This window comes from Nocardia sp. CC201C, assembly GCF_030010695.1.
GTDB lineage: Bacteria > Actinomycetota > Actinomycetes > Mycobacteriales > Mycobacteriaceae > Nocardia > Nocardia otitidiscaviarum.
Genome location: NZ_JASCXP010000011.1, coordinates 1 through 41,661, shown reverse-complemented (window position 1 = coordinate 41,661; position 41,661 = coordinate 1). Strand labels below are relative to the sequence as shown.

At 69.6% G+C, this 41,661-nt stretch carries 43 protein-coding genes; 20 read left to right on the top strand and 23 right to left on the bottom strand.

Annotated elements, in window-relative coordinates; genetic code table 11:
• From QK444_RS02635 to QK444_RS02625, 3 genes are all read right to left on the bottom strand, one after another.
• Positions 1-385, bottom strand: a 385-nt coding sequence (locus tag QK444_RS02635; protein ID WP_282776670.1) for an RNHCP domain-containing protein, incomplete at its 3' end; no start/stop codon positions are given.
• Positions 385-765 (bottom strand): RNHCP domain-containing protein, encoded by a 381-nt coding sequence (locus QK444_RS02630; protein ID WP_282776669.1) that lies wholly within the window; start codon positions 763-765, stop codon positions 385-387. The genes QK444_RS02630 and QK444_RS02635, both read right to left, overlap by 1 nt.
• A gap of 254 nt (positions 766-1,019) precedes the next feature.
• On the bottom strand, positions 1,020-2,585 hold the full coding sequence (locus QK444_RS02625; protein WP_282776667.1) for an adenylate/guanylate cyclase domain-containing protein: 1,566 nt from the start codon (positions 2,583-2,585) through the stop codon (positions 1,020-1,022).
• Positions 2,586-2,689: 104 nt separating this feature from the next.
• Between QK444_RS02625 and QK444_RS02620 the strand changes: the two genes are divergently transcribed.
• Positions 2,690-3,709: an MsnO8 family LLM class oxidoreductase gene (locus QK444_RS02620; RefSeq protein ID WP_282776666.1), complete on the top strand. Its 1,020-nt coding sequence runs from the start codon at positions 2,690-2,692 to the stop codon at positions 3,707-3,709.
• A gap of 79 nt (positions 3,710-3,788) precedes the next feature.
• A complete protein-coding gene (locus QK444_RS02615) occupies positions 3,789-4,370 on the top strand; it encodes a TerD family protein (protein ID WP_282776664.1) in 582 nt (193 codons plus the stop codon).
• A 9-nt stretch (positions 4,371-4,379) separates the two neighbouring features.
• On the opposite strand, the gene QK444_RS02610 is transcribed toward QK444_RS02615, so the two are convergent.
• Both QK444_RS02610 and QK444_RS02605 read right to left on the bottom strand, forming a co-directional pair.
• The gene (locus tag QK444_RS02610; RefSeq protein WP_282776663.1) at positions 4,380-6,857 is read right to left on the bottom strand and encodes a phosphoketolase family protein; all 2,478 of its coding nucleotides are present in this window, start codon (positions 6,855-6,857) and stop codon (positions 4,380-4,382) included.
• A 547-nt stretch (positions 6,858-7,404) separates the two neighbouring features.
• Positions 7,405-8,007, bottom strand: coding sequence for a TetR/AcrR family transcriptional regulator (locus QK444_RS02605; RefSeq protein WP_282776661.1), 603 nt, complete (start codon positions 8,005-8,007; stop codon positions 7,405-7,407).
• A 70-nt stretch (positions 8,008-8,077) separates the two neighbouring features.
• On the opposite strand from QK444_RS02605, the gene QK444_RS02600 reads away from it, so the two are divergent.
• Positions 8,078-9,220 (top strand): acyl-CoA dehydrogenase family protein, encoded by a 1,143-nt coding sequence (locus QK444_RS02600; RefSeq protein WP_282776659.1) that lies wholly within the window; start codon positions 8,078-8,080, stop codon positions 9,218-9,220.
• A 13-nt stretch (positions 9,221-9,233) separates the two neighbouring features.
• Here QK444_RS02600 and QK444_RS02595 read toward each other — a convergent pair whose 3' ends face one another.
• The gene (locus QK444_RS02595; protein ID WP_029926649.1) at positions 9,234-9,425 is read right to left on the bottom strand and encodes a hypothetical protein; all 192 of its coding nucleotides are present in this window, start codon (positions 9,423-9,425) and stop codon (positions 9,234-9,236) included.
• Between the two features lie 161 nt (positions 9,426-9,586).
• Complete coding sequence (locus tag QK444_RS02590; RefSeq protein WP_282776657.1) at positions 9,587-10,153, bottom strand: hypothetical protein; 567 nt, start codon at positions 10,151-10,153, stop codon at positions 9,587-9,589.
• Positions 10,154-10,577: 424 nt separating this feature from the next.
• Here QK444_RS02590 and QK444_RS02585 point away from each other — a divergent pair, with 424 nt between their 5' ends.
• Positions 10,578-11,729, top strand: coding sequence for a serine hydrolase domain-containing protein (locus QK444_RS02585; protein ID WP_282776656.1), 1,152 nt, complete (start codon positions 10,578-10,580; stop codon positions 11,727-11,729).
• Between the two features lie 135 nt (positions 11,730-11,864).
• Here QK444_RS02585 and QK444_RS02580 read toward each other — a convergent pair whose 3' ends face one another.
• Entirely contained in the window at positions 11,865-12,734 is an 870-nt protein-coding gene (locus QK444_RS02580) for a LysR family transcriptional regulator (protein ID WP_282776654.1), read from the bottom strand.
• Positions 12,735-12,753: 19 nt separating this feature from the next.
• On the opposite strand from QK444_RS02580, the gene dapA reads away from it, so the two are divergent.
• Positions 12,754-13,692: a 4-hydroxy-tetrahydrodipicolinate synthase gene (gene dapA, locus QK444_RS02575; protein ID WP_282776653.1), complete on the top strand. Its 939-nt coding sequence runs from the start codon at positions 12,754-12,756 to the stop codon at positions 13,690-13,692.
• Between the two features lie 18 nt (positions 13,693-13,710).
• Here dapA and QK444_RS02570 read toward each other — a convergent pair whose 3' ends face one another.
• The 3 genes from QK444_RS02570 to QK444_RS02560 all read right to left on the bottom strand — a co-directional run bounded on the left by QK444_RS02570 (position 13,711) and on the right by QK444_RS02560 (position 14,636).
• On the bottom strand, positions 13,711-13,938 hold the full coding sequence (locus QK444_RS02570) for a hypothetical protein (RefSeq protein ID WP_282776651.1): 228 nt from the start codon (positions 13,936-13,938) through the stop codon (positions 13,711-13,713).
• 102 nt (positions 13,939-14,040) lie between these two features.
• Complete coding sequence (gene rplL / locus QK444_RS02565; protein ID WP_282776649.1) at positions 14,041-14,427, bottom strand: 50S ribosomal protein L7/L12; 387 nt, start codon at positions 14,425-14,427, stop codon at positions 14,041-14,043.
• A 41-nt stretch (positions 14,428-14,468) separates the two neighbouring features.
• The gene (locus QK444_RS02560) at positions 14,469-14,636 is read right to left on the bottom strand and encodes a hypothetical protein (RefSeq protein ID WP_186000576.1); all 168 of its coding nucleotides are present in this window, start codon (positions 14,634-14,636) and stop codon (positions 14,469-14,471) included.
• A 188-nt stretch (positions 14,637-14,824) separates the two neighbouring features.
• On the opposite strand from QK444_RS02560, the gene QK444_RS02555 reads away from it, so the two are divergent.
• The 9 genes from QK444_RS02555 to QK444_RS02515 all read left to right on the top strand — a co-directional run bounded on the left by QK444_RS02555 (position 14,825) and on the right by QK444_RS02515 (position 24,656).
• The gene (locus QK444_RS02555) at positions 14,825-15,823 is read left to right on the top strand and encodes an alpha/beta hydrolase (RefSeq protein ID WP_282776647.1); all 999 of its coding nucleotides are present in this window, start codon (positions 14,825-14,827) and stop codon (positions 15,821-15,823) included.
• 1 nt (position 15,824) lies between these two features.
• Complete coding sequence (locus tag QK444_RS02550) at positions 15,825-16,718, top strand: SDR family NAD(P)-dependent oxidoreductase (protein WP_282776645.1); 894 nt, start codon at positions 15,825-15,827, stop codon at positions 16,716-16,718.
• A 1-nt stretch (position 16,719) separates the two neighbouring features.
• Positions 16,720-17,640 carry a ferritin-like domain-containing protein gene (locus QK444_RS02545; protein ID WP_282776644.1) on the top strand — a complete coding sequence of 307 codons (921 nt, stop codon included), beginning with the start codon at positions 16,720-16,722 and terminating at the stop codon, positions 17,638-17,640.
• Positions 17,637-19,154: an NAD(P)/FAD-dependent oxidoreductase gene (locus QK444_RS02540; protein ID WP_282776642.1), complete on the top strand. Its 1,518-nt coding sequence runs from the start codon at positions 17,637-17,639 to the stop codon at positions 19,152-19,154. Before QK444_RS02545 ends, QK444_RS02540 begins: the two co-directional genes overlap by 4 nt.
• Before the next feature lie 89 nt (positions 19,155-19,243).
• A complete protein-coding gene (locus QK444_RS02535; RefSeq protein ID WP_282776641.1) occupies positions 19,244-20,023 on the top strand; it encodes a MerR family transcriptional regulator in 780 nt (259 codons plus the stop codon).
• Between the two features lie 101 nt (positions 20,024-20,124).
• Positions 20,125-21,159 (top strand): Gfo/Idh/MocA family oxidoreductase, encoded by a 1,035-nt coding sequence (locus tag QK444_RS02530; protein WP_282776640.1) that lies wholly within the window; start codon positions 20,125-20,127, stop codon positions 21,157-21,159.
• Positions 21,160-21,246: 87 nt separating this feature from the next.
• Positions 21,247-22,869, top strand: coding sequence for an FAD-binding oxidoreductase (locus tag QK444_RS02525; RefSeq protein WP_282776639.1), 1,623 nt, complete (start codon positions 21,247-21,249; stop codon positions 22,867-22,869).
• Between the two features lie 78 nt (positions 22,870-22,947).
• A complete protein-coding gene (locus QK444_RS02520) occupies positions 22,948-23,904 on the top strand; it encodes a GlxA family transcriptional regulator (protein ID WP_282776637.1) in 957 nt (318 codons plus the stop codon).
• Between the two features lie 14 nt (positions 23,905-23,918).
• The gene (locus QK444_RS02515) at positions 23,919-24,656 is read left to right on the top strand and encodes a DJ-1/PfpI family protein (RefSeq protein ID WP_282776635.1); all 738 of its coding nucleotides are present in this window, start codon (positions 23,919-23,921) and stop codon (positions 24,654-24,656) included.
• Positions 24,657-24,663: 7 nt separating this feature from the next.
• Here QK444_RS02515 and QK444_RS02510 read toward each other — a convergent pair whose 3' ends face one another.
• The 5 genes from QK444_RS02510 to QK444_RS02490 form a co-directional block, all read right to left on the bottom strand.
• Entirely contained in the window at positions 24,664-25,173 is a 510-nt protein-coding gene (locus QK444_RS02510) for a nitroreductase family protein (protein WP_282776633.1), read from the bottom strand.
• Positions 25,174-25,218: 45 nt separating this feature from the next.
• Complete coding sequence (locus tag QK444_RS02505) at positions 25,219-26,103, bottom strand: metal ABC transporter permease (RefSeq protein ID WP_282776631.1); 885 nt, start codon at positions 26,101-26,103, stop codon at positions 25,219-25,221.
• Positions 26,104-26,105: 2 nt separating this feature from the next.
• Positions 26,106-26,870 carry a metal ABC transporter ATP-binding protein gene (locus tag QK444_RS02500; protein WP_282776629.1) on the bottom strand — a complete coding sequence of 255 codons (765 nt, stop codon included), beginning with the start codon at positions 26,868-26,870 and terminating at the stop codon, positions 26,106-26,108.
• Positions 26,867-27,733 (bottom strand): metal ABC transporter substrate-binding protein, encoded by an 867-nt coding sequence (locus QK444_RS02495; protein WP_143984292.1) that lies wholly within the window; start codon positions 27,731-27,733, stop codon positions 26,867-26,869. The genes QK444_RS02500 and QK444_RS02495 overlap by 4 nt, the downstream gene beginning before the upstream one ends.
• A gap of 145 nt (positions 27,734-27,878) precedes the next feature.
• Positions 27,879-29,255, bottom strand: coding sequence for a hypothetical protein (locus QK444_RS02490; protein ID WP_282776627.1), 1,377 nt, complete (start codon positions 29,253-29,255; stop codon positions 27,879-27,881).
• A gap of 10 nt (positions 29,256-29,265) precedes the next feature.
• Here QK444_RS02490 and QK444_RS02485 point away from each other — a divergent pair, with 10 nt between their 5' ends.
• The gene (locus QK444_RS02485; protein ID WP_282776625.1) at positions 29,266-29,829 is read left to right on the top strand and encodes a type 1 glutamine amidotransferase domain-containing protein; all 564 of its coding nucleotides are present in this window, start codon (positions 29,266-29,268) and stop codon (positions 29,827-29,829) included.
• On the opposite strand, the gene QK444_RS02480 is transcribed toward QK444_RS02485, so the two are convergent.
• Entirely contained in the window at positions 29,810-30,529 is a 720-nt protein-coding gene (locus QK444_RS02480; protein WP_282776673.1) for a TIGR02206 family membrane protein, read from the bottom strand. The genes QK444_RS02485 and QK444_RS02480 overlap by 20 nt on opposite strands.
• A 69-nt stretch (positions 30,530-30,598) precedes the next feature.
• Here QK444_RS02480 and QK444_RS02475 point away from each other — a divergent pair, with 69 nt between their 5' ends.
• From QK444_RS02475 to QK444_RS02465, 3 genes are all read left to right on the top strand, one after another.
• The gene (locus QK444_RS02475) at positions 30,599-31,189 is read left to right on the top strand and encodes a phosphoribosylanthranilate isomerase (RefSeq protein ID WP_282776623.1); all 591 of its coding nucleotides are present in this window, start codon (positions 30,599-30,601) and stop codon (positions 31,187-31,189) included.
• Between the two features lie 115 nt (positions 31,190-31,304).
• Positions 31,305-32,210 carry an RNA polymerase sigma-70 factor gene (locus QK444_RS02470; protein WP_282776621.1) on the top strand — a complete coding sequence of 302 codons (906 nt, stop codon included), beginning with the start codon at positions 31,305-31,307 and terminating at the stop codon, positions 32,208-32,210.
• Positions 32,191-32,652, top strand: coding sequence for an SRPBCC family protein (locus QK444_RS02465; protein ID WP_282776619.1), 462 nt, complete (start codon positions 32,191-32,193; stop codon positions 32,650-32,652). The genes QK444_RS02470 and QK444_RS02465 overlap by 20 nt, the downstream gene beginning before the upstream one ends.
• A gap of 7 nt (positions 32,653-32,659) precedes the next feature.
• On the opposite strand, the gene QK444_RS02460 is transcribed toward QK444_RS02465, so the two are convergent.
• The 5 genes from QK444_RS02460 to QK444_RS02440 form a co-directional block, all read right to left on the bottom strand.
• Positions 32,660-33,184, bottom strand: coding sequence for a DUF5753 domain-containing protein (locus QK444_RS02460; RefSeq protein WP_282776617.1), 525 nt, complete (start codon positions 33,182-33,184; stop codon positions 32,660-32,662).
• Positions 33,185-33,329: 145 nt separating this feature from the next.
• Positions 33,330-33,848: a TrmH family RNA methyltransferase gene (locus QK444_RS02455; protein ID WP_282776615.1), complete on the bottom strand. Its 519-nt coding sequence runs from the start codon at positions 33,846-33,848 to the stop codon at positions 33,330-33,332.
• A 96-nt stretch (positions 33,849-33,944) separates the two neighbouring features.
• Positions 33,945-35,450: a tripartite tricarboxylate transporter permease gene (locus QK444_RS02450; protein WP_282776613.1), complete on the bottom strand. Its 1,506-nt coding sequence runs from the start codon at positions 35,448-35,450 to the stop codon at positions 33,945-33,947.
• Position 35,451: 1 nt separating this feature from the next.
• The gene (locus QK444_RS02445) at positions 35,452-35,973 is read right to left on the bottom strand and encodes a tripartite tricarboxylate transporter TctB family protein (protein ID WP_029926703.1); all 522 of its coding nucleotides are present in this window, start codon (positions 35,971-35,973) and stop codon (positions 35,452-35,454) included.
• On the bottom strand, positions 35,970-36,950 hold the full coding sequence (locus tag QK444_RS02440; RefSeq protein ID WP_282776610.1) for a tripartite tricarboxylate transporter substrate-binding protein: 981 nt from the start codon (positions 36,948-36,950) through the stop codon (positions 35,970-35,972). The genes QK444_RS02445 and QK444_RS02440 overlap by 4 nt, the downstream gene beginning before the upstream one ends.
• A gap of 182 nt (positions 36,951-37,132) precedes the next feature.
• Between QK444_RS02440 and QK444_RS02435 the strand changes: the two genes are divergently transcribed.
• Positions 37,133-38,701 carry an ATP-binding protein gene (locus tag QK444_RS02435; protein WP_282776608.1) on the top strand — a complete coding sequence of 523 codons (1,569 nt, stop codon included), beginning with the start codon at positions 37,133-37,135 and terminating at the stop codon, positions 38,699-38,701.
• Complete coding sequence (locus QK444_RS02430) at positions 38,698-39,366, top strand: response regulator (protein WP_282776606.1); 669 nt, start codon at positions 38,698-38,700, stop codon at positions 39,364-39,366. The genes QK444_RS02435 and QK444_RS02430 overlap by 4 nt, the downstream gene beginning before the upstream one ends.
• A 32-nt stretch (positions 39,367-39,398) precedes the next feature.
• On the opposite strand, the gene QK444_RS02425 is transcribed toward QK444_RS02430, so the two are convergent.
• Positions 39,399-41,657, bottom strand: a complete 2,259-nt coding sequence (locus QK444_RS02425; protein WP_282776672.1) for an esterase-like activity of phytase family protein — start codon at positions 41,655-41,657, stop codon at positions 39,399-39,401.
• Positions 41,658-41,661: the final 4 nt, after the last annotated feature.

Here is a 41,661-nt window from a genome sequence, read left to right as displayed (position 1 = left end):
CGATGAGCGGATCGGCCAGCGGGCGCAGGGCGATCCGCATGAGCGCGAGGGCGTTGTCGTCCCCGGCTACCCGGTTCACCTTCAGCACTCCGCAGGCCAGACACTGGTGTACCAGCGACCATTCGCCGTCATCGCGCACCCACATGCTCACTGCCCGCATTCGCCCGCGGCAGGTCGCGGACCGGTCACCCGGAACTCGATCCACGTGGCGACTGGCCAGGCAGTGCGGGCAATGGTTGCGATGCGCGGTGCCCGGCGCGGCGACCGGCACGTCGAGCCGGCAGCCCACACACCGGAAGGCGTCGCCGGATGTGCTCGCGCGGCCGTGCGGGACGGTTTTCCCACGCTGTTCGCGCCGCGATGCCGCCTTGTTCCGGCGCGGCATCACAGATCGCCGAACACTTCGAGCGGGAACGGCGGTTCGGCGAGCGGACGCACGGCCAATCGCATGAGGATCAGCTGATTGTCGTCGCCGCACACCGCATGCAGCGCCAACTCGTGGCACCGCGTGCAGCGGTGCACGATGCCCCACTCACCGGTGCGCGACACCGCGATCGACAGCGGAGCCATGCGCGCCCGGCAGTCCGAGACACCGCCGTCGACGTGGTCGACGGTGTGCAGGGAGTGCAGGCAGCTGGGACAGTGATTGCGCCGACTGCCGTCGGGCGCGAGGACGGCCACGGTCAGACCGCAGCGCAGGCAGGGAAAGGTTCCGGTCCGCAGGGTCGGACCGGGATCGTGCTGGGTGGAGAAAGTGTCGGACAACCCGGATCACTCCTAAGCCGAGAGCTGATGTGCAGACAGCAGGAGTAGGCCGAGTGCGCCTCGGTGACGCAGGTCGTTACGGACGTATCCGGTTGTGGGCGGCCATATCTCGGGCCGAGGCCACACCATGAGGCGCTCTCGGCGCGGGCTGGCTCATAAATCATCCCCTCCGGCGGGTGAGTTCGGTGTGCGCGAACAGCGCGGCGGCAACCGTAGCAGCGGCCGCGCTCCGGCCGCCACCAATTTTCCGGGCGTCAGGTGCGAGGTCGGGCCAGGCGGGTTTCGCGGACGCGGCCGCGCAGCGTCACCGATTCGCCCGGGTCCCAATGCTTGCGCTCGGAGGGTTCGGCGCTGTCCACGGCGGTGGCGGAGGCCAGGACGCGGCCGTCGTCCTGTTTGGCAAGCTCGCACAGGCGGGCCGCCTCGTTCACCGGATCTCCGATGACGGTGAACTCGTAGCGGCGATGCGCGCCGACATTGCCCGCCACCACCCGTCCGGCCGCGACACCGATGGCGGCGTCGAATTCGATGGCGGCGCCGGACAATCGCCGCCGGATGGCGCGGGCGCTCGCGAGCGCGGCGCCCGCGGCGTCGGTCAGCGGCGCGGGGGTGCCGAAGATGGCCAGCGCGGCATCGCCCTCGAACTTGTTGACCAGGCCGCCGTGCCGCTCCACCTCGTCCACCACGATGCCGAAGAACTCGTTGAGAATGGTGACGATCTCGTGCGGGGGCCGGGTCGCGGTCATGGCGGTGGAGCCGATGACGTCGACGAACAGCGCGGCCGCCTCGCATCCCTCCCCGCCCAGCTCCGGCTGCCCGGCCAGCGCCGCCGCCGCCACATCGCGGCCGACGTGGCGGCCGAACAGATCCCGGATCTGTTCGCGTTCGCGCAGTCCCGCCACCATGTGGTTGAAACCGCTCTGCAACTCACCGAGTTCGGTGCCGTCGTAGACGGTGACCGCCACCTGCAGGTCACCGTCCTCCACCCGGCGCATCGCGGTGCGCACATTGCGGATGGGCGCGACCGTGGCGGCGAGCGTCTGCGTCATGAGCAGCAGGCCGAAGACCAGCGTCGCCCCGCCGAGCGAGAGCACGCAGACCGCCAGCCGCTCGGTGCTGACGTTCACTCCGGACAGCGCCAGCACCGCCACGATCATGAGCAGCGCCACCGGCGTGCCCGAACCCAGCACCCACACCAGCAGCGATCGGCCGAAGACGCCGAGGCCGCGCTGCCGTCGGCGCGGTTCGGCCTCGAGCACCCGCGCGGTCACCAGCCGCAGGGCGAATTCGGTGATCAGGTAGCTGTTGGCGCAGACCACGACGGCGCTGAACCCGACCCCCAGAATGATCTTGGGCACGAAGGCCGGATCGACCAGGCCGTACAGCGGCGTCAGCACCGCCATCCCGCCGAACCACAGCAGCGCCTGCTGATGCACCAGCCGTCGCGGTACCTTCGACGACGCGATGCGCTCCGCCTCGTTCGGAATCCGCTCCGGATCGGTGGCCCAGCGCAGCGTCCGCAGTCCAGACAGCGTGCCGCACACGAAACCCACCGCCAGGGCGAAGGTCACGTACACCGGGACGGCCACGAAGTTCAGGAGCACCAGGTCCTGCGTGAACACCGACGGACCCGGCAGCACCAAGCCGATGAGCAGGGCCGCCACCACCACACCGGTGAGATTCGCGAACAGCACCGGCACGGTCAGCAGCAGCTGCACGCGCACCCGCCGCGACGTCGCTCCCTGATCGGCGGGCCCCAGCAGGCGCGACCCGAACGGGGCCGCGCCCAGCGCCCTGGGCGTCACATCGCTGTCGACCATGGATGCAGCCTAGGCGTGATCACGAACCGCCTGCTGGGAGGCGTCCGGGCGCGCCTGCTCGCGCGCGCCGGAATCACCGGGATCGCCAGGCGTTGGGATGGGATATGAGTACTCCACTGGCCGCCGTCCGCTTCTCCATCCTGGACCGCTCGCGGGTGCGACAGGGGCAGAATCATCCGGAGGCGCTGCGGGAGACCGTGGAATTCGCCCGACTCGCCGAACGGTGGGGCTACCACCGCTTCTGGGTCTCGGAGCATCACAGCGTGCCCGGGGTGGCCGGGTCCGCGCCGACCGTCCTGGCCGCCGGGGTCGCCGCCGCCACCGCGCACATTCGGGTGGGCACCGGCGGGGTCATGCTGCCCAATCACCAGCCGCTGGTGGTGGCCGAACAGTTCGGCGTGCTCGAGTCGCTGTATCCGGGTCGCATCGATATGGGTCTGGGTCGCTCCGTGGGCTTCACCGGGGGCGTGCGGCGCGCCCTCGGCCACGGCAGGGATGATGCCGATGATGTCGACGCCCAGCTGACCGAACTGCTGGACTATCTGGCCACCGGTCGCGCGGGCGTGCACGCCTGGCCCACCGAGGGCCTGCGCATACCGGCCTTCCTGCTGGCCGTCGGTTCGGGTGCGGAGCGGGCGGCCCGATTCGGGTTGCCGCTGGTGATCGCTCCCGCCGCCGGGACATCCGCCATGGTGCGGTCCATCGAGCGCTACCGCGACGACTTCCGGCCCGGATACGACGCCACGCCCTACGTCGTGGTGTCCACCTCCGCCGTCGTCGCCGATTCCCCGGAGCAGGCCCATCGCCTGCTGCTGCCCGAGGCGTGGTCGGCCGCCTGGTCGCGCACCCGCGGCGAGTTCCCGCCCCTGATCGCGCCCGAGGAGATCGACCGCATCGCCATGACCGACAAGCAGCGCGGTATCTTCACCGACTCGCTGCGCGGCCACATCCACGGCACCGAGGAGATGGTCGTGGCCGAGCTGGAGGAGCTGGTCGCGCGCACGGGGGCCGACGAAATCCTGGTCCACACCAGCACTTACGATCGCACGGCTCGGCTGGAATCACATCGCCGCCTGGCCGCCGCCGTCGGCCTCACCGCGCGCTCACCTGCTGTTTTCGCCTAGTGCATCGGCTGTTTGGCTGTTGGTTGCCCGGAAAAGGCTGCACTGCACCGGGTTACGAATCGTCGGTAGGCTGTGAGCTGTGATTACGCTCAAGAAAGAAGACGGGGCCGCGGATCTCGCGGGCATCACCAAGATGAGTGTCGGAGTGAGCTGGGATCCGTCCGCCGGTGCCAGCGGGGGCCTGCTGGGTATGGCGCGCCGCAAGAAGGGGGTTGACCTGGATCTGGTGGCCATTCTCATGCAGGGCGGCGATCCGGTGCGCTTCGCCGGACTGGACTCCCTCGACCCGCTCGGCAACGGCGCGGTGGTGCACACCGGCGACGAGCAGACCGGCGCCGCCTCCGGAGACGACGAGACCGTGCACGTCACCTTCGCCAATGTGCCGACCGCCATCGACTCCATCGTGTTCGTGGCCGCGGCGTTCAAGAAGGGCAGCTCCTTCGAGAAGGCGAACAACATCTCGTTCAAGATCTACGACGCCACCGGCGGCACCTCCCAGCAGGTGGCCGACATCTGGCCGTCGCTGCTGGGCAGTGACAACGCCAATGCCATCGCCCGCGCCTTCCGCAACGGCCCGAACTGGCAGCTGGAAGTGCTGGACCGCAAGGGCAAGATCAAGCAGGGCGATATGCAGGCGCTGCTGCATTTCGCTCTGGCCTGATCCCGGCCCTCAGCGGCTGGGGTCCGGCCAGGTCCACTCGGCGACCACCGGGATGTCCGCACCGTGTTCGCGCGTCCACTGGCGCGCGTTCCAGCGGGCATCCACCATCTCCTGGCGTAGCCCAGCGGCCGTCTCGCGCAGGGACGGGACGCGGTCGATGACGTCGGTGACCAGGTGGTAGCGGTCCAGGTCGTTGAGCATCACCATGTCGAAAGGCGTTGTGGTGGTGCCCTTCTCCTTGTAGCCGCGGACGTGCAGCTCATCGTGGTTGGTGCGGCGGTAGGTGAGCCGGTGGATCAGCCAGGGGTAGCCGTGGAAGGCGAAGATGACCGGGCGGTCCCGAGTGAACAGCGTGTCGAATTCGTTGTCCGGCAGTCCGTGCGGATGCTCGTTCTCGGGTAGCAGCCGCATCAGGTCCACCACGTTCACCACGCGAACCCGCAGCTCCGGCAGGCGATCTCGCAGAATGGCGGCGGCGGCCAGGGTCTCCAGCGTGGGCACGTCGCCGGCGCAGGCCAGCACCACGTCCGGGGTGCCGCCCACGGTGTCGTTGTGGCCCGCCCACTCCCAGATGCCGACCCCGCGCGCGCAGTGCCGCGCCGCCTCGGGCACCGACAGCCACGACTCCTGCGGCTGCTTGCCCGCCACGACGACATTCACGTAGTGCCGCGAGCGCAGGCAGTGGTCGTAGGTGGACAGCAGCGTATTGGCGTCCGGCGGCAGATACACCCGGACGATCTCGGGGCTCTTGTTCAGCACCACGTCCAGGAATCCGGGATCCTGATGGGTGAAGCCATTGTGGTCCTGCCGCCAGACATGGGACGACAGCAGGTAGTTCAGGCTCGGAATGGGCCGCCGCCACGGTACCTGCGCGCTGGCGTCCAACCATTTGGCGTGCTGGTTGAACATGGCGTCGACAATGTGGATGAACGCCTCGTAGCAGGTGAACACCCCGTGCCTGCCGGTGAGCAGATAGCCCTCCAACAGGCCCTGGCACATGTGCTCGGACAGCACCTCGATCACCCGGCCGGTGCGATCCAGCTTGACGTCGAATTCGCCGATCTCGGCCTGCCAGTCGCGCCCGGTGACCTCCAGAATGTCCTGCAGCCGATTGCTGGCCAGCTCATCGGGCGCGAAGGTGAGGAAGTTGTCCGGATTGCGCCGGGTGACCTCGCGCAGCCAGCCGCCCAGCACCCGCGTCGCCTCATGCTTGACCGCGCCGGGCCGGGCCACCTCGACCCCGAAGTCGCGCCAGTCCGGCAGCGCCAGATCGCGGATCAGCATGCCGCCGTTGGCGACCGGATTGGCGCTCATGCGGCGGTCGCCGACGGGGGACTGCTCGATCAGCTCGGGCACCGGGCCGCCGTTGGAGTCGAACAGTTCCTCGGGCCGGTAGGACTTCAGCCAGTCGTCGAGCACCGCGCGGTGGGCGTCATTGTCGCGGGCCGCCGCCAGCGGCACCTGATGCGCCCGGAAGGTGCCCTCCACCGGATCGCCGTCCACGATCGGCGGGCAGGTCCAGCCCTTCGGGGTGCGCAGCACGATCATGGGCCAGCTCGGCCGGCCGCCGTCGGAACCGCCCCGGGCCGCGCGTTGCATCCGCTCGATGCGATCCAGGCAGGAGTCGGTGGCCGCCGCCATGGCCTGGTGCACGGCCGCCGGATCGCTGCCCGCCACCACGACCGGGTCGTACCCGTATCCCCGCAGCAGTGACAGCAGTTCCGATTCCGGAATCCGGGCGAGAATGGTGGGGTTGGCGATCTTGTACTCGTTGAGCGCCAGAATCGGGATCACGGCCCCGTCCCGGGCCGGATTGAGGAATTTGTTGGCGTGCCAGCTGCCCGCCAACGGCCCGGTCTCCGCCTCGCCGTCGCCGATGACACAGAACACCGTGAGCCTCGGATTGTCCAGTGCCGCACCGTAAGCGTGCAGCAGGGAATAGCCGAGCTCGCCGCCCTCGTGGAAGGAACCCGGCGTCTCGGGTGCGCAGTGGCTCGGCACTCCGCCCGGGAAGGAGAACTGGGCGAACAGCGCGCGCATACCCTCGGCATCGCGCGGAATATCGCTGTAGAGCTCGGAATACGTGCCCTCGAGCCAGCCACACGCGTTCGGCCCCGGCCCGCCGTGGCCCGGTCCGGCTACGAAGACCGCGTCGAGATCGCGCTGGCGAATGGCCCGATTGGCGTGCGCCCATACGAGATTCAGTCCGGGCACGGTGCCGAAGTGCCCGAGCAGGCGCGGTTTGATGTGCTCGGGGCGCAGCGGTTCGCGCAGCAGCGGATTGTCCATCAGATAGATCTGGCCGACGGACAGGTAGTTCGCCGCCCGCCACCACGCGTCGATGGCGGTGAGTTCCGCGCGGGACAGCGGGCCGGACGCCTCGCCGAGCCGATACGGTCGCGGTGCGACGGTACGCCCGCCGCTGCTGTCCACATTGTCGGCCGCGGTGTCGCCGGTAGCGCCCTCGGCCTGGGCCTGCTGAGCCATGCGCCGACTCTCCTCACGTTCGTTTCGGACCACGTCGGATGGAGAATTCGACAACCACTCTACTGGCCGGTCGTGACTTCTCCCGATCATGACCGTCGCCGGGGCGCTCCGGCGCGAACATCCCCTACCGTTCGCCGGGTGCGGCGTCGGGAAGCGCGGCCGACGCCGCACACCCCATCGCCCCGGTGCCGACTCTGGAGGATTCACTGTCCCGGTCGGCGGCGATCGTGAACTATGCCAGAGTCGAGCCGGATCACTGTGCGGCCCTTCGTCTTCGGAATAGCGTGAGCGCGACACCGGATCGTGCGCCCGCCCCGCGGTGTAACCCTGCGAAACCCCCGCCGCCGGGCCCGGCGCACCTATCCGCCGCCACCCTCGTGCCGGGAGCCCATGGGGCCGAGCATCCCATCCGGCACGAGGAGCTCTCCAGTCGCGGCGGAGGCGGCCGACCGGGCCGGGTCGAGGCACTCGCCCGACTCGGTCGGCTTTCGCTCGTCAGCCGGGAACTGCTGTGACCCAGGGGTTCTCGATCATATGTACTTCTCGATCACCTGCGCAGTGCGGTGTCGGCGAGTTCGGTCCAGTCGGCGAGTACCTGCTTGCGCCGGGTGCGATCGCGGCCGACCATCTCGTCGAGGGTGGTGCCGCGTACCAGGTTGATGGTGAGCCAGAAGGCCGACTCCAGGCGATCGGTGGTGATGCCGGAATCGATGCGGGCGGCGCAGGCGTCCAGCAGTTCGGTGGTGAGCTCGTGCTGCACCCGCAGCATTTCGCGACGCAGCTCGCGGTCGTTGGCGATGCCGACATACAGCTCCACCGCCGCGCGGCCCAGTTTGCCCGCGAAGGTGGCGGTCACCAGCTCCACCAGCACCGCACCGGCGCCGGTGGCCGACAGCGACCGCAGGCGGCGCCGCATGGCCTCGCGCTGCCGCTGGGTGAGGTGGCCGATGGCCTGTGCGAACAGTTCCTGGCGGGTGTGGAAGTGATGCAGCTGCGCACCGCGGGTCACCCCGGCGCGAGCGGTGATGTCGGCGATGGAGGCGCTGCCGTAGCCCACCTCGGCCAGACTGTCGATCGCGGCGTCCAACAACAGCGCGCGGGTGCGCAGACTCTTCTCCTGATGCTTGTTCGGAGGCGGCGATGAAACCATTCGCCCAGTCTAGACGCTTAAATTACGTGCTGTCTTGCACGCAATCAGGTGCTGGACGTAATGTGTCGACATGGCCGTGGACCGTATGCTGCCCACCCCGGAGGCCCGGGATCTGCTCGAGTTGACCCGCGATATCGCCGACAAGGTGCTCGAACCGCACGTCGTCGAGTTCGAGCGGGAACAGCGCTACCCCGAGGAGGCGTTCCGCGCGCTCGGCGCGGCCGGGCTGCTCAGCCTGCCGTACCCGGAGGAGTTCGGCGGCGGCGCGCAGCCGTACGAGGTGTACCTCCAGGTGCTCGAGGAGTTGGCCGCGCGCTGGGCGGCGGTGGCGGTCGCGGTGAGCGTGCACAGCCTGTCCTGCCATCCCCTGTTCGCCTACGGCACCGCCGAACAGCGGCAGCGATGGCTGCCGGAGATGTTGTCCGGCAACCTGATCGGCGCGTACAGCCTGTCCGAGGCGCATGCCGGATCCGATGCGGCGGCGCTGCGCTGCCGGGCGGTGGAGGTCGACGGCGGCTACCGGATCACCGGCACCAAGGCGTGGATCACCAACGGCGGCCGGGCCGACTACTACACCCTGTTCGCCCGCACGGGCGAAGGGTCCCGCGGTGTGTCCTGCTTCCTGGTGCCCGCCGACACCGCGGGCCTGACCTTCGGCAAGCCCGAGGAGAAGATGGGCCTGCGCGCGGTCCCCACCACCTCCGCCGCCTACGACGACGCCTTCCTGCCCGCCGAGCGCCGCATCGGAGACCCCGGCCAGGGCCTGTCCATCGCCTTCAGCGCCCTCGATTCCGGCCGCCTCGGCATCGCGGCCGTGGCCACCGGCATCGCGCAGCGCGCCCTGGACGACGCCGTCGCCTACGCTCGGGACCGCGAAGCGTTCGGCCGCCGCATCATCGACCACCAGGGGCTCGGCTTCCTACTCGCCGATATGGCCGCCGCCGTGGACTCCGCCCGCGCCACCTACCTCGACGCCGCCCGCCGCCGCGACGCCGGACTGCCGTACTCGCGTCAGGCCAGCGTCGCCAAATTGGTGGCCACCGACGCCGCCATGAAGGTGACCACCGACGCCGTTCAGGTCTTCGGCGGCTACGGCTACACCCAGGACTTCCCAGTGGAGCGCTATATGCGCGAAGCCAAGATCACGCAGATCTTCGAGGGCACCAACCAGATCCAGCGCCTGGTCATCGCCCGCGATCTGGCGGGGAAGTAGCGGCTGCGCGCGCCTATTTCAGATCGGCCAGATCGAGGCCGAGCATGGCCAGCAGTTCCGTGCACTCGGCGGCGCTGCGCGCGTGGACGGCGACCGTTTTCGCGGCCAGGGCGTTGCGCTCGAGCAGGGCCGCCTTCTCTGCGGCGCGGGCATCGGCGAAACCGATCACCGGATCCGGGTAGGAATTGCTGCGGGCCGTGGTCATGAAGGCTCCTTGCGGGTAGCCCCGACCGAAAACCTTGTGCCTGCGATCGAGGGCCGATACGCGATCACGATCCGCCGCGTGACGGCCGACGATCGGGTTCGACTGCCGCCGACGTTACCCGCTCGGCCGGTGCGGTACTCCATTACCCGATTACCGGCGCGTCAGCGCTGCGGGCCGGGGCCGTTCGGTTCCCGGGGATCGGTGTCGTCGGGGCGGCCTTCGCCCTGGTCACCGTCGGTGCTGGAGCCCGCGTCGGAGCCGATTCTGCGCGGTTTGGCCATGCGTCGGCCGCCCCGGGCTCGGCCCTCGGCCCCATCCCGCTTCCGTCGCGCCGCGCCGAAGTCGATCACGCTCGCGTCCTGCTCGGCGTCCGCCGCATCCGGTCGCACGGTCGGCAGCCAGGCCGAGCCGGGTCCGGCCTGCCACCAACCCGTCTCCCGCTGCAATTCCGAGCGCAGCACGGGCCTGGTGGGTGCGGGATCGTAGACCGATCCGCCGCCTTCCGACCGCCATGTCTTGCGGGGTTGCTCGCCGGGTTCCTCGGACATCCGCCGCGGTCGCCGCGGCAGCCGGACCGGCTTGCCAGCCTCGGACGCCCCTGCACCGGACGCCCCGCTCTCGGCGGCCTTCATCCCCTCCAGTTTCCTGCGCAAATGCTCCACCGCGTCGAACCCCGGCTCCCCGGGCTCCGACGGGCCACCCCGCCCCGGCACGTCCCGATCCGACATCGAACTAGCCACCGACAGGCGCTATGGCGCCCACCCGCGCCCCGACCGCCGCCGACCCGAACCGACCTCGGACCTTCTTCCTGATCGCATTCCGCACGTCCGTATCCTCCCTCGGCACCACCGCGCCCGTTTACCGCTCCGACCACCGCATACCGGAGCCAACCCCGCACGCCGTCGCCACGTGACGAATCAACGATAACCCGCCCCGGCGCACGGGCTCGTCAGGGCGGTTGTCAGCGTCGGCGGCCCGCACGCCCACGTGCCGTCGCGAAGTCCCATGCGGGCGCGGGCGTCGGCGCCGGGGTTCCCCCGGATCTCGACTACATCCGGCGTATGACCGGGTGTGCACCCCGTGGGCGACGCCCGACGGGTCATCGTGCGGCTAGCGTCGGAGCATGCCTTCACACTGGTGGGAGAACAACTCATGGCGATGACCGTGCTTCGTCGCATCATGGCGGTGGCCGCTGTCGTCGGGGTGGTCGGTGCGGCGGGCTGCGCCGACGATCCGGCGGAATCTCCCGGACCGTTGTCGGCCGAGGCCCGCGAGGCGGTGCGGCGGGCGTTGGGTGCCGCGGTGGCGGCGGGGATACCCGGAGTCCAGGTCGTCGTCACCGAGCGGGGCCGGGAGTGGAGTGCCAGCGCCGGTGTCGGCGATATCGCCACCGGAGCGCCCTTTCCCCCGGACGCACATGTGCGGATCGGCAGCAATACCAAGGCATTCGTCGCCACCGTCGTGATGCAGCTCGTGGCGGAGAGCTCGGTGGAGCTCGACAGCCCCGTCGAACGCTATCTGCCCGGTGTGGTGCGTGGCGACGGCATCGACGGCGACCGCATCACCGTGCGCGACCTCCTGCAGCACACCAGCGGTCTGCCCGAGTACCTCGGATTGCCGGAACTGCAAGATGATTCGGACAGTCTGCTGACCCGTCGGTTCGACACCGCGGACCTGGTCCGCCGCGCCATGACCATGCCCGCGCGCTTCGCCCCGGGTGCTCGGGCCGAATACAGCAATACCAACTACCTCGTGCTCGGCATGCTCGTCGAACGGCTGACCGGGCACGCCATCGCCGACGAAATCACCCGCCGGATCGCCGGCCCGCTGGCCCTGCACGACACGTATTTCCCCACCCCTGGTGATACCGACATCCGCATTCCCCACCCGCACGGCTACGAACAGCTCGACGGCGAACCCCTGGACCTGACCCGCTTCGATCCCTCCTGGGCGGGCAGCGCCGGCGCCATGATCTCCACCGGCTCGGACACGAACCGCTTCTTCACCGCACTTCTCACCGAAAACCTGCTCCCCCCAACTCAACTCGACGCCATGCGCACCAACCCCCGCCCCCTGACCAACCGCCCCGGTCTCTCCTACGGCCTCGGCCTCACCCAGCAGCCCGTCCCGTGCGACACCGACGTCTGGGGCCACGGCGGCTCCATTCCCGGCTTCCGCACGTTCAACGGCGTCACCCCCACCGGCCGCGCCGTCACCGTGATCTCCAACCTCCGCGCCGAAGACCCCGAGGTCACCGCCACCGCCCAAACCGTCTTCGACACCGCCATCTGCGCGGTCGCCTGAACCACAGTCGGCCGTAGTCGTGCGCCCGGTCCGGATATCGAGCGCGGCGTACGAACTCTCGTGGTGTCAGCGGTGGCGTTGATGGCCGGGCGATGCTCGCGGTGCCGGTTCGTATCCGGCCCGGGCGGACGGGTATCAGCTCACGTCGTCGCCCTGCGTCAACGCGAGGCGGGCCGCGTGGATGGTGGGGTGGTGGGCGGTTCCGCGCCGGTAGGCGATGTGGGTGCGGCGGCGGGTGGCGAGGGGGGTGAGGTGGATGGCGGCGGGTGGGGTGTGGAGGGCGAGTTGGGGGATGAGCGCCACGCCCTGGCCCGCCGCCACCAGGGCGAGGACGGCGTCGAAATCGTCGGCGTGGTGGCGGATGTGGGGGGTGAATCCGGCGGCCTGGCAGGTGCGGATGGTCATGGTGTGGCAGAGGGTGCCCGGGGTGCCCGCGATCCAGGGGGTGTCGCGGTGGGTGGGCAGCGGGGCGGGGGAGAGGGCGGCGAGGTAGACGGTCTCCTCGAGCAGCGGCTCGGTGTCGAGGGCCGGGTCGGGGGCGACGGGCACGTAGTCGTATTCCTGGACCAGGGCGATGTCGAGGGTGTCGGTGCGCAGCGCCCCGGGGGCCAGCGCCGGGTCCAGCTCGGTGACCGACAGTTCCAATTCGGGGTGTGCGGTGCTCAGGGTGACCAGGGCGGGTGCGAGGATGGTGCGAATCGCGGTGGGGAAGACGCCGATTCGCAGTCGGCCGGTCAATGCCGCACGGCCCGCGGCCAATTCGGCGGTGGCCTGCTCCAGTACCGCCAGAATCGTCTCGGTGTGCTCGACCAGGCCGTGCGCGGCGGCGGTGAGGGTGACGCGGCGGCCGGTGCGCTCCAGCAGCGGCACTCCGGCTTCCCGCTCCAGCGCGGTCAGCTGCTGGGAGACGGCGGACGGAGTGAAGTTCAACGCCTCCGCGACCGCCGCGATGGTCTCCCGGCGCGCCAGTTCGCGCAGCAGGCGCAGTTTGCGCACATCGAGCATCAGTTCAGCTTACGCTCCCATGAAGAAACGTGAACTGGACCTAATGAGCCTCGCGCGGGAGGCTCATGCCATGACGCTCTCCGGACTCTTCGTGCCCCTGGTCACGCCGTTCACCGCCGACGACACCATTGCCGCCGACGCCCTGGCCGGGCTGGCGCATTCCGCCCTCGAGCAGGGCGCGACCGGTCTCGTCGCACTCGGCACCACGGCGGAGGCCGCGACCCTCACGGAGCCCGAACGCGCGCTCGTCGTCGATATCTGCACGCGGGTGTGCCGGGAGCACGACGCTCCGCTGATCGTCGGCGCGGGCACCAACTCCACCGCCGCCTCACTGGCCGCGCTGGCGGGTCTCGACTCGGCGGTCGCCGCCGCGCTGACCGTCGTTCCCTATTACATCCGCCCCACCGAGGCGGGTGTGCTGGCGCATTTCCGGCGTCTCGCCGCGACCAGCCCGGTGCCGCTGGTGGTCTACAACATTCCGTATCGCACCGGCCGCACCCTCGGCCCGGAAACGCTGCGGGCACTCGCCGCCATCCCGAACATCGTCGGCGTCAAACATGCCGTCGGCGCGGTCGACGAGACCACTGTCGACCTGATGCGCACCTGCCCAGCCGATTTCGCGGTGCTGGCGGGCGACGACCTCTTCGCCGCACCCCTGCTCGCCCTGGGTGCGTCGGGTGCGATTCTGGCCTCGGCCACCGTGGCCACCGACGCCTTCGCCGCGCTGGTCTCCACCTGGCGGCACGGCCCCATCGACAAGGCCCGACATCTGAGCAACGCCCTGGCCGGTGTGTCAGCGGCCCTGTTCGCCGAACCCAACCCCACCGTCGTCAAGGCGGTACTGGCCGACCGAGGCCGCATCCCCACGGCCTCGGTCCGGCTTCCGTTGCTACCCGCCGCCGAGGAGAGCGCGCGCGCGGCCGTGGCCGCCCTCGATCTCCTTGCCGCCGAGCTCTAATCGGTACAACTCGACGAATCAGCCCCGCTTGCGCCGACGCGTCAGTACTCCCGCCACCCAGCCGAGCGCGAACATGGCCAGTAGAACCAGCCACATGGGCGAACGAATGGTGATGAACAGCAGCTCGATCGACACCTTGGTGCGATTCTGCACGACGAACAGAACCGCCAAGGCGGTCACGCCGAGTGCCACCCACTGCGTGGGCGAGACGCGCCCGAGAACACTGGGTTTACCGTTGTCGCTCATGCCGTTGCTCCCGTTGTGGTCGTCCGGCCTGGAGGAGTACGGCTCCGACTTTGACACATGGACGGCGTTCCCGGCCGCAGCCGGGCTTCCGGGTGTGTCGAATTACTTCAGGGCGACACGAGCTCCGGCGGCTTCGAGTTTGAGTTTGGCGGTCTCGGCGGCGGTTTGGTCCACCTGTTCCAGGATTCGCGCCGGGGCGGACTCGACCAGATCCTTGGCCTCCTTGAGGCCGAGGCCCGGGATGACCTCCCGCATCGCCTTGATGACTTGAATCTTCTTGTCGCCGAAGGATTCCAGGACCAGATCGAATTCGGTCCGCTCATCGGCCGCCTCGGCGGTCGGGGCAGCCTCGGCGGTGACGGCGGCGGCCGTGGGCACGGCGGCGGTCACCCCGAATTCGTCCTCGAACGCCTTGAGGAAGGCCGAAAGCTCCAGCAGCGTCATACCTTTGAAAACATCGAGCAGTTCGTCGATGGTCATTTTGGCCATGATCATTCCCCTATGCGGCCCGACCTGGAGATATCTCCAGGCTACGCGGCGCGCGGGGTGTGCTCGGGGCCCTTGTGCAGATCCTCGAGGAACGCCCGGTGCGTGGCGCAGCGGTGCGCCGGGCCGGGGGTGACGAAGGCGGGGTCCAGCCGCTGCGCGAAGGTCAGGTTGTCCCGGCGCCAGCAATCGACGCATACCGGCTCGCCCATGTCGTCCTCCTCGGGCCGTTCGCGGAAATCCTGTGCGTCTCTTGATTCCCCGTTCCGTATCCGATCAGTCCGCCGTACCCATTTGTTCCTCGGATCGTTACGCGGCCGCGCCGGTCGGAGCCCCTTTTCTGTCCTCAGTACAAAATGTGCCATTGACAAATGGCACATTCAGGGATGATTCTCTTGCTATGACGAGAGCAAGGTCAACGGCGACCTGCGCATCGGCGGCGATACCCGCCTCGGCCTCGCGACAAGCGCGGCTCGCGGCGACGGCGTCGGTGGTCGGATTACGCCGGGTCAATGGACTGCTGCCGCGCAATCGCGTGGGCATCGAACTGGGCCGCGGGCTGATCGCCGGCGTGATGGCCGCCTTCGGCCCGCCCCTACCGGGGACGCGGGTCACCCCGGTCCGCTCCGGCGCGCTGCGCGGCGAGTGGGTGCGCGCGGCCGGAGTCGCGCACGGGCCGCGGGCGATCTACTACATCCACGGCAGCGGCTACGTGGTGTGCTCGGCGCGCACCCATCGCGGACTGGCGTCGCGGCTGTCGAAACTCACTGGACTGCCGGTCTTCCTGATCGACTACCGGCTCGCCCCCGAACACCGCTTCCCGGCGGCGGCCGACGATGTGGCGGCCGGATACCGCTGGCTGCTCGACCAGGGGCACCGTCCCGAGGACCTGGTGATCGGCGGCGATTCCGCGGGCGGACATCTGACCCTGGACCTGCTGTTGCAGAACGCGGCGGGGGATCGGCCGCAACCGGCGGGCGCGTTCATGTACTCGCCGCTCATGGACCTCACCCTGACCATGGCCGAGCGGCGCGACCGCGAAGTTCCCGACCCGATGGCCCCGGCGCGCACCGGTCGCCGGCTCATCGAGCTCTACACCGAAGGGCAGCATCCGGATTCGCCGCGGCTGCGCCTCACCGTGCCGCGCGGTGCGGCACTTCCGCCGCTGCTGGTGCAGGCCAGTGCGGGGGAGATGCTCGCCGACGACGCCCGGCACCTGCGCGATATGGCCGTCGCGGCCGGGGTGCGCTGCGATCTGGAACTCTGGCCCGGTCGCATCCATGTATTCCAGGCTCTGCCGCTGCTGGTTCCCGAAGCGGCGCAGGCGCTTCGGCGCACGCGGGGCTTCGTCGCGGACGCACTCGCCGCGGCGGCCGCCGACCGGACGAAAGTGGGCTGACATGTCGATTCTCGACGCGGTGCTGCCGGTACTCGGCAGTCGACGATCACACGGTGCGCGTGCCGTGGTCACCGGCGCGGGCAGCGGCATCGGCCGGGCCTTCGCCCTCGAGGTCGCCGCGCGCGGCGGCGACGTGGTGTGCGCGGACATCGACAAAGATCGCGCCGACGACACGGTGCGGTTGATCGAGCGCACGCACGGCCGACCCGCCCACGCGATCTTCTGCGATGTCTCCCGCCGCGAGGACGTGGAGAGCCTGGCATTGCACAGCGAGCTCATCTTCGGTGGCGCACCGACCCTGGTGATCAACAACGCCGGGGTCGGCATCGGCGGAAAGCCGGTGGGCGATATCGGTTTCGCCGACTGGGAGTGGGCGCTCGGCATCAATCTGTGGGGTGTCGTGCACGGCTGTGAGATCTTCGCGCCGCGGCTGCGTGCGGCCGGTCGCGGTGGCATCGTCAATGTCGCCTCCGCCGCCGGATTCGCGGCGGCCCCGGGGATGGCCGCCTACAACGTCTCCAAGGCCGGGGTGATGTCGCTGTCGGAGACCCTCGCCGCGGAACTGTCCGGCACCGGTGTGGCGGTGACGGTGCTGTGCCCCACCTTCGTCAAGACGAATGTGGTGCGCGACGGCCGCATCGGCGCACCCTCGGCCCGGCTGGCCGACGAACTCATGCGCCGAACCGGCTTCGCTCCCGAACGGGTCGCCCGCACCGCCCTCGACGCCAACGACCGCGGCCGCCTCTATGTGCTGCCGCAGCTGGACGCCCACGCCGTCTGGCTGCTCAAGCGGTCCTTCCCCGCCCTCTACACCCATGCCCTCGGTGTGCTGAATCGAATTCTCCCGCAGGACGATTCGACCCAGGCCGCACCGCTGGAACAGACAGGAGTCTGATATGTCCTTCGACTTCGAGGCCATGTTGGCCAAGATCAAGTCCCGGCAGTGGGCGCTCGCCGACATCGACTGGGACGCACCGGGAGCCGAGCTCATCGAGCCCGAACTGCACGCCAAGCTGAAACCCTTCATGGCCGATCTCATGTGGATCGAGAACGTCGGGGCGCGCGGTTTCGCGGCCATGGCCAAGAAGGCCCCGACCGAGACGCTGAAGCAGATCTACCAGTACTTCCATGCCGAGGAGCAGCGGCACGCCAATGCCGAACTCGCGCTCATGCGCCGCTGGGGCATGCTCGACGGCGACGAGATCCCCGAGCCGAACATCAATGTCAAGCTGGTGATCGAGTTCCTGGACTCGCACGCCGACGATATGTCGCTGTCGTTCCTGGGCACCGTCATCCCCATGCTCGAGGTGGCGCTGGACGGCGCGCTGATCAAGTTCGTCACCGACGAGATCACCGACCCGGTCGCGCAGGAGGTCTTCAAGAAGATCAACGCCGACGAATCACGGCATCTGGCCACCGATTACGCGGTGATGGAGCTGCTCGGTCACGCCACCGCCCGCAAACTCGCCATCGATCTGGTCGGCGGCTGGGCGAAACCCTCGTTCCTCGTCGGCGTGCTCAGCTATGTGCCGCTGCTGAACAAGATGCGCGACAATATCGTCGCCATGGGGGTGGACGAGGAGAAGCTGTACGCGGCCATGCGGCGATTCAAGGCCGTCGGCGAGCGCACCCCGATCGCCAATCGCGTGCCCATGTACCGCATCGTCAAGATGCACAGCGGCTGGGTGATCAACCGCGATCACCCGTATCACCTGTTCGCCGACGCCATGGTCAAGCTGACCGCGCGCATCCCGGACCGCTTCCTCGGGCCGCGGCCGACCTGGTCCTCCGAACTCACCTACGAGCCGGTCGCATGAGCACGGGCCAGCCACTGGACGTGGCGATCATCGGCGCGGGCTTCGCGGGCATCGGCACCGCGATCCGCCTGCGGCAGAAGGGGATCACCGACTTCGAACTGTTCGAGCGGGACACCCGGGTGGGCGGCACCTGGCGGGACAACACCTATCCCGGCGCGGCCTGCGACATCCCGTCGCGGCTGTACTCGTACGCCTTCGCACCCAATCCGGACTGGTCGCACACCTACTCCGGCAGTGCGGAGATCCTCGCCTACATCGAATCCATGGTGGACGAGTTCGGCATCCACCCCCATATTCGCTTCGACCACACCGTGAGCGGTCTGGTGTTCGACGAGGTGAGCGGGCTCTGGGACATCGCCTTCGCGGGCGGCCGCCGACAGGTGAAGGCGCGCAGCGTGGTCATCGCCTCCGGACCGCTGTCCAATGCCAGCTTCCCGAACATCCCCGGCATCGAGGACTACGCGGGCCACAAGATCCACAGTGCCCGCTGGGATCACGACTACGACTTCACCGGTAAGAAGGTCGGCGTGGTCGGCACCGGTGCCAGCGCCGTGCAGATCATTCCCGAACTCGTGGACCGGGCGGCGGCGGTGAAGGTCTTCCAGCGCACGCCGGGCTGGGTGCTGCCCCGGGCCAACCGGCGCACCAGCGGTGCCACCCGAGCGCTGTACCGGCAGGCGCCCATCACCCAGAAGCTCGCGCGCGACGCCTGGTTCTGGGGCCACGAGTCGGTGGCGCTGGGGGTGGTGTGGAATTCGCCGCTGACCCGGGTGGTGGAATCGGTCGCGCGGCTGCATCTGCGCGGTCAGGTACGCGACCCGTGGCTGCGCCGTCAGCTCACCCCGGACTTCCGGGCGGGCTGCAAGCGCCTGCTGATCAGCAACGACTACTACCCGGCACTGCAACGGGAGAACTGCAAGCTCATCACCTGGCCGATCGCGCGGCTCAGCGAGCACGGCATCCGCACCGCCGAGGGCATCGAGCACCGGTTCGACTGCATCGTGTTCGCCACCGGCTTCGACGTGTCCAAGGCCGGGGCTCCCATTCCGGTCACCGGACGCGACGGACGGGTGCTGGGCGACGAATGGAGCAGGGGCGCATACGCGTTCAAGAGCGTCGCGGTGGCGGGCTATCCGAACCTGTTCCTCACCTTCGGCCCGAACTCCGGACCCGGCCACAACTCGGCGCTGGTGTACATGGAGGCGCAGATCGAATACCTCACCGACGCCATCGGCATGCTGCTGGACCGTGATCTGCGCATGCTCGAGGTGCGTCGCGATCGGCAGGACCGCTACAACGCGCGCATCCAGCGCAGGCTGTCGGCCACCACCTGGAACTCCGGCTGCCGCAGCTGGTACCTCACCGAAGACGGCTTCAACGCCACCATGTACCCGGGCTTCGGCACCCAGTTCGTACGCCAGCTGGCCCGGGTGGAACTCGACGACTACGTACTCACCCCGCGCGATGTGGCACCCGCGAGTGCCGACCGTGGAATCGCCGTCTCCCTCGGCTAATGTCGTCTCCGAGCGTGACGCCCGTGCCGCCGACCGGCGCACGGGCGACGCGTCCGGGCGAACCGCGACACAGGGAGGGCGAGACGAGGATGGCGGAATACCGCATCGACGATCTCGCGCGGGCCGCCGGAACCACCGCCCGCAATGTGCGCGCCTATCAGGAGCGCGGCCTGCTCGCCACACCCACCCGGCGCAGCGGCCGCGCACTCATCTACGACGATTCGCACCTCGCCCGGCTGCGCATCATCGACGCCCTGCTGCAGCGCGGGTTCACCACCGCGCACATCGCCGACTTCATCACCAGCTGGGAGACCGGCAAGGACCTCACCGAGGTGCTCGGCCTGCAACAGGCGGTCACCGCCACCTGGGGCAGCAGCGCCGCACCACTGGAGGTGCCGCGTGAGCTCGTGGACACCTTCCTGGGGGGTGTCGACGGAGCCCCGGTGACCGGCGACGAGTTGGAACGGCTGGCCGAGCTGGGACTGATCCGGCTGCACGCCGAGACGGTCGAATTCACTCAGCCGGAACTGCTGGAGACCTTCGGGGCGCTGCACGGCTACGGATTCGGGCTCGAGTCCCTGATCGACGTCTATGCCGCCGTCGGTCGTCGCGTGGACGACATCGCCCGGCTCATGGTCACCGCGGCCAAGGACCACATCGTCGCCGAGCACGGTGCCGGCTGGCTGCCCGACAGCGATGCCGAGGTCGCCGCCACCACCAAGATGCTCAATCACCTGCGGGAGCTGGGTGTGACGGCGGTGCAGAACACCCTGGCCCAGGCACTGGACCGGGTGTTGCAGAGCGAACTCAGCGCCTACCTGGAGACGGCCGCCGAAAAGCGCGGTGCGACAAAGCAACCGAAGGACTAGCGGAACGGCCGCGCCCGCCCGGTGGCGTACGTCCCCATCGAGGTGTGGCGGGCCGGTTACGGTGGCGGGGGATGTGAGGTCGTCGGCGGAAGGGGCTCGAGATGCGCGAACTCGGTGTGGCGGTGATCGGCTACGGGCTGGCCGGGGCGGTGTTCCACGCGCCGCTCATCGCCGCCGATCCGCGCTTGCGGGTGGCGGTGGTGGTGACCTCCTCGGCCGAGCGGGCCGAGCGGGCGCGGCGGGAGCATCCGGGGGTGCGGGTGCTGGCGGCGGTCGAGGAGCTGTTCGCCGATCCGGCGGGCATCGATCTCGTGGTCGTCGCGACGCCCAACCGGACCCATGCCCCGCTCGCCGTGTGGGCGCTGGAGGCGGGGCTGCCGGTGGTGGTCGACAAGCCGTTCGCCCTCACGGCGGCGGAGGGCGAACAGGTGGTGGCGGCCGCCGAACGGGCCGGGCTGGCGCTGTCGGTGTTCCAGAATCGGCGGTGGGACAGCGACTTCCGCACCATCGAGGCGCTGATCGGCGACGGTCGGCTGGGGGAGGTGCGGCGCTTCGAATCCCGGTTCGAGCGGTGGCGGCCGGTGACCAAGGGCGGTTGGCGGGAGCTGGGCAGTGCCGAGGAAGGCGCGGGAATTCTCTACGACCTGGGCAGTCATCTGGTCGACCAGGCACTCACCCTGTTCGGACCGGTCACCGACGTGTACTGCGAACTGGACAGCCGCCGGCCCGGCGTCCAGGCCGACGACGATGCCTTCGTGGCGCTCACCCACGCCTCCGGCGTCCGCTCGCACCTGTGGATGAGCGCCGTGGCAGCCCAGCTCGGACCGCGCTTCCGGGTGCTCGGCTCCGAGAACGGCTATGTCAGTTACGGTCTCGACCCGCAGGAGCAGGCGCTGCGCGACGGGCGTCGACCCGATGACGGAAAACCCTGGGGGACGGTCGATGTCGAGCACGGGGGCTGGTTCGGCACCGAGGGGGATACGCGCCGGATCGCCAGCGAGCCGGGCGACTATCCCGCCTTCTATCGCGGTATGGCGGCCGCGCTCATCGACGGCGCTCCGGTTCCCGTCGACCCGCGCGATGCCGTGGCGGCGCTGCGCGTCCTGGAGCGGGCCCGCGCGTCCGCGTCACCCTGAATCCACCTACCAATCGACATCCACCTACCAATTGACCAATGAGTAATTTACTATCGGGTCAATTAGCTGTCGATCGAAAGGCGGGACATGGCGGATCGATCCTGGTGGGGGTGGGGCACCCGCGCCGACGCGGTGACCGGTGCGGAACGCGAGGCGCTGACCACGCGGGTGGCGGCGCTGCTGCCCGGGACCGACCTCAGCGTGCACGAACCGCCCGACCTCGCCGAGCTCGATATCCCCGCCCCTCGGATACACGCCCCGGAATCCCTGGCGCCCTTGGCCTCCGATGATCGCGAGGATCGGGTGGCACACGGGCACGGTCAGGCGTTCCGCGACGTGGTGCGAAATCTGCTGGGCCGCATCGACCATGTACCCGACCTGGTGCTGCGGCCGCGCGGTGAATCCGACGTCGCCGCCGTTCTCGACTGGTGCGGCGGCGCGGATATCGCGGTGATCCCGTACGGCGGCGGCACCTCCGTGGTCGGCGGCGTCGAACCACGCTGTGCCGCCGACTATTCCGGTGTCGTCGCACTGGACCTCGGCCGCCTGGACCGGATCGTCGAGATCGACCGCACCAGCCGGGCCGCCCGCATTCAGGCCGGAATCCTGGGTCCCGCACTGGAAGCCGGTCTGCGCGACCACCGGCTGACGCTGCGCCACTTCCCGCAGTCCTTCGAATTCTCCACCCTGGGCGGCTGGCTCGCCACGCGCGCGGGCGGGCACTACTCGACCGTGTACACCCACATCGACGACATGGTGGAATCGCTGCGCGTCGTCACACCGGCCGGGATCAGCGAATCGCGCCGCCTGCCCGGTTCCGGCGCCGGACCGTCACCCGACCGGATGTTCCTCGGCTCGGAGGGCACCCTCGGCGTCATCACCGAGGCGTGGATGCGGCTGCAGGACCGGCCACGCTGGCGGGCCGGAGCCTCGGTGCACTTCGACGACTACGCGCGCGCCGTGACCGCCACGCGGGTCATCGCGCAGGCGGGCCTGTTCCCGGCCAACTGCCGCCTCCTCGACCCGGTGGAAGCCTTCCTCAATGCCGGAACCGGCACCGCGGGCGGGGTGCTCGTGCTCGGGTTCGAATCCGCCGACCATCCGGTCGACGCGCCGATGGCGCGGGCCATCGAGATCTGCGCCGATTACGGCGGGCGGGTGCCCGACGGGGTGCGCGTCTCCGACACCGCCGAGGCGAAGGTGAGTTCCGGCGCCTCGGACGTATGGCGCTCGTCCTTCCTGCGCATGCCCTATCAGCGCGATGCCCTGGCCGCGCAGTCCATGATCGTGGAGACCTTCGAAACCGCCTGCACCTGGGATCGTTTCGAGGAACTGCGCGCCGCCGTGCTGGCCGCCGCCACCGCCGCCTTCGCGGCGACCGGCACCACCGGCCTGGTCAGCTGCCGCTTCACCCACGTCTACCCGGACGGCCCCGCGCCCTACTTCGGCGTCTACGCGGCGGGCCGGTGGGGCAGCACCGTGGCGCAGTGGGACGACATCAAGGCGGCGGTCTCGGAGGCACTCGCCGGTGCGGGCGCGACCATCACCCACCATCACGCCGTCGGTCGCGATCACCGCCCCTGGTACGACCGGCAGCGACCCGAACCGTTCGCACTCGCCCTGCGGGCGACGAAGACGGCACTCGATCCGGCGGGCATTCTCAACCCCGGCGTTCTCCTCGATCCACCCGCGACGGTGGGCCACCCGTAGCCCCTCACCGCCGCGCATGGCCGGATCTGCCATAGTCGTGTCGTTGACGCCACGGCCGACGCACGCGAGGCTGGGCATATGCGGGTGGTGCTGTTCGTCGTCTTCGACGGATTCCAGCTTCTGGACCTGGCCGGACCCGCCGACGTGTTCTCCTCGGCGGCGCTCATGGGCGCGCGTCCGGGGTACCGGGTCGAGATCGCCGCGGTGCGGTCCGGGCCGGTGCGTTCGGCCAGCGGTGTCGAGGTCACGGCCGCACATGCGCTCGACACCTGGTCCGAACCGGTGGACACGGTGCTCGTGGTCGGCGGACTCAGCGCCTGGAACGCCAGCCGCGACGCCGAACTGATCGCGGGCATTCGACGCGTCGCGAACTCCGCCGAGCGCGTCGGCTCGGTGTGCTCCGGCGCGTTCCTGCTGGCTCGCAGCGGCCTGCTCGACGGCCGCAAGGCCACCACGCACTGGGCGGGCGGGGAGATGCTGGCCCGCGAGTTCCCGGGCGTGTGCACCGAACCCGACCGCATCTACGTCCGGGACGGGCCGGTGTGGACGTCGGCGGGCGTCACCGCGGGCATCGATCTGGCCCTGGCCATCGTCGGCGCGGACCACGGTCCCGAACTCTCCCGCGAGGTGGCCCGCTGGCTGGTGGTCTACCTGCACCGCCCCGGCGGGCAGAGCCAATTCAGCGCGCCGATCGCCGCCGGACCCTGCCGGCGCAGGTCGCTGCGCGAGCTGCAGGTCTGGGTGGAGGAGAACCTCACCGCCGATCTGTCCCTGGCCACCCTGGCACAGCGGGCGGGCATGAGCACCCGCCACTTCTCCCGCGTCTTCGCCGACGAGATCGGCACCACCCCCGCGCGCTACGTCGAGCGGGTCCGCATCGGCGCGGCCCGGCGACTGCTGGAGACCACCGATCAACCGCTGTCCCGGGTCGCCGCCGCCGTCGGCCTGGGCAGCCCCGAAACCCTCTACCGGATCTTCCACCGGCACTTGGGCATACCGCCCGGCGAATACCGCGCCCGCTTCGCCCGCAACTGAAAGAGAACGCCCCCATGACATTTCAGACCGCCATCGTGCTGTATCCGGGCATGACCGTGCTGGACGCCATCGGCCCCTACGAGGTGTTGCGCTACCTGCCCGACAGCGAATTGCGTTTCGTCTCCAATGAAGTCGGCCCCATCGTCTCCGACAGCGGGGTGCTCGTCCTGGGGGCCACCCACACCTTCGCCGAGACACCCGCACCCGATCTGGTGCTGGTTCCGGGCTCGGAGGCGGCGACCACCGAGGCCATGGCCAACGGTGAGCTCATCGCATGGCTGCGCGCGGTGCACCCGAACACGCGGTGGACCACCTCGGTGTGCAGCGGTGCGCTGGTGCTGGCGGCGGCCGACATCCTGCGCGGGCATCCCGCCACCACGCACTGGTCGGCGCAGCCGGCGCTGGCCGCCTTCGGGGCCGAATCCCGCCCGCACGACCGCATGGTGCGCAGCGGCAAGATCGTCACCGCCGCCGGGGTCTCGGCCGGAATCGACCTCGGCCTCTGGCTGGTGGGCGAGATCGCCGGGACCGAACGCGCCGAAATGGCGCAGCTGGTCATCGAATACGACCCGCAGCCGCCCTTCGACACCGGCCACCCCGACAAGGCACCCGCGGCCCTGCTCCGCCGGACCCGCCTCGAGATGTCCACCCGCGCTGTCACCCCGCGCGTCCCGTTCGACGTCGCCACGGCCATGTGGCGGCTCACCCTCAACCGGATCCGCGACCGCGCGGCCAAGCGCGCGAAGGTGTAGCGCGCGTTCACATCCAGCGCAGCAGTTCGGCCGTGCGCAGGCGACCGGTCGGAACGGCCGACGGCGACGGCGCCGCCGCCGGATACCCCATGGCCACCGCATGCCGGGGCAGCCACTCCGCGGGCAGCCCCAGCAGCGCCGCCACCCGCGAAACATTCTCCGCCGGATGGAAAGTCGTCGGACACGACCCCAACCCCAGCTCCCGCGCTGCCAGACAGACCGACTGCGTCACCCGCCCCATGTCGAACAGCGTGTCCGAGAACTCGTTCGCCACCGACGCCAGTACCAACACCACCGGAGCCGCCGCCAGATGCACGGCATAGGCCCCGCACCGACTCAACTCCGCCCGCAGCGCCGCATCCGACACCGCGACGAACCGCCACGGCTGCCGATTCCGCGCCGACCCCGTCCACCGCGCCGCCTCGACGATCCGCTCGACCGACTCCCGGGGAACGGGGTCGGGCCGGTAGTGCCGGACGGCTCGCAGGGCTCGCAGGGGTTCCAGGGATTCGCGCATCGCGGTGATGCTAGCGACCGGCGGTCACCGCTTCGGAGCACGGTGTCACACCGGCACCTCGGTGGCCTCCCGGGTTCGGCCGCGGCGGCGGGCCGTGACGGTCCGGGTGATCACGCCGCGGGTGGGCGCGAAGAGGTAGGCCAGGGTGAAGGCGATGCCCTGGACCACGACGACCATGCCGCCGGGCGCGGTGTCGACGTGGTAGCTGATGTAGAGACCGGCGACCGAGCACACCACCGAGACGGTGGGCGCGATGAGGAGCATGTGGCCGAAGCGGTCGGTGAGCAGATGCGCGGTCGCGCCCGGGATGATGAGCATGGCCACCACCAGGATGACGCCGACCGCTTGCAGGGCGAGGACCGCCGTCAGGGCGAGCAGTCCCAGCAGGGCGGCGCCGAGCAGGCGGGGGCGCAGGCCGAGGGCGTGGGCGTGGGTGGGGTCGAAGGCGTAGAGGGTGAAGTCGCGGCGTTTGAGGACCAGGGCGGCCATGACGATGGCGGCGAGGATCGCGATCTGGATCAGTTCCGAGCGGCCGACACCGAGCAGGTTGCCGAAGATGATGTGGTTGAGGTCGGTATTGCTGGGGGTCACCGACACCAGCACCAGGCCGAGGGCGAACAGCGTGGTGAAGACGATGCCGATGGCGGCGTCCTCCTTCACCCGGCTGGTATCGCGCACCACGCCGATCAGGGCGACCGCGAGGAAACCGAAGATCACCGCGCCCACCGCGAACGGCGCGCCGACGATATAGGCCAGCACCACGCCCGGCAGCACCGCGTGCGAGACGGCGTCGCCCATGAGCGACCAGCCGATCAGCACCAGCCAGCAGGACAGCGTCGCGCACACCACGGCGGTGATCACGGTGGTGGCCAGGGCGCGCACCATGAATTCGTAGCGCAGCGGATCGGCGAACAGTTCGGTGAGTGTCATGGTCAACTCGCCTGCGCCAGTGCACCGCTGTCGGTGGCATCCACACCGAATGCCAGCGCCAGCTTTTCGGGCCGCAGCACCTCGCTCGGATCGCCGTGTGCGAGCACCCGGCGCATGAGCAGCACCGCTTCGTCCGCCAGCGCGGGCAGCGCGTGCAGGTCATGGGTGGACACCAGCACGGTCGCGCCCTCGTCGGCCAGTTCGCGCAGCAGCGCCGAAATGGTGGCCTCGGACCGCTTGTCGACGCCCGCGAACGGTTCGTCCAGCAGCAGAATCGTCGCGCCCTGGGCGATTCCGCGCGCCACGAAGGCACGCTTGCGCTGTCCGCCGGACAGCTGACCGATCTGCCGGTCGGCCAGCTCGGTGAGTTCCACCCGCTCCAGCGCGTGCGCGACCGCCTCGCGGTCGGCGCGGCGCGGCCGACGGGTGAACCCCATCCGGCCGTATCGCCCGGTCATCACCACATCGCGCACCGAGAGCGGAAAGTTCCAGTCCACGTCCTCGCTCTGCGGCACATAGCCGAGGGCGCCGGAGCGGCGCGCGCTCACGGGCGCGCCGCCGTTCACGCGCACCGTGCCCCGGTCCGGCTGCACCAGGCCCATGATGGCCTTGAACAGTGTCGACTTGCCGGAGCCGTTCATCCCGATCAGCCCGCACACCCGGCCGGGACGCAGGCTGAGATCGACCCCGTCCAACGCCAGCACCTCACCGTAATGGACTGCGACATCGGATATTTCGATGGCCGGTGTCTCGATCGCGCGAGTCATGATTGGGCTCCCCTCAGCGCGGTGGTGATCGTCCGGACGTCGTGCCGGATGAGGTCCAGGTAGGTCGGGACCGGGCCGTCGGCCTCGGACAGCGAATCCACGTACAGCGTGCCGCCGAAACGCGCACCGCTGGCCTCGACGACACGCTGCATGGGCGCGTCGGAGACGGTCGACTCGCAGAACACCGCCGGAACCCGGTTGGCGCGCACGAATTCGATGGCCGAGGTGATCTGCTGCGGCGTCGCCTGCTGTTCGGCGTTGACCGGCCAGATGTACTTCTCGGTGAGTCCGGCGTCGCGGGCGAGGTAGGAGAACGCGCCTTCACAGGTCACCAGGGCGCGCTCGTTGGTGGGCAGCGCCGCGAGGGTGCCGGTCAGTTCGTCGTGCACCTGCTGCAACTGCGCCTGATAGGCCGCGCCATTGGCCCGGAAGTCGGCCGCGTGCTCCGGATCGAGTTCGGAGAACGCGCGAATCATGTTGTCCACGTAGATCTTCACGTTCAGCGGCGACATCCACGCGTGCGGGTTCGGCTTGCCCGCGTAGGCGTCCTCGCCGATCGGAATGGGCGTGACTCCCTCGGTGACCACCACGTGTTCGACATCGAGATCCGCGACGAACTGCGCGAACCACGCTTCCAGATTCAATCCGTTGTCGAGGATGAGGTCGGCGGTCGACGCGGTGCGGATATCGCCCGGAGTCGGCTCGTAGCCGTGAATCTCCGCGCCCACCTTGGTGATCGACTCGACGGTGAGATGCTCTCCGGCCACATTGCGGGCGATATCGGCGAGCACGGTGAACGTGGTCAGCACCACCGGCTTCCCGTCCCGGCCGGCGGGGCTGCCGCAGGCGCTCACGGCCACCATGGCGGCGGCGAGCAGCGTCAGGGCGAACGCGCGGAAAATCGAACGATGCAGCGGGTGGAGCCAAACCTTCACCTGTCGAATCGTAAAGTTCGGCTTACCTAAATTTCAAGTCCAGAGTTCCCAAGAAACAGTAACGACCGGTAGGTCATGCTGGTGGCGGCTCCGGACGGCTCGGCCGAACCACCACCGCACCGGGCAGTGCGGAGGTCGCGACGGCCGTCTCCCGGATCCGGGCCCAGCGGCGACGGATCGCCTCCTTGGTGTTCGGCCGTAGGCGATACACCAGCAGCATGCCGACCGTGCAGCCCGCGGTGATCGCCAGCGCGACCAGTCCGGGCGCAAGCGCGCGCACCGGCTCGGTCGGCCGATACCAGCCCGGCGAATAGGCGACCCGTTCGAAATCCCTGCCCCACAACGCGACCGCCGCCGACGGCACGAACAGCACGGCGATGCACAGCGGCGGCACCGTGGGAAACAGCGGCGTCGCCGCGCCGAGGCAGTAGCCGCCCACGAACGCCACCGCGAGACCACCCACGACGGCGGGCACCTCGCCGTGCACCCCGGCGGCGACCGCCAGCACCGAGGCCACGGCCAGCACCGCCGTGAGCGCCGCCGCCACCAGCGGCAGCCCGCGGCGGTATCCGACGTACAGACCCAGTCCGATGGCGGCGACGAACAGCGGAACCACCCAGTCGGGACGCGGCACGGTGACCGGCGTGCTCCCGGCCGCGGCGAACGCGACCATGAGCAGCAACAGCAGACCGTCGCGGCCGGGCAGGAACAGCGCGGCGACGGTGGCCGCCACCACGATGACCAGCACGCCGACGGTCAGCACGGACAGGTCCCGGCCGTCGCGCGCGAACCACTCCGAGGTCAGCAGGATGGTGGGAAAGATGATGCCAGCCGCCAGAATCGACCGCAGCGGCACCACATCGACCAGTCGACGCACCGTCATCGGTTGCCGCCGGTGTTCGAAAGCGCAGACCCCGGCCGCCACGACCAGCACCGTCGACAGCCCCACCGAGGGCGCGTCCAGCAGCAGCCGGTCCACCGGCGAGGGCGATTCACCGGGGGCGGGCGCGGGCGTGAAATCGCCCAGCAGAATGCCCGCCATGGCGCCGAACAGGAATCCGCTCGCGGTCGCTCTCCGGGGCCAGGCCAGCGTGCCGACCACGCCCATCAGCACCCCGGCCAGGGCCGAGTCGATATAGGTGAGCGTTGCCTCCGCCGCGATCGAGCTACTCCACAGCAATTGATCGATCAGCAGGGCGATACCGGTCAGTGTGATGGTGGCCCACGCGACGGCACTGCGCATCATCAAGGCGAACACCGCCGCGAGAATGGTCACGAAGGCCGCCGCCATGGTGGCCCGCGGCACCTGGAACACGGCCAGGTCAATCGAGGCCACCGACTGCGGAGTCGCGTCTTCGAGGGGGTCGATCGGCACCATGACGGTAAGCCCGGCGAGGGCGGCCGTCAGGCACACCGTTCCGGCTTCGAGTCCCGCGCGCAGGCGCCGCACACCCACAACAATGACCCAATCCAGCCGGTTCGGCAATGACCGAGCGACCTGCGGTGTGGCGGCGGATCGCGGTGTCGAACGCGACGAGCTGCTCGTCCCCGTGCGCAGGCTGCGCGACAGCGGTGCGCAGGTGGTGCACGCCGCCCCGGAGAAGGAGGCGGTGCGGACCGTCCTGCACGACACCGAACAGGCGATCGCCGTCGATCCGGATGCGAGCCTGGATTCGGTCGCCGTGGAAGACTATGCGGCCCTGGTGATTCCGGGCGGTACCGTGAACGCCGACAAGCTGCGGCTCACCGAGCCCGCGGTCGAGGTGGTGCGGTCGTTCGCCGCGGCGGGCAAGACGATCGCCGCCATCTGCCACGGGCCGTGGCTGCTGGTGGAGGCGGATCTGATTCGCGGGCGGTCGCTGACCTCGTACCCGTCCCTGCGCACCGATATCCGGAATGCGGGCGGCGAGTGGACCGATGAGCCGATGGTCCGCTCCGCGAACGGCTGGACCCTGATCACCTCCCGCAACCCCGGCGACCTGGACGATTTCACCGGGGCCATCCTCACCGACCTGGGTGGCTGACCTCGCTCCGCTCCGGCCGCCGCACGGTCCAGGGCCAGGTCATCAGGGCCCACACCGTGAGCAGGATGGCCGCGACGGTGGCCAGGTACCAGGGCCACGGGCCGAGCACGTCGAGCAGTGACGGGGTGCTGGGTTTGGCGTTGACGAAGCCGTAGTTGGCGCCGGTGAGCGTATTGACGACGTAGGTGACCGCGACCCAGATCAGGGTGGCGGCCACCGCGAAACGGTAGCTGCCCCAGTCGGGGCGCATGCCGATTCCCCAGGTCAGGTAGATGGCCGCCCAGACCACGGCCAGGTGGATGACCCAGAAGGCGATGAATTCGGCGGACGGGAAGTCGCGGCTCTCCAGCGCCGGGGAGATGAGCGCCTGGGTGCTCAGCGTGAGACACCAGTAGTAGGTCAGCGCGTAGGCCCACCGGGCGTGCGACCACAGGGCGTACCCGGCGACGAGGGTGGCGAGGTCGGTCAGCCGCAGCGGTATCGAGCGGTCGACGGTGAACGGGATCAGGGCGACGACATAGATCACCCCGTACGACAGCAGTGTGGCCGCGCCGAAAGTCCGGGTGAAAAGTTTTGCCGCACGGTCGTTTCGGTGCGCGCGCCCGATCCGCACGACCGCGACCGCGCCGACCGCGAAGACGGCCAGCACGATCCAGTGCGACAGTCCGTAGGCCGAGAACTCCGACCGCGCCGCCAGCAGGTCCACAGTCGACACTCTACGGAGGACGGGCCGCGTCGGCGCCCGCATCGCGTCGCCTAGGGTTTTCCCATGTTCGTGAAGCTGTGCGGCCTGCGTACCGAGGCCGATGTGACGACCGCCGTCGCCGCCGGTGCCGACGCCGTGGGGTTCGTCTTCACCGCCAGCCCCCGGCAGGTCTCGGTCGAGGTGGTGCGGCGACTGCTGCGCGAGGTGCCGCCGACGGTGCTGTCGGTCGGCGTCGTCCACGGCATCCCCGCGTCGGAGGCGGGTGCGCTGGCGCGGGCGGCCGGGGTGGACGCGCTGCAACTGCATGGCGGGTACCCACGCGCGGCCTTCGACGAACTGTCCGACCTGCGCCTGCTGCGCGCCACCTCGCTCACCGCCGACACCGACGTGCGCACCGGTGCGTACGGCGAGGAATGGCTGCTGCTCGATTCCCCCGTCGCCGGTTCCGGCGAACGCTGGGACCTCACCGCCCTGACCGCCGACCGGCCGACCGGCCGGTGGCTGCTCGCGGGCGGCCTGTCCCCCGACAATGTGGCCGAGGCCGCCGCCGTCGCCCGCCCGTGGGGAGTGGACGTGTCCAGCGGCGTGGAGTCCAGCCGGGGCGTGAAGGACCACGGCCGCATGCGCGAGTTCGTCGCCGCGGCCCGCTCCTGATCACGGCTCCCCTCTCATCCCCTCCTTGTGACCGAGGGCACAGCGCCGGTACGTCACGCTGTCGCGCCGAGCGGTGTCCCTGTGTTCGACTGGCGAACGAAGGGAGGGTGCGATCGTGACGACCGGGGACGAGGAATTCGCCGAACTGCGGCCACTGCTGTTCACCATCGCCTACGAGATACTCGGCAGCGCCGCCGACGCCGAGGACGTAGTGCAGGACAGCTATCTGCGCTGGCGGGATGTCGACGCCGCCACGGTGGCGCATCCGCGCCGGTACCTGGTGCAGACGGTGACCCGGCAGTCGCTCAATCATCTGCGTACGGTGCGGCGGCGACGGGAGGACTACATCGGCAGCTGGCTACCCGAGCCCATCCGCACCGGCCCGGATGCCAGCGCCGACACCGTGCTCGCGGAATCGGTGTCGATGGCCATGCTGCTGATCCTGGAGACGCTCGGCCCGACCGAACGCGCCGTCTTCGTGCTCGCCGAGGTCTTCGGGTACAGCCAGGTCGAAATCGCCTACATGGTCGGAAAATCCGATGTCACGGTCCGCCAAATCCTCCATCGGGCCCGGCGGCACGTGCAGGCCCGCCGCCAGCGCTTCCAACTCGACGACACCGCCCCGAAGGTAGTCGGGCAGTTTCTGCGTGCCGCCGAGACCGGCGATATCGCGGCGCTGCTGGACCTCATGGCACCGGATGTCGTCCAGATCTCCGACGGCGGCGGCCGTGTGCGCGCCGCGGGGCGTCCGATCGCGGGCGCGGAGCGTGTCGCTGCCTTCTGCTCCGGCCTGGCCCGCAGGCAGATGGCCGCTATGACAGCCGAATTCGGCACCTACAACGCGCTGCCCGCCGTGCTGTTCCACTCGGAGGGCGTCCTCGATTCGATCCTCATGTTCGAAATCGCCGACCGCCGCGTCACCAGGCTCTACGCGGTCCGCAATCCGGAGAAACTGCGCGCGGCCAGGACCTTGCAACCACTCACTCTCGGGAGGGAAACTCATGGAAACGATCACGGTTGAACGCATCGTCGCAGCACCGCCACACGCGGTCTTCGACTGGATGAGCAATGCGCACAACTACACTCGCGTCGGCTTCGTGCTGCACGAGCATCTCGCCCGGCCCGGCGCGGACGCACCGTACGGGGTCGGCGCGGTGCGAGTGCTGGGCTGGGCGGTCGGCTGGTTCTGGGAGCGCATCACCGCCTACGACCCGCCGCACTCGTTCGAATTCCATGTCTACCGCGCGATTCCGCCCGCCCGTCACGAGGGCGGCAGCGTCACCTTCACCGCGGTCCCGGGCGGCACCCGCGTGGTTTGGTCGACGCAGGTCGAACTCCGCTTCCCGTTACTCGGGGCACTGCTGACCCGACTGATCGCCCGCCCGATCCTCACCTACGTGTTCAAACGGGTACTTGACGAGGCGAACGCCGAGCTGCGGACGGGTCAGGACCACAGTTCATAGTCCGAGTTCAGTCGTCGGGGTGGTTGTCGGCGCGAGACCGAATACCGAGGGCCTTCCGGATAATTGCGCGTGCGGGCTCGCCCGTCACCGACTGGCTCGCCAGCATGTCGAATGCGCGGCCGTAGATCGAGACTTCTCTCGGCTGCGTGATGGTCAACTCAGCGGCTGTTCCTTCGACCATGACCATGCGGTTGTCGAACATGACGAAACTCGTTGACACGATGAGAGCTTCGGCGGTTGCCGGGATCACTCCGAGCGTTATCCGAGGCATGCCGATGATCGACGCCATCCGGTCGAGTTGGCCTCTCATGATCTCATCGCTGCCCACCGTCGTGTACAGCGACTGCTCGCTGACGAGAAAGTGGAAGCGATGGTCGCGCTGGTAGAGGACCCGTTGGCGCTCCATTCTCTTGGCGACGCCTTCGTCCACATCATCGGGCACTTGGTAGAACTCGATATGGCGCCTGAGTAGCGCACCCTTGACCGGCAGACCGACGGCGATCGGATATCTCCGGACCAACGTATCCGGCACCGCACGGCTCCGAGATCAGCATGAGATCCGCAGGCTCGCGGTACGACTCGGCTACGACTTCGCGGACATGATCGCATACGAACCGAAGTTCGGCCGCCCGCCGCTGGCCCGCTTGAAGGCGCAGGCGACCAGGCTCGATGCGGGCTCAGCACAGCCCCGCGAGTTTGTAGAGCACCAGCGAACCCGCCACCGCCACATTGAGACTCGCCCCGGTGCCGACCATCGGGATCTCGACCGCCGTGTCCAGGTGGTCGAGTCCTTCCGGCGGGATGCCGTAGCCCTCGTTGCCGAGGACCACGACGGTGCGGCGGCGGGCGGCGGATAGGTCGGCGAGGCGGATGGACTCGTCGGTGAGTTCCACGCCGAGAATGGTTGCGCCGCCCGTGCGTTGGCGGTCGAGCCAGCGGTCGGCGCGGCCGGATACCCAGTGCACGCACTGGCGGTGGCGCAGGGTGTTGCCGCGTTCCAGGGCCTCGGGGACCCAGGGGAGGCGGGGGACGGCGAGGCAGGCGCCGGTGGCGTCGCAGGTGCGCAGCAGGGTGCCGAGGTTCACGCCGTGTTTCGGCCACAGCGGGGCGGCGATGAGGTGGTTCCAGCAGCCGTGTGCGCGGGGCCGGCGTTGGGTGCGCAGTTCGCGGCGGGTGCGCAGCCGGGCGGCCGTCATCGGATGGCGGGAAGAACCTTCCCCGGGGACAGAACGAGATTCATGGCAACGATGCTCGCGGCGCATCGGGGGCCGTCGTGGGTTCGAATGGTGTCTCTACGATACGCCAACCGAGGTGTCGCGGCGCGCCCGCAGCAATCGGGCGACCAGCGGCCAGGCCAGGATGGCGGCGATCACGGCGTAGACGGTGACCGAGAACCAGGTGTTGACCAGGCCGCTCAGCGCACCGTCGCTGATCTGCAGCGCGCGGCGCATCTGCTGCTCGGCGTTCGGCCCCAGAATGGCTCCGATAATGGCGGGCAGCAGCGGAATTCCATAGCGCCGCATCAGGAATCCGAGCATGCCGATCAGCAGCAGCAGGATCAGGTCGGTGGTGTCGCCGCTCACCGCGTACGCGCCGACGCTGGCGAAGAACAGGATGCCCGCGTACAGGTACGGGCGCGGGATGAGCAGCAGTTTCGCCCACAGCGGTGCCAGCGGCAGGTTCAGCGCCAGCAGCAGCACGGTGCCGATGAACAGGCTGGCGATGAGCGTCCACACCAACTCCGACTCCCGCTGGAACAGCAGCGGCCCCGGCTGAATCCCGTACTGCTGGAAGGCCGCCAGCATGACCGCCGCCGTCGCCGTGGTCGGCAGGCCGAGGGTGAGCATGGTGGTCAGCGTGCCCGCCGCCGATGCGCTGGCGGTGGACTCCGGTCCGGCGACACCCTCGATCGCGCCTTTGCCGAACTCCTCGGGATGCTTGGACAGCTTCCGCTCGGTCGCGTAGGACAGGAAGGTCGGGATCTCCGCGCCGCCCGCCGGTACCGCGCCGAACGGATAGCCGATGAGCGGACCGCGCAGCCACGGCTTCCAGGATCGCTGGAAGTCGCTCTTGCTCAACAGCACTCGACCGACGGGTACGGCCGTGGCCGGTTGTCGGCGCAGATGCGCGGCCACCCAGAGCGCCTCGCCGACCGCGAAGAGTCCGACCGCCACCACGATCACGTCGATGCCGTCGGCCAGGTGCAGGGAGCCGAAGGTGAGCCGCTGCTGACCGGTCATCGGGTCCAGCCCGATCAGTCCGATCGCCAAACCGATTCCCAGCGAAGCGAATCCGCGTACCCGCGAACTGCCGAGCACCGAGGTGACGGCGATGAACGCCAGCAGCATGACCGCGAAGTAGTCGGGCGCACCGATATTCACCGCCACCTTCGCCACCGCCGGAGCCAGCAGCACCAGCAGCAGCGTGCCGCATAGTGCGCCGACGAAATTGCCGATCGCCGCCGTCGCCAACGCCTGCGCGCCGCGCCCGCCGCGGGCCATCGGATGCCCCTCGATGGCGGTGACCACCGAGGCGGTCTCGCCGGGCGTGTTCAGCAGGATGGAGGTGGTCGACCCACCGAACATGCCGCCGTAATAGATACCGGCGAACATGATGAACGCGCCGGTCGGCTCGATGCTGTAGGTGATCGGCAGCAGCAGCGCCACCGCCATGGCGGGCCCGATGCCGGGCAGCACGCCGATGGCGGTGCCCAGCAGCACCCCGACGGCCGCGAGCAGTAGATGGGTGGGGGTCAGCGCCGTGCCGAACCCCGCGAGTAGATCCCCGAGTACATCCACGTCAGATCAGCCCCTCCAGTGGGCCGCCCGGCAACATGACCCCGAGCAGCCGGACGAATGCGATATAGGTGAGCAGCGACAGCGCTATCGCGATCACGGGATCGCGCACGTAGTGCCGGCTGCCGAGCGCGTATGCCGCACCCCAGAACAGCAGCCCGCCCGAAATCGGGAAACCGACCACGTCGATGAGCATGATGTTGGCGACGAACACCCCGATGAGCAGCAGTACCGTCCGCCACTCCACGGGTGTGGACAGATCGATGTCCTCACCGGCCTCGGCCGGGCCGCGCCCGCCACGCAGCACATCCACGGCGAGCACCACCGCGACCACGATCAGCAGCAGGCCGACGACCACCGGCACCGCGCGCGGCCCGACCGGGCCGCGCTGGGTGAAGTCGGCCGACATGGTCAGCGCGTCCACGATCACCAGCGCACCCGCCCCGGCCAGCAGGGCGGACACCCCGAGTTCGGACCGCTCACGCCACCAGGCCAGCGTCGAGGTGCGCCCGGGTCGCTCGGTCATGCCAGTCCCAGATCCTTCAGCACCGAGCCGACCTGGTCGGTCTGCCGCTGGATGAACGTGCCGAACTCGGTGCCGGTGACGAAGGCGTCGTCCCAGCCGTTGGCGGCGAGCGCGTCGCGCCACTGCGGCGAATCGTGCATGCGGGTGTAGGCGTCGATGAGTGCGGTGCGGTCGGCGTCGCTGATGCCCGGCGGTGCGACCACCCCGCGCCAGTTGGTGAACTCGACGTCGATGCCCGCCTCCTTCAGGGTGGGCGCGTCCACGTCGGCGATGCGCTCGGGTCCGGTCACGGCGAGCACCCGCAACTCACCGGCCTGGATCTGGTCGAGGTACTCGCCCACCCCGGAGACGCCGAACGCGATCTTGTCGCCCAGGACCGAGGCCAGCAGTTCACCGCCACCGTCGAACGGGATGTAGTTGACCGACTTCGGTTCGATGCCAACGGCTTTCGCCACCAGCATGGGTGCGAGGTGGTCCGGACCGCCGGGGGAGGAGCCGCCGCCCACCGGCACCGCGCCCGGATTCGCCTTCCAGTCCGCGACGAGCTGGTCGATGCTGGTGTACTTGGAATTCTTCGACACCACCAGGATGTCGGGTTCCTCGATCAGCTTCGCGATCGGCGTGGTGTCGGTGAGCGTGGAGGGCGAATTGTTGGTGTAGACGCTGCCGACCACACCCAGGCCCATCTGCATGACCAGTTTGCCGTTGCCGTCCTCGCCGACCAGACGGCCCAGACCGACGGTGCCGCCCGCGCCGGGCAGGTTGAACACCTCCACCGAGCGCGCGATCCCCGCGTCCTCCATGGCCTTCGCGGAGGTGCGCGCGGTGATGTCGTAGCCGCCGCCGGGGGAGTTGGGCACCATGATCCGGACACCGCTCAACGTCTCGCCTCCGGCCGCGGTGCTGCCGCACGCGGTCAGGGTCAGGGCCGCGGCGGCAGCGGCCGCCAGTCCGGCCAGCATTGTGGATTTTCGCACTGTCGATCCCTCATCTCTCACCATCGAACAGGGTCGAATTGTGAGCAGGGCCACTGCACGCTGTCTGCCTTGCGTCAGAAATGTTCGTTTTGTTCATAGTGTTCGCGGCGAAAACGGTCCGGTCGGGACCGTCGGGCGGTGAGACTGGCGACGGGCGATGAGGCCGGGAGGTACGAGAACACGTGGGCAAGAAGGGCTCGCTGGCACGACGGCTGCTGGCCCTGCAACTGACGATCGTGGTGGTCCTGCTCGCCGCGGTCGCGGCGGTGGTGGTCGCGCAGGTCGGGGAGACCTTCCGGGCCACCGAGTCGCGGCGCATGCTCGGCATCGCCGAGGACGTCGCCGCCAATCCCAGCCTGCGCGTGCTGCTCGCCGATCCGAAACAGCATCTGCGGCTGGCGCCCTTCGCGACCGTGGCGCAGGTGGCCTCCGGTGCGGATGTGGTCGTCATCGCCAGAACCGACGGCACGGTGCTGACCTCGCAGGACCCGGCGGAGATCGGCGAGCCGCTGGCCCTGGCCGATTCGACGGTCACCGAGGGCCGAGCCTGGGTCGGCGATATCGACGGCGCGGTGGTGGCGCATGTGCCGGTGATCGGGCAGGGCAGTCATGAACTCGTCGGCTATGTCGCCGCGCGCAAACAACTTCCGGGCTTCGTGACCATCCTCACCGAATCGTTCCCGCGCCTGCTCGGACTGCTGGGGCTGGCCTGCGTGCTCGGGATCGCGGGCTCGCTGTCGGTGACGTGGTGGGTCAAGCGGCAGACGCTCGGCCTGGAGCCCGCCGAGATCACCGGACTCGTCGAGCATCGCGAGGCCATGCTGCACGGCATCCACGAGGGCGTGGTCGGCCTGGATCAGCAGCAGCGCATCACCCTGGTGAACGACCAGGCCAAGGCGCTGCTGTCGCTCGGCGACGTGGTGGGGGCGAGCGTGCACGCCTTGGGGCTCAACGATCGGATTCTGGACGTCTTCACCGGCCGGGCGGCGGGCACCGATCTGGTCGGACTGCGCCGCGGCAAGGTGCTGATCATGAACCGCACCCCGATCCACTGGGATCAGCGCACCCTCGGCGCGGTGATCACCCTGCGCGACCGCACCGAACTCATGCGGCTGCGCGACGAACTGACCGAGAACCGCAATACCACCGATATGCTGCGCGCCCAGGCGCACGAGTTCAGCAATCGCCTGCACACCATCGCCGGACTCATCGAACTCGGCGAATACGACGAGGTGCGCCGCTATGTCGAGGTGGTGAGCGCGGGACGCGATCAGTGGCAGGCCGAGGTGACCGAGCGGATCGGCGACGCGGCGGTGGCGGCGCTGCTCATCGCCAAGGCCAGTCCCGCCGCCGAACACGGTGTGGGACTGCGGTTGTCGCCCAGCACCGCGCTGCCCGAGGTGGATGACGCGCTCTCCGCCGATCTGGTGACCGTGCTGGGCAATCTGGTGGACAACGCGCTGGACGCGCTGCGCGGTCCGGGCTGGATCGAGGTCGATCTGCGCCGGGTGGACGGGGCGGTGCGGGTGGTGGTGCGCGACTCCGGTCCCGGTGTCGCACCCGAGATCGCCGAGGAGGTCTTCCGGCACGGCTTCACCACCAAGGCCGCCGAGCGCGGCGGCGCTCGGGGGCTCGGACTGGCCATCACCCGGCAGACCTGCGTGCGGCGCGGTGGCTCGGTGTCGGTGCACAATGCCGAGGGCGCGGTCTTCACCGCCACCCTCCCGCTCACCCCGGTGGTGTCGAAATGATTCGGGTGCTGGTCGTCGACGACGACTTCATGGTCGCCCGGGTGCACAGCGGATACGTTTCCCGCACAGCGGGTTTCGAGGTCGCCGGGGTGGCGCACAGCGGCGGCGAGGCACTGCGCATGATCGGTGAGCTGCGTCCCGATCTGGTGCTGCTCGACATCTACCTGCCCGATATCGACGGCCTGTCGGTGCTGCGCGGTATCCGGGAGACCGCCGAGGCGGATGTCATCGTGGTCAGCGCCGCCGACCACGTGGACACCATTCGCGCGGCGGTGCGCGGCGGCGTCCTGCACTATCTGATCAAGCCGTTCACCTACGGCGCGCTGCACGACCAGCTCCGCCACTTCGCCGCCCTGCACACCAAACTCAGCGGACTCGACCGCGCCGCCCAGGCCGATATCGACCAGGTCTTCGGCGCCCGCCCGAGCGGCACCATCGCCCTGCCCAAGGGCCTGACCGCGCATACCGCCGACCTGGTCGCCCGCGTCCTGCGCGCCGCCGACACCGATCTCTCCGCCCAGGAATGCGCCGACGCCGCCGCGCTCTCACGCGTCAGCGCCCGGCGCTACCTGGAGTACTTCGTGGACACCGGCCGCGCGGAGGTCCGACTCCGCTACGGCGGCACGGGCCGCCCGGAACGCCGCTACCGCTGGACCGGATCCTGAGCAGCCGGAAGGGATTCCGACCGGTTCCGGGATCAGCCCGGCGTGCCCAGGCGCAGCAGCACGGTTTCGCCGGTGGCGTCGTCCAGGCCGTCGTTGTCGGTGACGACGTAGAGTTCGCCGTTGCCCGCGACGGCCATCCCCTCGACCTTCTCCTGCACCCAGCCGTTGGTGGCGCGCAGGTCGGGGAGCAGGTCGTGGGCGGTCGTCTTGTCCAGCACGGTCGGCTGGGCGGTGCCGGTCACGCCCGCCTCGGTCGGGATGGCGACCCGGGTGACCGTTTTGAGCGCCGCGTTCGGGCCACTGAGCTTGTCGCGCTCCAACAGCAGCAGGGCATCGCCGTCGACCGCGATCTCGGACAGTCCGATCCAGTCGCCCTTGGTGTCGGTGCCGTCCAATCGGTAGCCGTACCACTGCCATTCGCCGGTTTCGGGCCGGTACTTGCCGATGCGCGCCACCCCCTCCGGATCGGACTTCAGCTCGCGCTGCAGCACCACCCACACGGTCTCGTCCGCGCCGGAGCCCTGCACCGCGATGCCCTCCAAGCCCTGCTTGCCGAGCCCGGCCGCGATCTCGGCGGGCAACTGGATCCGCTGTTCGATCGCACCGTCGGCCGCCACCCGCAGCACCTGGTTGCCGGGGCCGTCCTCGCCCTCGACGGCCAGGTAGAAGCCGCCGTCGGCGCGGGCCGCCAGACCCTCGATATCCAGTTCCGCCGGTGTGCCGTTGTCGGTGACGGCGATGTCGGCGTCGATCACGGCCGGGACGACCGAGACGTCCAGGCCGAGGATGCGGGCCGGGCCGTACGCGTTGTCGGTGGCGGTGAACAGCCGGTCGGCGGCGGCCGGGTCGGGGCTCAGCGCGCCGAGCGCACCCCAGCCGATCGGCGTGCCGTCGGCATCGGCCGAGACGATCGACGGGAACTCGGGCGTGCCGCCGTCGGCGTAGTCGGAGCCGTAGCCGAACAGGCTGACGGTGCCGCGCACCCCGGCCTTCGCGTCGTCCACCTCGGAGGAGACGGCCAGCAGATTCCGGTTCGGAATCGGGACGATGCCCTCGGGACCGACACCGGTCGCCAGCACCTGCCGGAACACCGGCTCGGCCGGATTCGAGACGTCGTACACCGCGACGAAATTGCTACGCTCCGAACCGATCAGCACCACCGGGACACCGTTCAGTTCGGTGACCGCGATGCCCTCGGGTTCGGTGCCCTTCTTCCCGGCGCGATCGTCGTTGTGGAGGCCGACGCGCACCGCCAACTGCTCGAACGAGTTACCGGCGTCCCAGACCACCGCGCCGGAGGCGGCGTCGAAGACGGTCCAGCCGCGCGAGCCGCCCTTCCAGTCGCCCTCGTTGGCGGTCACCACGTGGTCGTCGCCGATCCAGGCGATCGAATCCGGTTCGCGCGGGACGTCTTTCAGCGATCCGCTCGGATCGATCCGGCCGTCCTTCTCGGTGTCGATGCCCTCGGCCGATACCCGCCCGGCGGAGAACACCTTCCGCACGGTGCCGGCGGTGGCGTCGATGATCGCGATGCCGTTGTTCTCCTGGAGGGTGACGGCCACCTCGCCGCGCGCGTTGAAGCTCACGTACTCCGGCTCGAGATCCTCGGGCGCGGCCAAGCCCGCCGCGCGGGCGGCGGATTCGTCGATGCGCACCGGGGTGGCCGCCCACTGCTGCGGCGCGCCGGTCAGGTTCAGCAGCTGCACGAAGCCGGTCGGCGGCTGCGGCAGATCGCCCTTCTCGCCGCCCGGCGGCGTGAATTCCTCGTCGCGCTGGTTCTCCATGGCGATGGCAGCGCGGGTGCCGTCCTCGCTGACCGCGATCGAATCGGGCTGTCCGCCCAGGTCGATGCTGTGCACCTTGGTGCGGTCGCTGATGCGCACCACGTCCACGCGCCCGGACGGCGCGGTGAAGTCGCCGCCGCTGCTGTCCACCACGACCAGCACGTAATCACCGGCGACCGCCACCGAGGTGGGCTGGTCGTCGGCGTGGCCCAACTGCTCCAGCGAGACCGAACCGGTGCCCTTGGGAGCGGCCGGATCGCTGAGGTCGACGAAGCCGATGCGCTTACCGGCCGCGTCGGTGTAGATCAGGGTCTTGCCGTCGGCGGTGACCGCGGAGATCTCGGCGGAGGTTTCCGCGTCGGCCGCCGCCCCGTCCGGTCGGTTCTCGACGATCGGATAGGTGGCCAGCCGGTGGTAGCTGTTCGCGGCGTCGCGCTCCCAGCCCGGTGCGGCCGTCGGACCCGCCTGTCGGTCGTCGGATCCGCACGCGGTGGCGAGCACCGCCACCGCG

Bases quoted from the DNA above. Each gene is read 5' to 3' on its own strand.
- QK444_RS02620 (WP_282776666.1), top strand. From the start codon at position 2,690: ATGAGTACTCCACTGGCCGCCGTCCGCTTCTCCATCCTGGACCGCTCG.
- QK444_RS02545 (WP_282776644.1), top strand. From the start codon at position 16,720: ATGTCCTTCGACTTCGAGGCCATGTTGGCCAAGATCAAGTCCCGGCAG.
- rplL (WP_282776649.1), bottom strand. From the start codon at position 14,427: ATGGCCAAAATGACCATCGACGAACTGCTCGATGTTTTCAAAGGTATG.
- QK444_RS02495 (WP_143984292.1), bottom strand. From the start codon at position 27,733: ATGGTGGCCGTGAGCGCCTGCGGCAGCCCCGCCGGCCGGGACGGGAAG.
- QK444_RS02455 (WP_282776615.1), bottom strand. From the start codon at position 33,848: ATGACGGCCGCCCGGCTGCGCACCCGCCGCGAACTGCGCACCCAACGC.
- QK444_RS02500 (WP_282776629.1), bottom strand. From the start codon at position 26,870: ATGACTCGCGCGATCGAGACACCGGCCATCGAAATATCCGATGTCGCA.
- QK444_RS02595 (WP_029926649.1), bottom strand. From the start codon at position 9,425: ATGACCACGGCCCGCAGCAATTCCTACCCGGATCCGGTGATCGGTTTC.
- QK444_RS02585 (WP_282776656.1), top strand. From the start codon at position 10,578: ATGGCGATGACCGTGCTTCGTCGCATCATGGCGGTGGCCGCTGTCGTC.
- QK444_RS02550 (WP_282776645.1), top strand. From the start codon at position 15,825: ATGTCGATTCTCGACGCGGTGCTGCCGGTACTCGGCAGTCGACGATCA.
- QK444_RS02540 (WP_282776642.1), top strand. From the start codon at position 17,637: ATGAGCACGGGCCAGCCACTGGACGTGGCGATCATCGGCGCGGGCTTC.
- QK444_RS02510 (WP_282776633.1), bottom strand. From the start codon at position 25,173: ATGCGCGAATCCCTGGAACCCCTGCGAGCCCTGCGAGCCGTCCGGCAC.
- dapA (WP_282776653.1), top strand. From the start codon at position 12,754: ATGAAGAAACGTGAACTGGACCTAATGAGCCTCGCGCGGGAGGCTCAT.
- QK444_RS02525 (WP_282776639.1), top strand. From the start codon at position 21,247: ATGGCGGATCGATCCTGGTGGGGGTGGGGCACCCGCGCCGACGCGGTG.
- QK444_RS02610 (WP_282776663.1), bottom strand. From the start codon at position 6,857: ATGGCTCAGCAGGCCCAGGCCGAGGGCGCTACCGGCGACACCGCGGCC.
- QK444_RS02555 (WP_282776647.1), top strand. From the start codon at position 14,825: ATGACGAGAGCAAGGTCAACGGCGACCTGCGCATCGGCGGCGATACCC.
- QK444_RS02600 (WP_282776659.1), top strand. From the start codon at position 8,078: ATGGCCGTGGACCGTATGCTGCCCACCCCGGAGGCCCGGGATCTGCTC.
- QK444_RS02535 (WP_282776641.1), top strand. From the start codon at position 19,244: ATGGCGGAATACCGCATCGACGATCTCGCGCGGGCCGCCGGAACCACC.
- QK444_RS02580 (WP_282776654.1), bottom strand. From the start codon at position 12,734: ATGCTCGATGTGCGCAAACTGCGCCTGCTGCGCGAACTGGCGCGCCGG.
- QK444_RS02430 (WP_282776606.1), top strand. From the start codon at position 38,698: ATGATTCGGGTGCTGGTCGTCGACGACGACTTCATGGTCGCCCGGGTG.
- QK444_RS02465 (WP_282776619.1), top strand. From the start codon at position 32,191: ATGGAAACGATCACGGTTGAACGCATCGTCGCAGCACCGCCACACGCG.
- QK444_RS02505 (WP_282776631.1), bottom strand. From the start codon at position 26,103: ATGACACTCACCGAACTGTTCGCCGATCCGCTGCGCTACGAATTCATG.
- QK444_RS02570 (WP_282776651.1), bottom strand. From the start codon at position 13,938: ATGAGCGACAACGGTAAACCCAGTGTTCTCGGGCGCGTCTCGCCCACG.
- QK444_RS02590 (WP_282776657.1), bottom strand. From the start codon at position 10,153: ATGTCGGATCGGGACGTGCCGGGGCGGGGTGGCCCGTCGGAGCCCGGG.
- QK444_RS02520 (WP_282776637.1), top strand. From the start codon at position 22,948: ATGCGGGTGGTGCTGTTCGTCGTCTTCGACGGATTCCAGCTTCTGGAC.
- QK444_RS02560 (WP_186000576.1), bottom strand. From the start codon at position 14,636: ATGGGCGAGCCGGTATGCGTCGATTGCTGGCGCCGGGACAACCTGACC.
- QK444_RS02515 (WP_282776635.1), top strand. From the start codon at position 23,919: ATGACATTTCAGACCGCCATCGTGCTGTATCCGGGCATGACCGTGCTG.
- QK444_RS02485 (WP_282776625.1), top strand. From the start codon at position 29,266: ATGACCCAATCCAGCCGGTTCGGCAATGACCGAGCGACCTGCGGTGTG.
- QK444_RS02625 (WP_282776667.1), bottom strand. From the start codon at position 2,585: ATGGTCGACAGCGATGTGACGCCCAGGGCGCTGGGCGCGGCCCCGTTC.
- QK444_RS02445 (WP_029926703.1), bottom strand. From the start codon at position 35,973: ATGACCGAGCGACCCGGGCGCACCTCGACGCTGGCCTGGTGGCGTGAG.
- QK444_RS02530 (WP_282776640.1), top strand. From the start codon at position 20,125: ATGCGCGAACTCGGTGTGGCGGTGATCGGCTACGGGCTGGCCGGGGCG.
- QK444_RS02475 (WP_282776623.1), top strand. From the start codon at position 30,599: ATGTTCGTGAAGCTGTGCGGCCTGCGTACCGAGGCCGATGTGACGACC.
- QK444_RS02605 (WP_282776661.1), bottom strand. From the start codon at position 8,007: ATGGTTTCATCGCCGCCTCCGAACAAGCATCAGGAGAAGAGTCTGCGC.